We start from the raw sequence: 52,743 nt of genomic DNA, 5'->3' as shown, positions 1-52,743 counted from the left end.
TCGACGCTGAACGAACGCGAGCAGGACCCGAACGTGGTCACGCTGTCCACCCTGCACGCGGCCAAGGGCCTGGAATGGCCGCACGTGGTGCTGGCGGGCGTGATCGAGGGGCTGCTGCCCTTCCGCCCCGACGAGGACGCCGGCGCCGCCGCGCAGGCCGCGCGCATCGAGGAAGAGCGCCGGCTGATGTACGTCGGCATCACGCGCGCGCAGCGCACCCTGGCCGTGAGCTGGACGCGGCGCCGCAAGAAGGGCCGCGAGATCGTCGCCGCGCAGCCGAGCCGCTTCATCCCCGAAATGGCGCTCGACAAGACCACCGTGCGCGAAGACCCGCGCGAGAAACTCAAGGCGCTGCGCGCCGAGTTCGCGCAGCGCGCGTCGGAGCAGGCGGCGCGCAGCCCGCAGGGAACCACCCCATGATCAAGCCGCGATTGACTTCATTATTGATAGCTGCCAGCGCTTTATCTGCCTGTGCCGCAGGCCAAAACGCCATTGAAACCCGTGCGCCTGCCGCAACATCGACCGCCACCACAGGGGCGGATTGCCCCGACGTCACGCGCCTGCATGCCGCACAGTTGCACGGCAGCTGGGAGGTGGAGCTGGTGCAGGCGGGCCAGCGCGGCCAGCTCACGCTGCGCCAGCACCCCGAATTCAGCGCCAGCCTGCGCGGCGAGTTCCGTTACGGCGGGCAGCGGTCGATTGCCTCGGGCGACGTCGAAGGCGGCGAATTCAACCTGGACGAATCGCGCGACGGCAAGACGCTGTTCGCCTTCTGGAGCGGCCAGTTGGTCCCCGCTGCCTGCGGCGCCGAGATCCGCGGCAAGTGGCAACCGCTGGCGCGCGAAGGGCAGCCTGTGCTGGCTGAAAGCGACTTCATCCTGCGCCGCGCACGCGGTGGCACGGGCTGGTAACGCTTCTCCATCTATAGCGCCTCGCGCACGTTCCACAGCGATTTCAGGCCATTTCTTCTTGAAAACAAGTCCCGACGTGCGCAAGCAACTATCAATATAGAAGCATCGACGGCCGGCGAAGTAGCCTGAGCTGCTGCGACCGGCCACAAAAAAGCCCGCTGTGATCAGCGGGCTTCTTGTCAGGTATTTGGTTGCGCGAGAAGGATTTGAACCTCCGACCTTTGGGTTATGAGCCCAACGAGCTACCAGACTGCTCCATCGCGCGGTAAGCCTGAGATTATAACAGATTATTCAGCCGCTTGTTCGCCATCCGCTTCGGGGCGATCCACCAGCTCGACGAAAGCCATGGGGGCGTTGTCGCCGACGCGGAAGCCCATCTTCAGGATGCGCGTGTAGCCGCCCGGGCGGGCGTTGTATCGTGGGCCCAGTTCGGTGAACAGCTTGGCCACACTGGCGTCGTCGCGCAGGCGGGCGAAGGCCAGGCGGCGGTTGGCCACGCTGTCGTTCTTGGCCAGCGTGATCATGGGCTCGACCACGCGGCGCAGTTCCTTGGCCTTGGGCACGGTGGTCTTGATCGCCTCGTGCTCGATCAGCGAGTTCATCATGTTGCGCAGCATCGCCTGGCGGTGCGCGCTGGTGCGGTTGAGTTTGCGAAGGCCGTTGCCGTGACGCATGGTGCTTTTCCTTTCAGGTTTCTTTATTAACAGGACCGCCGGATCAGGTACGGCCCTTGCACTGGTGTGCCCTTTTGAAAGGGCGGACTACTTAAAAAAAACAGATGGCCGCGGAGCAGGCCATGCGAGGGCGCCGTGGAACGGGCTTGGCCCGGCCACTGGCGCCGTCCCCCTCAGGGGGAAGGCGCGCCAGCGCCTCAGGGGGAGCTTGTTTACCTCTTGTCCAGACCGGACGGCGGCCAGTTCTCCAGCTTCATGCCGAGGGTGAGGCCACGCGAAGCCAGCACTTCCTTGATCTCGTTGAGCGACTTGCGACCCAGGTTCGGGGTCTTGAGCAACTCGTTCTCGGTACGCTGGATCAGGTCGCCGATGTAGTAGATGTTCTCGGCCTTCAGGCAGTTGGCCGAACGCACCGTCAGTTCCAACTCGTCCACCGGACGCAGCAGGATCGGGTCGAAGCTGGCGGCGCCGCTGCGCTGCTGCGTCGTCTCGAAAATTTCACCGATCGCGCTGCCTTCCAGCTGCGCGAACACCGCCAGCTGCTCGACCAGAATCTTGGCGGATGCGCGCACCGCTTCCTCGGCGTTGATGGCACCGTTGGTCTCGATCTCCATCACCAGCTTGTCGAGATCGGTGCGCTGCTCCACGCGGGCGTTCTCGACCGCGTAGCTCACGCGCCGGACCGGCGAGAACGAGGCATCCAGAACGATGCGGCCGATCGACTTGGTCGGCTCGTCGGCGTAGCGGCGCAGCGTGCCGGGCACGTAGCCACGGCCCTTCTCGACCTTGATCTGCATGTCGAGCTTGCCGCCCTGCGACAGGTTGGCGATGACGTGCTCGGGGTTGATGATCTCGACGTCGTGCGGCGTCTGGATGTCGGCGGCCGTGACCACGCCGTCGCCATCCTTGCGCAGGCTCAGCGTGACTTCGTCGCGGTTGTGCAGCTTGAACACCACGCCCTTCAGGTTGAGCAGGATGTTGACCACGTCTTCCTGCACGCCGTCGATGGACGAGTACTCGTGCAGCACGCCGGCGATCGTCACTTCGGTGGGCGCGTAGCCGACCATCGACGACAGCAGCACACGGCGCAGCGCGTTGCCCAGGGTGTGGCCGTAGCCGCGTTCGAACGGCTCGAGCGTGACCTTCGCCTTGTTGTGGCCCAGGGGCTCGACGTTGATCGCTTTGGGTTTCAGCAGTTGGGTTTGCATTTTTCCTAGACTTCCTCTCAATACCCCCGGCTCGTTACACCGGTAAGGCTGGTGAAGCGCCAAACCCGCCAGGGCGGCGGGTCGGATGAGATGGCGCGCTGAAACTCAAGGATCAGCGCGAATAGAGTTCGACGATCAGCGATTCGTTGATGTCGGCACCGAATTCATCGCGATCCGGCACCTTCTTGAAGGTGCCCTCGACCTTGTCGGTGCTGACCTCGACCCAGGACGGAAAGCCCACCTGGCCGGCCAGTTGCATGGCCTCCAGCACGCGGGTCTGCTTCTTCGACTTCTCGCGCACGGCGATCACGTCGCCGGTCTTGACCAGATACGACGGGATGTTCACCGGCTGGCCATTCACCGTGACGGCCTTGTGCGACACCAGCTGGCGCGCTTCGGCGCGGGTGGAGCCGAAGCCCATGCGGTACACCACGTTGTCCAGGCGCGACTCGAGCAGGAACAGCAGGTTGGCACCGGTGTTGCCACGGCGGCGCTCGGCTTCCGCGAAGTAGCGGCGGAACTGCTTCTCCAGCACGCCGTACATGCGCTTGACCTTCTGCTTCTCGCGCAGCTGCAGGCCGTAGTCGGACGTGCGCTGGCCCGAAGTGCGGCCGTGCTGGCCGGGCTTGGTGTCGAACTTGGCCTTGTCGCTGATCGAGCGGCGTGCGCTCTTCAGGAACAGGTCGGTGCCTTCACGGCGGGAAAGTTTGGCTTTGGGGCCGAGGTAACGTGCCACGTGGGTTTCCTTGAAGTTGTCTGCCCCGGCCGCTTGCCGGGGGAGCCGTCTGCATGCAAGCGGACGGCGGTGGGCTTAACGAAAAACAAAAAAGGACACGGCATGCGCAGCAATGCCGTGTTGACCCTTCGTTATTTAGATCCTGCGGCGCTTCTGCGGACGGCAACCGTTGTGCGGCACCGGCGTCACGTCGGAGATGGACGTGATGCGGATGCCCAGTGCGGCCAGTGCACGCACCGAAGACTCGCGACCGGGGCCGGGGCCCTTGATCTCGACATCCAGGTTCTTGATGCCTTGTTCCATCGCCGCACGGCCGGCCACTTCGGAGGCCACCTGGGCCGCGAAAGGCGTCGACTTGCGCGAACCCTTGAAGCCCTGGCCGCCCGACGATGCCCACGACAAGGCGTTGCCCTGGCGGTCGGTGATGGTGATGATGGTGTTGTTGAACGATGCGTGCACGTGGGCAATGCCGTCCGAAATGTTCTTGCGGACTTTCTTGCGTACGCGCTGCGCGGCGTTGCTGGCGGGTGCTCTGGCCATGTCTTAGCGTTCCTTGATTATTTCTTCAGCGCCTGCGCGGCCTTGCGCGGGCCCTTGCGGGTGCGTGCGTTGGTGCGCGTGCGTTGGCCGCGCATGGGCAGGCCGCGGCGATGACGGAAACCGCGGTAGCAGCCGATGTCCATCAGGCGCTTGATGTTCATCGTGGTTTCGCGGCGCAGGTCGCCTTCGATGATGAACTGGGCGATCGCGTCACGGATTTTTTCCTGATCAGCGTCCGTCAGGTCCTTGATCTTCTTGGCGTACGGAATGCCGCAGGCCTCGCAGATCTGGCGGGCGCGCGAACGGCCGATGCCGTAGATCGCGGTCAGGCCGATCTCGGCGTGCTTGTGCGGCGGAATGTTGATACCAGCAATACGTGCCATGGTCTATCCTCTTGAACTCTAGCGGGCGCTAACCCATCAACCCTGGCGCTGCTTGTGGCGCGGGTCGGTGCAGATCACGCGCACGACGCCCTTGCGGCGGATGATCTTGCAGTTGCGGCAAATCTTCTTGACCGAAGCTGAAACTCTCATTTCACTCTCCTAAAACTTTCTTTGTTCAGCCGGCGCCACGCAGGCACCACTGAACACCAATTTCCGTCAGCCGTTGAGCGTTGTCTTGAAGTTGGCCTTCTTGAGCAACGATTCGTATTGCTGGCTCATCATGTAGTTCTGCACCTGGGCCATGAAATCCATGGTCACCACCACCAGAATCAGCAACGAGGTGCCGCCGAAGTAGAACGGCACGTTGTAGCGCAGGATCAGGAACTCCGGCAGAAGGCACACCGCCGTGATGTAGATCGCACCAGCCAAGGTCAGGCGCATCAGGATCTTGTCGATGTAGCGCGCCGTCTGATCACCTGGACGAATGCCGGGAATGAACGCACCGCTCTTCTTCAGGTTGTCTGCCGTCTCACGGCTGTTGAACACCAGGCCCGTGTAGAAGAAGCAGAAGAAGATGATGGCCGCCGCGTACAGCATGACATAGATCGGCTGGCCCGGTGTCAAGGTACCGGCAAGGTCCTTCAACCAGCGCATCGAATCACCGGCGCTGAACCAACCCACGACGGTGGCCGGGAGCAGGATGATCGACGACGCAAAGATCGGCGGGATCACACCGGCCATGTTCAGCTTCAGCGGCAGGTGCGACGACTGGCCACCATACACCTTGTTGCCCACCTGGCGCCGCGCATAGTTGACCAGAATCTTGCGCTGGCCGCGCTCGATGAACACCACGAAGTAGGTCACCAGGCACACCAAGGCCACGATGAACAGCGCGATGATGACGCTCATCGCACCGGTGCGCACCAATTCCATCAAGCCACCGACCGCGTTCGGCAGGCCTGCGGCGATGCCGGCGAAGATCAGGATCGAGATACCGTTGCCCAAGCCCCGCTCGGTGATCTGCTCGCCCAGCCACATCAGAAACATGGTGCCGGCCGTCAGGCTGACCACCGCGGTCATGCGGAAACCCCAGCCCGGGCTGACCACCAGGCCCTGCGACGTTTCCAGCGCAACGGCGATGCCGAACGACTGGAACAGCGCCAGCGCCAGCGTGCCGTAGCGCGTCAGCTGGGTGATCTTGCGACGCCCTGCCTCGCCTTCCTTCTTCATCTGCTCGAAGGTCGGCACCACATAGGTCATCAACTGCATGATGATCGATGCGGAGATGTAGGGCATGATGCCCAGGGCGAACACCGTGAAGCGCGACAGTGCACCACCCGAGAACATGTTGAACAGGTTCAGGATGCCGCCCTGCTGGCCCTGGAACAGCTGACGCAGCTGGTCCGGGTTGATGCCGGGCACGGGAATGTGCGCGCCGATGCGGTACACGACCAGCGCGAGCAGCAGGAAGACCAGGCGGCGACGCAGGTCGCCGTACTTGCCGGTCTTCGCGATTTGCGGTCCGCTGGTGGCCACTACTCAATACCTCTGACTTGAAACACTCAGGCCAGCGAGCCGCCAGCCGCCTCGATGGCAGCCTTGGCACCCGCAGTCGCGCCCACGCCCGTCAGCTTGACGGCCTTGGTGAGTTCGCCCGACTTGATGACCTTGACGACCTTGGCGATCGCGCGCACGAGACCAGCCTGCTTGAGTACCAGCAGGTCAACCTCCGCAGCACCCAGGCGCTCGAGATCCGACAGGGTCACTTCGGCGTTGTACTTGAGCGAGGCCGACTTGAAGCCGCGCTTGGGCAGGCGACGCTGCAGCGGCATCTGGCCGCCTTCGAAGCCAACCTTGTGATAGCCGCCGGCACGCGACTTCTGGCCCTTGTGGCCGCGACCAGCGGTCTTGCCCAGGCCGGAGCCGATGCCACGCCCCACGCGGCGGCGCACGCGCTTGGCGCCGTCGGCAGGTTTGATGGTGTTGAGTTCCATGATCCGATTCCTCAGACGATCTTGACCAGGTAGTCGATCTTGTTGATCATGCCGCGCACCGCAGGCGTGTCCTGCAGTTCGCGCACGCTGTTCAGCTTGCGCAGGCCCAGGCCGCGCACCGTCGCACGGTGCGATTCCTTGCAGCCGATGGGGCTGCGAACCAGCTGAACCTTGACGGTTTTCTGCTCGGTTGCCATATCTCTACTCCAGTTCAGGCGGCGAAGATGTCTTCGACCGACTTGCCGCGCTTGGCCGCCACTTCGGCGGGCGTGGTGCAGTTGCGCAGCGCATCCAGCGTGGCGCGCACCATGTTGTAGGGGTTCGACGTGCCGTGGCTCTTGGCCACGATGTCGGTGATGCCCAGCACCTCGAACACGGCGCGCATCGGGCCGCCGGCGATGATGCCGGTACCGCGCGGGGCCGGGGCCATCATCACGACCGCGGCACCGTGGTGGCCGGTCACGTTGTGGTGGATGGTGCCATCCTTAAGCGACACCTTCAGCATGTTGCGACGTGCCTCCTCCATGGCCTTCTGCACGGCCACCGGCACTTCCTTGGACTTGCCCTTGCCCATGCCGACGCGGCCATCACCATCGCCCACGACGGTCAGCGCGGCGAAACCCAGGATACGGCCACCCTTGACCACCTTGGTCACGCGGTTGACCGCGATCATCTTCTCGCGCAGGCCGTCCTCGGGACCGTCGCCTTGCGTTCTTGCCTGAAACTTTGCCATTTGTCTGTCCTGCCGTCTTAGAACTGCAGACCGGCCTCACGGGCTGCGTCGGCCAGAGCCTTGACGCGGCCGTGATAGGCGAAGCCCGCACGGTCGAAAGCCACCTTTTCCACGCCCGCGGCCTTAGCACGCTCGGCGATGCGCTTGCCGATCTGCTGCGCGGCGGCGACGTTGCCACCCTTGCCGGCGGCACCCAGCGCCTTGCGCATGTCGGCCTCGGCGGTGGAAGCGCTGGCCAGCACCCTGCTGCCGTCTTCCGACACCACGGTGGCGTAGATGTGCAGGTTGGTGCGGTTCACGGACAGGCGTGCCACGCCCTTGTCGGCAATGCGGATGCGCGTCTGACGTGCACGACGAAGACGCTGCTCTTTCTTGGTCATCATGATGCAGGTCCTTATTTCTTCTTGGTTTCCTTGATGACGACGCGCTCGTCGGCATAGCGGATGCCCTTGCCCTTGTAGGGCTCGGGCGGACGCGCGTCGCGAATCTCGGCAGCCAGCTGACCGATCACCTGGCGGTTGGCGCCCTTGACGATGATCTCGGTCGGGGTCGGGGTCGTCACCGTGACGCCCTCGGGCATCTCGAAGTTGACGGGGTGCGAATAGCCGATCTGCAGGTTCAGCTTGTTGCCGCTGGCCTGGGCGCGGAAACCCACGCCGACCAGGTTCAGCTTCTTCTCGAAGCCCTTGCTGACACCGACCACCATGTTGTTCACCAGTTGGCGCATGGTGCCGCTCATGGCGTTGGCCTCGCGGGTCTCGTTCGCGGGCTCGAACGACAGGGCGCCGTCCTTGGCCGTCACTTTCACCAGGTCGTTAGGGGCGAGCTTGAGCTCACCACCGCTGCCCTTGACGGTGATCTGATCTTCCTTGATCTGCACGTCGACGCCCTGAGGAACGGCGACGCCCATTTTTGCAATACGTGACATGCTCGTTTCTCCTTAGGCCACGTAGCACAGCACTTCGCCGCCCACACCGGTAGCGCGCGCCTTGCGGTCGGTCATCACGCCCTTCGGGGTGGTGACAATGGCCACGCCGAGGCCGTTCATGACCTGGGGAATGGCGTCGCGGCCCTTGTACACGCGCAGGCCGGGACGGCTGACGCGCTCGATGCGCTCGATAACCGGGCGACCGGCGTAGTACTTCAGGGCGATCTGCAGCTCGGACTTGCCGCCTTCGCTCTTGACTTCAAAGCCGTCGATGTAGCCCTCGTCCTTCAGCACCTGGGCAATGGCCACCTTGACCTTGGACGACGGCACCGACACGACCTGCTTGGCCACCATCTGCGCGTTGCGGATGCGGGTCAACAGATCGGCGATGGGATCACTCATGCTCATGTTGTTCTCTCCTGCCGATTACCAGCTGGCCTTGGTGACGCCGGGAATCTGGCCTTCGAAGGCCAGCTCGCGGATCTTGGCGCGGCCGAGGCCGAACTGGCGGAAGGTGCCGCGCGGACGACCGGTCATCTCGCAGCGGGCGCGCTGGCGCGTCGGGTTGGCGTTGCGCGGGAGCTTTTGCAGCGCCAGGCGGGCCTGCGCGCGCTCTTCGTCGCTGCGCTTGGCATCGTTGGCAATGCTTTTCAGCTCGGCGTGCTTCTTGGCGTACTTGGCGACGAGTTGCTCGCGCTTGAGTTCGCGTTCGATCAGTGCTTTCTTGGCCACGTCGCTACCTCAGTTCTTGAACGGGAAACGGAAGGCGGCGAGCAGCGCCTTGGCTTCCTCGTCGTTCTTGGCCGTCGTCGTGATGCTGATGTTCAGGCCGCGCAGGGCGTCGACCTTGTCGTATTCGACCTCGGGGAAAATGATCTGCTCTTTCACGCCGACGTTGTAGTTGCCGCGGCCGTCGAAAGAGCGCCCCGAGATGCCGCGGAAGTCACGCACGCGCGGCAGCGCGACGGTGACGAAGCGGTCCAGGAATTCGTACATGCGCGTGCCGCGCAGCGTGACCATGGTGCCAATGGCCTGGCCTTCGCGGATCTTGAAGCCGGCGATGGCCTTCTTGGCCTTGGTGACCACGGGCTTCTGGCCGGCGATCTTGGTCAGGTCGGCGACGGCGTTGTCCATCACCTTCTTGTCGGCCACGGCCTCGCTCACGCCCATATTGAGCGTGATCTTGGTGATGCGCGGCACCTCCATCGGCGACTTGTAGCCGAACTTCTTCATCAGCTCGGGCGCCACGTTTTCGCGGTAGTGTTGTTGCAGTCGTGCCATGATGGTCCTCAGGCCTTGATCTCTTCGCCGCTGGACTTGAACACGCGCACGCGGGTGCCGTCCTGCAGGGTCTTGATGCCGACGCGGTCGGCCTTGCCGGTGGCCTTGTTGTAGATGGCCACGTTCGACTGGTGAATGGGCATGGCCTTCTCGACGATGCCGCCGGCCACACCCTTCATGGGGTTGGGCTTGGCGTGCTTCTTGACCATGTTGATGCCGTCGATCACCACGCGCTCGGGGCACACGCGCAGCGACACGGTGCCGCGCTTGCCCTTGTCACGGCCGGCCAGCACGATGACTTCGTCGCCCTTGCGAATCTTGTTCATGGCGCTTGTCCTTACAGAACTTCGGGGGCCAGCGACACGATCTTCATGAAGCGCTCGGTGCGCAGTTCGCGCGTGACCGGGCCGAAGATGCGGGTGCCGATGGGCTCCAGCTTGTTGTTGAGCAGCACGGCGGCGTTGCCGTCGAACTTGATGAGCGAGCCGTCGGCGCGGCGCACGCCCTTGGCGGTGCGCACCACCACGGCGCTGTAGACCTCGCCCTTCTTGACGCGGCCACGCGGAGCGGCTTCCTTGATGCTCACCTTGATGATGTCGCCGACACCTGCGTAACGGCGCTTCGAGCCGCCCAGCACCTTGATGCAGAGGACGGACTTGGCGCCGGTGTTGTCGGCCACCTCGAGTCGAGATTCAGATTGGATCATTTCAAATGTTTCCCAACTTGTACCCGGCGGGCACTTCAAAAAAAGCGCTTGTGCCGGATCAGTCTTGGGCCCGCCGCCTGGCGCCTGAAAGGCGCCTGCGATTGGGCAGTGTCTTACACCCAAAATGGGCGAAGCCGCTGATTTTAGCCGAGCTTTTCCAAACGTGTCAAGCCGCGCTTGCCGCTGGCCCGGCGTAGCTGCGCGCCAGCGCCTCAAACGCGGCCAGGCCCGGGTCGCCCGTCCGCTCGTCCTGCAGCACCTTGGCCACGGCGGGGGCGGCGCGCAGGGCCTCGCGTGCGTCCAGGAACAGCAGGCGCGCGCGCCGCGCCAGCGCGTCTTCCACGCTGCGGGCGTATTCGTGGCGAGCGGCAAAGCGCACCATGGCTTCGCTCAGGCCCGGGGCCAGCCAGCGGTCGGCGCCGGGCAGCGCGCTGACGACGTCGGCCTCGCCGCCGTACAGGTGCAGGCCCGGCGGCTGGTTCAGGCCCACCGGCTGGCTGCCCGGGGCCGGCGCGCCGACCAGATGCAACCCCGCCGTGTGCGAGGCGCCGCGCGGCAGCAGCACGCCTGCCTGCGTGCAGCGCGCCAGCACGTCGGCGGCCATGGCGCGGTAGGTGGTCCATTTGCCGCCGGTCACGGTGATCAGGCCCGAGGGCGCGGCCAGCACGGTGTGCTCGCGGCTGATGGACTGGGTGCTGCCGGCCTCGCCCACGGGCTTGACCAGCGGGCGCAGACCGGCCCAGGTGCTGAGGATGTCGGCGTGCGTAGGCGCTCGCCGGAGGTACTTGGCGGCTTCGCGCAGGATGAAATCGACCTCGGTGCCGGAGGCCTGCGGCTCCAGCGGCAGGTCGGGCCGGGGCGCGTCGGTGGTGCCCAGGATCAGCTTGCCCAGCCAGGGCACGGCGAACAGCACGCGGCCGTCGGCGGTGCTGGGCACCAGCAGGGCATGGTCGCCGGGCGAGAAGGACTGGTCGACCACCACGTGGGCGCCCTGGCTGGGCGCCACCATGGGGGTGACGGGCTTGCCGGCGGCGCGGGCGTCGTATTGGCGCAACGCATCGACCCAGACGCCCGTGGCGTTGACGATGCAGCCAGCCTGGATGCGGAATTCGCGCCCCGTTTCCACGTCGCGCGCCACCAGCCCCACGGCGCGGCCGGCGTCGTGCAGCACGTCAACCGCCTCGCAGTAGTTGACCAGCAGCGCGCCGTGCGCCGCCGCCGTGCGGGCAATGGCCAGCGCCAAGCGGGCGTCGTCGAACTGGCCGTCCCAGTATTTGACGCCGCCTTTCAGCCCCTGCGGCCGGGCGCCGGGCAGCAGGTGCAGCGTCTCGGCCGCGCCCAGCCATTCGGTGCGGCCCAGCCCGGCCTTGCCGGCCAGCGCGTCGTACATCTTCAGGCCGGTGCCGTAGAAAGGTGTCTCCCACAGCTTGTACGAGGGCATCACGAAGGCCAGCGGCTGCGCCAGGTGCGGCGCGCTGCCCAGGATGTGCACGCGCTCGTGCAGCGCCTCGCGCACCAGGTGGATGTTGCCCTGCGCCAGGTAGCGCACGCCGCCATGCACCAGTTTGGTGGCGCGCGAGCTGGTGCCCTTGGCGAAGTCGTGGGCCTCGATCAGCACCACGCTGTGGCCGCGCTGGGCCGCGTCCAGCGCCACGCCCAGGCCGGTGGCGCCGCCGCCGACGATGGCGATGTCGTATTTGCGCGGCTCGGCCAGGCGCGCCAGCAGGGCGGCGCGGTCGGTGGGCAGGGGGGTGGTCATGACGGGAGCGGCTTGCAGATCAGGCGCCGGGGGCGGCGCGGAAAGACGGCAAGCATATGACGGAATGCGCGCGGTTTTTGTCGCCCCGCGGCGGCTGCGGCCTGCGGCGCGGGCGCGCCTGGGCTGGCGCAGCGCTTGTTGCGGCAGGGGAATGGAGGGGGGGGGACTTCTGAAATTTTTTTGGTAATGAAAAACGGCTTCAGCGCCCAATCATCGGGCGCAAGCAGCTCTTGAATAATGACCGCAATGCGGCGCCAAATCGCTATCGCCTGATGGGCGCCTGCAAGCCTTGCGCGCCACCGCACCCAGCGCCATCACGCCCCGTCGCGCGCCCAGCCGCGCGAGCGTTCGACCGCCTCGCGCCAGCGGGCGATGCGCGCCAAGCGCTGGGGCTCGGGCAGGCTCGGCTCGAAGCGCCGGTCCACCGCCCATTGCGCGGCAATCTCGTCGCCCCCTTGCCACACGCCCGTGGCCAGCCCGGCCAGGTAGGCGGCGCCCAGCGCCGTGGTTTCGGTGACTTGCGGGCGCACCACGGGCACGCCAGCCAGGTCGGCCTGCAGCTGCATCAGCAGGTCGTTGCGGCTGGCGCCACCGTCCACGCGCAGCTCGGTGAGTTGGATGCCGCTGTCGCGCACCATGGCGCCGAAGATGTCGGCCGACTGCAGCGCAATCGCCTCCAGCGCCGCGCGGGCGATGTGGGCGCGCGTGGTGCCACGCGTCAGCCCCACCAGCGTGCCGCGCGCGCGGCCGTCCCAGTCGGGCGCGCCCAGGCCGGCGAAGGCAGGCACCAGGAACACGTCGCCGGTGTCGGGCACGCTGGCGGCCAGCGCTTCGATTTCTGAAGCACTCTGGATCATCTGCAGGCCGTCGCGCAGCCATTGCACGGTGGCGCCGGCCATGAAGACGGAACCCTCCAGGCAATACGCCGTGCGCCGCGCGCCCGCTGCGTCCGGCCCCTGCCAGCCCACGGTGGCCAGCAACTGGTTGCGGCTGCGCACGGCGCGGTCGCCGGTGTTCATCAGCATGAAGCAGCCGGTGCCGTAGGTGTTCTTGGCCATGCCGGGCGCGAAGCAGGCCTGGCCGAAGGTGGCGGCCTGCTGGTCGCCCGCGACGCCGGCGATCGGGATCGGCGCACCAAGCACATCCGGCGCCGTCTCGCCCAGCACGCCGCTGGAGGGCACGATGCGCGGCAGCACGGCGCGCGGGATGTTGAACAGGCGCAGCAGTTCGTCGTCCCACGCCAGCCGGTGGATGTCCATCAGCATCGTGCGGGCGGCGTTGCTGGCGTCGGTGGCGTGAACCCCGCCCTCGGCGCCGCCGGTCAGGTTCCAGATCAGCCAACTGTCGATGGTGCCGAAGGCCAGCTCGCCCGCTTCGGCGCGCGCGCGGGCGCCGGGCACCTGGTCGAGCAGCCATTCGAGCTTGGTGGCAGAGAAGTACGCGTCCAGCACCAGCCCGGTCTTGCGCTGGATCAGCGCCGCCTTGCCGGCACGGCGCAACTGCTCGCAGCGCGCGGTGGTGCGCCGGTCCTGCCAGACGATGGCGGGTGCCACCGGCTGGCCCGTGGCGCGGTCCCACAGCACCGTCGTCTCGCGCTGGTTGGTGATGCCGATCGCTGTAATTTCAATAGCTGACTGCGCTCGCCCAGCCTGCACTGCAGCCAGTTTTTGCATGCATTCGCGCGCCACCACCCGTTGCGTGGCCCAGATCTCGGCGGCGTCGTGTTCCACCCAGCCGGGTTGCGGAAAGTGCTGCGCGAATTCGCGCTGCGCCAGCGCCGCCACGCGGCCCTGGGCGTCGAAGGCGATGGCGCGGCTGCTGGTGGTGCCCTGGTCGAGCGCGAGGAGGTAACGCATGCCGGCAAGCGTAGCCGAAGACCTGAGAGGCTGTCCTCAAACTCCTCGCGCCGCGCTTGTCCCCGGTCTCGGGCGCCCTGCGGCGTTGCATCCCTTGCCAATAGCACAAGCTATTGGCTGCGAGATGCGCCTTGCAGGACACCCGATCCGGGGCAATCGCTTACCGCGATGAATTTGAGGACAGCCTCTGAGGCGCGCCAATCGTCGCCCAACGCGGTCCAGCGCACTACACTGCGCCGCCATGCCCCGCCTTGCGACACCTCTTGCCCGTCGCCGCCTGCTGATCGGCGCATCGGCCGCCGCGGCCGCGCTGGCCGTGCCCGTGCTGCGCGCGCGCGAGCGCGGCGCCGCCCCGCCCCCGCCGCTGAAGCGGCTGGCGCACGGCAGCCTGCCCAGCGGCACCGAGTTCAAGGGCACGCTGGTCGGCGGCCTCTCCGGCCTGGCCTACGACGCGCCCAACAACCTGTGGTACGCCCTGTCGGACGACCGCAGCCGCCACGCCCCCGCGCGCTGCTACGTGCTGCGCCTGCCGCCGTTTGCCGCCGGCCAGCCGCTGCGGCCCGAGTGGGTGGACGTGATCACCCTGCGCGGTGCCGACGGCCGCCCGTTCGCGCGCCAGCAGGTCGACCCCGAGGCGCTGGCCCTGCGCCCCGGCAGCGGCGGCCAGCCCGCCACCCTGCTGTGGGCCAGCGAGGGCAACATCCGCGCCCGCATCGCGCCGGCGCTGTACGAATCCGCGCTCGATGGCCGCCTGCTGCGCCAGCTGCCGCTGCCCGCCCACCTGCGCGAAATCGGCCGCCTGCGCCGCGGCCCGCGCAACAACGAAACCCTGGAAGGCCTGGCGCTGGCGCCCGACGGCCGCCACGCCTGGGCCGCCATGGAAGGCGCGCTGGCGCAGGACCGCGGCACCGCCTCGCCCGCCGCGCCGCCCGGGCCGTGCCGCATCACCCGGTTCGACCTGGCCAGCGGCCGCGCCGACCGGCAGGTGGCCTACCTGCCCGAGCCGGAACCCTTCGGCCCCGCCATGCCGCACGGCGTGGCCGACAGCGGCGTGTCGGAAATCCTGCTGCGGGACGAGCGCCACGTGTGGGTGCTGGAGCGCGCCTGGTCGCTGGCCACCGGCGTGTCGGTGCGGCTGTACGAGGCCGATCTGGACGGCGCCAGCGACACGCTGGGCGTCGGCACCCTGCGCCCCGGCCGTTACCGCCCGGCGCCCAAGCGCCTGCTGCTCGACTTCCGTGCCAGCGGCCTGCCGCACGTCGACAACTTCGAGGCCATGGCCTGGGGCCCGCCCTTGCCCAATGGGAACCGCACACTGGTGCTGTGTACCGACGACAACTTCAACCCGCTGCAGGTGACGCAGTTTGTGGTGATGGAGGTCACATCCCCAGGATTCGGGACAACCCCCTGAGCGGCTGACGCCGCTTCCCCCTTCTTGCTGCGCGAAGGGGGACACAGCCAGTGCGCGGCACAGGTCCGCGCACGGCTGTCGCTGGCATGGCCCGCTTCGCGACCATCCGATGAGAGGCCGGCGCACGTTGAGGCCGCCCGATGGGGCCGTGCGCTGCCTGGTGTTGTGGGAGCGGGCTTGCCCGCGATGGCAGCGCCGCCGACTTCGCGGACGCATGCGCCGGCATACTCCCCAATAAACAAGCCGACAGCGCTTATCCATTAAGCGTAAAAAACACATACTCCCATTTTCTTGAGACAGGCAGACCTGCGCCGGTCGCCCCGCAGTGCATTCCGCCGCTGACCACCCGCCGCCTCGCCCACCACCGCCCTCTACACTGGCGCGTTCACGCGACCACCGATCTGCCATGACCCCACCTGCCCTGCCCCCTTCCACCCGCATCGCCTTCATCGGCGGCGGCAACATGGCCAGCGCCATCATCGGCGGGCTGATCCGGCAGGGCTTGCCGGCGGCGAACATCCAGGTGGTCGAGCCTTTCGAGGCCGCGCGCGCCGCGCTCAAGGCGCAGCACGACATCGACGCCGCGCCCGCCGCCGCCCCCGCGCTGGCCGATGCCGGGCTGATCGTCTGGGCCGTCAAGCCGCAGAGCTTTCGTGAAGCCTCCGCGCCTGTCGCCCCGCACGTCGGCAATGCCCTGCAGTTGTCGGTGATGGCCGGCATCCGCGCCGCCGACATTGCCGCCGCCACGGGCAGCGCGCGCATCGTGCGCTGCATGCCCAACACGCCCGCGCTGGTGGGCCGGGGCATGACGGGCCTGTTCGCCAGCGCCGCCGTCAGCGCCGCCGACCGGCAGCTGGCCGAAGCCGTGATCCGCACCACCGGCGATGCGCTGTGGGTGGAGCGCGAGGCGCAGCTCGACGCCGTGACCGCACTGTCGGGCTCCGGCCCGGCCTACGTCTTCTACTTTCTGGAGGCGATGCAGCAGGCCGGCACCGAACTGGGCCTTTCCGCCGAACAGGCGCGCCGCCTGGCCGTGGGCACCTTCGCCGGCGGCGCGCAACTGGCCGCCGATTCGACCGAGCCGCTTGCCCTGCTGCGCGAGCGCGTGACCAGCAAGGGCGGCACCACCTATGCCGCGCTGACGGCCATGGACCAGGCCGGGATCAAGGACGCCTTCGTGCAGGCCATGCACGCGGCCTGCACGCGGGCCAGGGAACTGGGCGACGAGTTCGGGCGCTGAGCGCCTTCAGCCCCGCAGCGCGAACGACAGTGCGATGCCTGCGAACACCGTGGCACTGAGCCAGTGGTTCTGCTTGAAGGCCACGAAGCAGCCTTCGCGCGTGCGCCCGCGGATCAGCGTGTAATGCCACAGCGCCTGCGCCGCCGCCAGCGCGAACGCTATATAAAGAATAGCTGATGGCGCATGCCGGGCGGCGATCCACAGCCAGATCGACAGGTAGATGGCGTAGAACACCATGATCGCCGCCACATCGAAGCGGCCCAGCGTGATGGCCGAGGTCTTCATGCCGATCTTCAGGTCGTCGTCGCGGTCGACCATGGCGTATTCGGTGTCGTAGGCCAGCACCAGGGCAATCTTGGCCGTAAACAGCCACAGTGCCTCCAGCGGCACGCGGCCCTGCACCGCCGCATAGGCCATCGGGATGCCGAAGCCGAACGCGATGCCCAGCACCGCCTGCGGCATGGCAAACCAGCGCTTGGTGAACGGGTAGAGGATGGTGACCAGCAGCGCCGGCACCGACCAGGCGATGACGGCGGCGTTGGTCGTCAGCGCCAGGCCGAAGGCCACCAGCGCCAGCACCGCGCCCACCGCCAGCGCCTCCTTCACGCTGATCTTGCCGCTGGTGATCGGCCGTTGCGCCGTGCGCTTGACGTGGCGGTCGAAGTTGCGGTCGGCCACGTCGTTGATGCAGCAGCCGGCCGAGCGCATCAGCACCGTGCCCAGCGTGAAGACGATGAACAAATGCCAGCCCGGCCAGCCGCCGGCCGCCAGCCACAGCGCGCCCATCGTGGGCCAGTACAGCACCAGCCAGCCGGCGGGCCGGTCCCAGCGGATCAGGTCCAGATAGAGCGCCAGGCGCTCGCGCAGCGAAACAGCAGCCATGGCGCCGAGCATAAGCCCGCTGCTGGACGCCGCCGCGAGCAAGCGGCGCGGCGTTCCCTCAACGCCGCGCCATGGATCGCGTCGTGGGCGCGGGTTTGCCCGCGATGCGGCGCAATTCCGCCTCTACTTCAAAGCGTGAACAACCATCATCCCAGCGAAAGCCGGGATCCATGTGTTCTTGCACACGCCGCTTGGATTCCGGCTTTCGCCGGAATGACGAATTTCTTGCTGTCTTGATCGGGAATTGGAATAAAGACCGCGGGCGACGCTCTATCGCGGCCAAGGCCGCTCCCACTCAACCCCATCACCCGGGCGCCACGGGCGCAGCAGCCCCGTGGCCAGCAGCAGCGTGAAGCCCGCCAGCAGCAGCCCGCCCACCACGTCGCTGACGAAATGCACGCGCAGCAGCACGCGGCTGACGACGATGGCGCCGATCAGCACGCCGCCCGCCACCGCCAGCACCGCGCGCCAGCGCCGCCGCGCCACCAGCGGCAGCACGATCCACAGCAGCAGGCCGTAGACCAGCAACGCGCCCGCCGCATGCCCGCTGGGGAAACTGGCGCCCGAGGTGACCAGCTCCGCCGCGCCGGCCGGCCGCTCGCGCCCGATCGCCCCCTTGAGCACCCGCACCGCCAGGCTGTTGACCAGCACCGCCAGCAGCCAGCCCAGCGCCAGTACCCGCTGGCGCCGCAGCAGCAGCCCGCCGAAGACAGCCAGCACCAGTGGCGTCAGCACCAGCACGTCGCCCAGGTCGCTGACCCAGCGCAACGCCTGCTGGGTCGCCGGTGAGACCCCGCGCTGCGCCGCCGCCACGACGGCGGCATCCCACTGCAGCAGGCGCTGGTGCGTGTCGTGCCCGCCGATGGCCGCGGCCAGCAGCGCGAAGCCCAGCGCCAGCGCGCCCAGCCCCAGGCCACGGCGCCAGCCGAAAGGCGCCGCCAGCGCCTCGCCCGCCGCCGCAAGCTGGTGTGCGCGACGGCGGGCCTGCACCAGCGCCCACGCCACCACCATCAGCACGAGCAGCAGCAACGCCGGCATCAACGGATCGATCATCCGCTGCCAGCCCGCCACGCGCGCGGCCAGCGCATCGGACACCAGCGCCGCGGCCACGGGCAGTGGCGCAAGCGCCATCAGCACAACGGCAAGAAGCCGCGTGGCGGCCTCAGGCAGCCTCACGAAAGCCGCGCCACGCCCGGCAGCTCGCAGGCATAGATGGCGTTGCGCAGGGCCGCGATGGCCTCATAGCGCGTGAAGCTGCGGCGCCAGGCCAGCACAACGCGGCGCGTGGGCGGCTCGCCGCCGGCGTCGTCGCGGATCGGCAGGTAGCGGATCAGGCCACCCTCGGCCTGCCGGGCGGCCTTGGCGGGCGGGTTGGCCAGCGCGGCCGCCGGCACCGCCAGGCGCGGCACCAGCGTCACGCCCATGCCGGCCGCCACCATGTGTTTGATGGTCTCCAGCGACGAGCCCTCGAAGCTCTTGCGGATGCCGTCGGTGCTGCTGGAAAAGCGCGCGAACTCGGGGCACACCTGCAGCACGTGGTCGCGAAAGCAGTGGCCGCTGCCCAGCAGCAGCATGTGCTCGTTCTTGAGCTGCTCGGTGGTCACTTCAGTGCCGGCCGCCAGCGGGTGGCTGCTGGGCAGCGCGGCGAGGAACGGCTCGTCGTACAGCGGGGCGATGGCCAGGCCGGTGTCGGGGAAGGGCTCGGCCAGGATGGCGGCCTCGATCTCGCCGGTGCGCAGCATCTCCAGCAGGCGCACGGTGAAGTTCTCCTGCAGCATCAGCGGCATCTGCGGCGTGCGCTCGATGTTCTGGCGCACCAGGTCGGGCAGCAGGTAGGGGCCGATGGTGTAGATCACGCCCAGCTTCAGCGGCCCGCCCAGCGGGTCCTTGCCGCGCTTGGCGATCTCCTTGATCTCGGCCGCCTGCTCCAGCACGCTCTGCGCTTGGCGCACGATCTCCTCGCCCAGCGGCGTCACCGTCACCTCGCCGCTGCTGCGCTCGAACAGCTTCAGCTCCAGTTCGTCTTCGAGCTTCTTCACCGCCACCGATAGCGTGGGCTGCGAGACGAAGCAGGCCTCGGCGGCCTTGCCGAAGTGCTTCTCGCGGGCGACGGCGACGATGTATTTGAGTTCAGTCAGGGTCATGCGGCTGTCCCCAGCTTCGATGCGCGACAACGCCGTCGCAACGATCGCGCTGCGGGGTCGATCCCCGCAAGCGGGGCCCCTCGCCCTGCCCTCCGCACGATCACGGCGACGATGTACTTGAGTTCGGTCAGGGTCATGCGGCTGCCCCCAGCTTCGATGCGCGACAACGCCGTCGCAACGATCGCGCTGCGGGGTCGATCCCCGCAAGCGGGGCCCCTCGCCCTGCCCTCCGCACGGTCACGGCCACGATGTACTTGAGTTCAGTCAGCGTCATGGCGCCATCATGCCTTGAGGTAGTCCGATTTGGTACCCAGCCAGCGGTCGACATGCCTGCGCGCCATCTCGGCGTGCTGGTCCAGCATGCGCGGCGCCGCACCGCGCGCCCATTGCAGCAGGGTGCTGTCTTCGGCCAGGTCGGCAAAGCGCAACAGCGCCGCGCCCGACTGGCGCGCACCGAGGAATTCGCCCGGACCGCGAATCTCCAGGTCGCGCCGCGCGATCTCGAAGCCGTCGCTGGTTTCGGCCATGGCCTTCAACCGCGCGCGGGCCGTCTCGCCCAGGCGGCCGCCGTCGGGCGCCGAATACAGCAGCACGCAGGCCGAAGCCGCGGCGCCGCGCCCCACGCGGCCGCGCAACTGGTGCAGCTGGCTCAGACCGAAGCGCTCGGCGTGCTCGATCACCATCAGGCTGGCGTTGGGCACGTCGACGCCGACTTCGATCACGGTGGTGCTGACCAGCACCGGCATGGCACCGCTGGTGAACAGCGCCATCACCGCCTTCTTCTCGGCCACCGGCATGCGCGAGTGCAGCAGGCCGATCATCTGGCCGGGCAGGGCTTCGCTCAGTTCGGCGTGGGTCTCGGTGGCGTTGCGCAAATCCAGCGCCTCGCTCTCCTCGATCAGCGGGCAGACCCAGTAGACCTGCCGCCCTTCGGCGATCTGCCCGCGGATGCGTTCGATGACCTCGCCGCGGCGGTGCTCGGCCAACAGCTTGGTGACCACCGGCGTGCGGCCGGGCGGTAGCTCGTCGAGCGTGGAGACGTCCAAGTCGGCGTAGTAGCTCATCGCCAGGGTGCGCGGGATGGGGGTGGCGCTCATCATGAGCAGGTGGGGCTCGGTGGCCATCTGGCGCCCTCGCCCCTCTGGGGAGAGGGCTGGGGTGAGGGGCTGGCCTGAAGCGAGCGAGGCCTTCCCCTCACCCCGGCCCTCTCCCGCCGGCGGGAGAAGAAGTGCGCCACCCGCATCGGTCAACTTCTGCCGCAACGCCAGCCGCTGCGCCACCCCAAAACGATGCTGCTCGTCGATGATCGCCAGGCCCAGCTTCTGAAACTTCACCTGCTCCTGGATGACGGCGTGCGTGCCCACCACCAGCGCCGCCTCGCCGCTTGCGATGGCGGCCAGCATCTCGCCGCGCGCCTTCTTCTTCTGGCTGCCGGTGAGCCAGGCCACGCGCTGGCCGCGCGCCTGCAGCAGCGGCGCGAGCCAGTCGACCAGCTTGGCGAAGTGCTGCTCGGCCAGGATTTCGGTGGGCGCCATCAGTGCGCATTGCCAGCCGGCGTCGATGGCGATGCAGGCCGCCAGCGCGGCCACCACCGTCTTGCCGCTGCCCACGTCGCCCTGCAGCAGGCGGTGCATGGGCTGCACGCGGCCCAGGTCGCGCGCAATCTCTTCGCCCACGCGGCGCTGCGCGCCGGTGAGCTGGAACGGCAGCACGGCCAGCAGTTGCTCGTGCACGCCGCCGCGCTCGGCGCGCAGCACGGGCGCGCGCAAATGCTCGCGCGCCCGGCGCGCTTCCAGTTGCGACAACTGCTGCGCCAGCAGCTCCTCGGCCTTCAGGCGCTGCCAGATGGGGTGGCTGTGATCTTCCAGCTGGGCCAGCGACACATCGGGCGTCGGTTGGTGCAAAAATGAGAGCGACTTGCGCAGGTCCCACAAGCGCAAATGGCCGATTTCGCTCAAAACCTCTGGTGGCACGGTCTCCGACAGATCCGCCTGCGCCAGGCCCGCCAGCACGGCCTTGCGCAGGTACGGCTGCGGCAGTTGCGCCACCGTGGGGTAGACGGGCGTCAGCGCCTGCGGCAGCGCACCGCCGGCCGCGCGCACCGTGGGGTGCATCATCGTCAGCCCGGCAAAGCCGCCGCGCAGCTCGCCCCGCGCGCGAATGCGCGTGCCCACCGCCATCTGCTTTTGCTGCGAAGGGTAGAAGTTGAAGAAGCGCAGCACCACCGTGTCGGTGCCGTCGTTGAGGCTCACCAGCAATTGGCGGCGCGGGCGAAACGTCACCTCCTGATGCGTCACCTCGCCTTCGATCTGCACCGTGTCGCCGTCGCGCGCATCGCTTAAACGGACGATGCGCGTCTCGTCCTCGTAGCGCAGCGGCAGGTGCAGCGCCAGGTCGATGGGGCGCACCAGGCCCAGCTTGCGCAGCGCCTTTTGCGGTGCGGACAGCGGCTTGTCGGCAGTGGCGGCCGGGGATGGCATGGGACAATTCTGCCCTTCTCCTTTCTCACCCCTTCTTGGAACGGGCCCGTCCGGCCCTCAAGCATGTCTGCACGCACTTTCACCACGAGCGATTTCGACTTCGCTCTGCCGCCCGAACTCATCGCCCAGCACCCCGCGCCCGAGCGCAGCGGCTCGCGCCTGCTGGATGGCAGCGGCGAGGCGCTCGTCGACCGAGCGTTTCGCAATCTGCCCACGCTGCTGCGCGCCGGCGATCTGCTCGTTTTCAATGACACACAAGTCGTGAAAGCGCGCCTGTTCGGTGAAAAACCCAGTGGCGGCAAGCTGGAGCTGCTGATCGAACGCGTGCTGCCCGATGGCAGCGTGGCCGCGCACATGAAGGTGAGCAAGAAGCCTCCGCCGGGCACGGTGCTGCGCATGGCGGGCGGCTTCACGGCCGAGCTGCTGGGGCGCTGGCCCGACGCGCAGGGGCCGCTGTTCCACCTGCGGCTGTCGGGCGATGCCTACGAGCTGATGGCCGCGCACGGCCACGTGCCGCTGCCGCCGTACATCACGCACGGTGACACCGCCGAAGATGCCGCGCGCTACCAGACCGTGTTTGCCCGGAACCCGGGCGCCGTGGCTGCGCCCACGGCGGCGCTGCACTTCGACGAAGCCCTGCTGGCTGAAATCGACACACGCGGCGTGCAGCGCGCGGCCGTGACGCTGCACGTGGGCGCCGGCACCTTCCAGCCCGTGAAGACCGAAACCTTGGCCGAGCACGTGATGCACCGCGAGCGCTACCACGTGCCGCCCGAAACCGTGCAGGCCATTGCCGACTGTCGCGCGCGCAGCGGCCGTGTGGTGGCCGTGGGCACGACCAGCGTGCGCACGCTCGAATCGTGGGCCGCCAGCGGCGAGGCCAGCGGCGACACCGGCATCTTCATCACGCCGGGGTTCGAGTTCAAGGTGGTCCATGCCCTCATCACCAACTTCCACCTGCCGCGCAGCACGCTGATGATGCTGGTGAGCGCCTTCGCGGGCTACGACCGCATCATGGCCCTGTACTGCCACGCCATCGCGCAGCGCTACCGCTTCTTCAGCTATGGCGACGCGATGTGGCTGGCCAGGGAATGATCTATTTTTATAGCTGCTTGCGCCTGTCATGCAATGATTTCAGATACAAAATGACCTGAAATCAATATATAACAAGCGCGAGCAGCTATCAAAAAATCAGTCGATCTCGACCCACACCCGCCCGCCGTCGACCTTGACGGGATAGCTGCGGATCGCGTCCACGCAGGGCTCCAGCGTGGCCGCGCCGTTGCGGATGTCGAAGCGGCCCTGGTGGTACGGGCACTCGATCTCGTGCCCTTCCAGAAACCCATCGCACAGCCGCGCATCGGCGTGCGAGCAGATGTTGTGGGTGGCGAATACTTCGCCCGCCTCGGTCTTGTAGACGGCGATATCGTGGCCGCCGACGGCCACGCCGATGGCCGCGCCTTCAAAGATGTCGCCCTCGGCGGCGACGTCGACCCACTGGCTCATGGCCCGCTCCTTCCTCAGATGGGGTAGATGATCGAGTTGGGAATCATCTCACTGTCGTAGATCGCCAGCCGCTCGGCAAACCTCAGGCCGGCGGGCGTGGGCACCACGCGGTCGATGTAGCGGCCCACGTTGAACACCGTCGACAGGCCGTTGAGCTTGGTGCGGAACACCGCGTAGTTGCTCTCGCAGCGGATGCCGTCCTCGCCCACGCCGCGAATCACCGGCGCGCCGACCACGTGGCGCTGGTAGTACGGGTCGTGGAACAGCGTTTCCTTGATGCCGTAAACGCGGTCGCGCAGACTGGCCTGGCTGTCGAACGACAGCGTGGCCAGCGGAAAACCGCGCTCGTGGTTCTCGCGCGGCTGCAGCTTGTAGAGGCAATCGGCGGTAAAGAAGGTCGGCCACAGCTCCCAGTCGCCCGAGTCCACGGCGGCGGCGTAATCGGCCTGCAGTTGCACCAACGCCTGCCAGGTGTCGAAGTCGAGTTTCATGCGCCCTCCTTCGCGGACTGCGGTTCGGCTTCCATGACCTTGCGCCAGTAGGCGTACATGCCGCGGATCAGCGTTTCGGTGACCATGTGGTCGGTTTCCTCCACGCCGCGCCCGCCCAGTTCGGCCAGCGCGCGGTGCTGAGGCTTTTGCGTGAAACCGCACTGCGACAGCTCAATCGCCTCGCCGTCGTCGGCGCTGACGAAGCCGGCCGGTCCGAACAGGTTGGCTTGGCGCAGGCGGCGCGCCGTCATCTCCGGGGTGTCGTCGGCAAAGCCGAAGTGCGTCCACACGAAGTCGAAGTTGCCGTGCCCGTCGGGCTGGATGTGGCGCGTGGACACGCTGTTGACCTGCTGCTGGAAGATCACGCTGGGGAAGATCGTCGTCATCACCGCCGTCGGCTCGCCCCACCAGTCCTCGTGCACGATGTCGAGGAAGCGCTTGTCCTCCAGCTCCATGCTCGACTTGAAGCTGGACACCTGCGACACATCGGACTGCCTGCCCGCATTGCCGCGCGTCGAGATCATGGCGGCGTGCCGATGGTGGGCATCCATCTTCAGCGCCGCCTTGTTGTCGGCGCGCCAGAGGCCGAAAGTGACGAACCAGGTGTGCAGCAGGCCGGGGTGGTACGGATCCTTGATGTTCTCCTGCATGAGCTTCCAGTTGCCCGGGATGCGCTGGCGGTTGTAGCCCAGGATGGTGAGCTGCCGGCCGTTGAACAGGCGGTCGAAGTACGTGAGGATCGTCGGGCCAAGGTAGTCCTCCAGCGATTCGACCTCGTGGTCGAACGAGGCGAACACCACCCCGCCGCGCGTGGCCACCTTCAGCTTGGTGAGGTTGTGCTCCTTCGGGTTGAAGTCCGCCGGCATGCCGCCCTTGACCTGCCCGTCCTGCCGCACGCCGCGCCGCAGCGGCACGCCCTGCAGGTCGCCGTTCAGCGTGTAGCTCCATTGGTGATACGGGCAGACGAACTCCTTCACCCCACTGCCGTGGCGCTTGCGGCAGAACTGCATGCCGCGGTGCGCGCACACGTTCTCGAAGCAGTGCAGCGTGCCATCGGCCGCGCGGCTCAGAATCACCGAGCGCTCGCCCACCACCGTGCGCTTGAAGTCGCCCGGGTTCGGCACCTCGGCCTCCAGGCCGATGTAGCACCAGTGGCCTTGGTAGAAGAAGCGCTCCAGCTCCTTGCGGTGCAGCGACTCGTCGGTGTAAACGGCGAAGGGAATGCGGCTGGTGTCGCCGGCAGGCCATGAAACGGATGGTGAGGACATCGGCAGCCAACTCCGTGCAGGAATGCGAAACCAGTGATGCTGAGCCGCTTTCAATCATTCATCAATGGCCCCTAGCTGATTTGAATTATTTTGTTTGAGAATAATCCGCTCATGGACGTACGCCAGTTGGATCTGAACTTGCTGCGAGTGTTCGCGCAACTGATGCGTGAGCGCCGGGTTTCCCGCACCGCGCTGGCGCTGGGGTTATCGCAACCGACGGTCAGCAACGCGCTGCGCCGGCTGCGCAACGAGCTCGGCGACGAACTGTTTCTGCGCACCGCTGCCGGCATGCAGCCCACCGCGTACGCGCTGCACATCGCACCCGCCGTGGCGCAGGCGCTGGAGCTCATCGACGGCGCGCTGGCCAGGGCACAGGATTTCGACCCGGCCCGCGACCCACGCCACTTCTCCATCGCCATGTCGGACGTGGGCCAGATCTACTTTCTGCCGCAGCTCATGGAAGTGCTGGCCCACACGGCGCCCCAGGTCAGCCTGCGCACGGTCGCCCTGAGCGATGCGGAGCTGGCTGACGGCATGGCCGACGGCCGAATCGACCTGGCACTGGGCTGGCTGCCCCACCTGCAAACCGGGTTCTTTCAGCAGGTGCTGTTCCGGCAGGGCTATACCTGCCTGATGCGGGCGGGGCATCCGGCCACCCTGCGCCCATGGGGCAAGGCCAGCTTCCTGGGGTGCGATCACGTCCGGGTCGAGGCCGGCGGCTCCGGCCACGGCCGCATCGAACCCCAGTTGCAGAGGCTGGGCATGCAGCGCCGCATACGCCTGGCCGTGCCCGACTACGTTGCGCTGGGCCACGTGCTGCTGCACACCGATCTCGTCGCTACTGTGCCGGAACGCTTCGGCGAGCGCATCTGCGCCACGCTGGCCTTGACGCGCCGGCCGGTGCCCGCAAGCCTGGCGCCATCCGTGATCCATCAGGTATGGCACGCGCGAACGCATCGGGACCCGGCGCACCGCTGGCTGCGGGAGCTGGTGCAACACACCTTTGCCGACAACCCGTGCGCTGGGCACAGCCATACCAGATAATCCCGGGTTCCGCGCACCTTGCGAGTCCTGCTTGCCGTGGCGCCAGCTTCTTCATCGTCGGCACCGACCAGACGTTCTTCCGCTCTTCTATGTCCAATTACAAGATTCCCAACGACGCGTTCACTACGGAGTTGGCCCGCATCCGGAGCCTCATTGGCGAAGGCAAGTTGCAGGATGCGGCACTGTCATTGAATCAGGCCCAACGCGCGGCACCAAGAGACGCGCGCGTCCCCTTGATGGGCATGCGCCTGGCGACCGTCGCACGCAACTTCGAAGCTGCAACCATGGCCGCCCGTCGCGCACTGGCACTGGCGCCTGATTGGCCTGTAGCCCTTATTGAGCTGGCGCTTTCACTGACCCGGCAAGGCAAGAATGAGGAAGCCATGCAGCACGCGCGCAAGGCTGTCGCCCAGGCACCTCGTGACATCATGGTGATTCAGCGTGCAGCGGCAGTCGCCAACATTGCGGCTGCCACCGACGAAGCCATCCAATGGGCGCGCACGGGGCTGGAACTGCAACCCGAAGATTTGCAGTATCACTTGATCTTGGGCGATTGCCTCGCGCGCAAGAAAGAATACGAGTCAGCACGACCTCACTTCGAGGAAGTGACGCGTGCGCAGCCTCAGAACATACTGGCCTTGCGGGGCACTTTGACCTGCGCAATGGGCGTAAAGGACAACGCTGCGGCGGAGGCCATAGCAGACCAGTTGCTGGCGCTGCAACCAGACGATGCGAATGCGCAGTATTTTCACGCGGTGGCACACGGGCAAACCCCTTCCACGCAACCGCGGGATGTAGTGTCCTCTCTGTTCGATGACTATGCATCCAGATTCGACATGCACTTGGTACGCGGCCTGAAGTACAAGGTGCCCGAGCGAACCGCGCAAATCCTGAACGAACTGCATCCCGACCGCCGTTTCAACCTGCTGGACCTGGGCTGCGGCACGGGCCTGCTGGGCGTTTATCTCGGCCCCATCAACGGCTTCATCATCGGGGTTGACCTGTCCGAAAAGATGATCGAACAGGCGGCACGGCACAACGTCTACGCACGCTTTCACAACGTCAACGTGCTGGATGCTTTGCGCGACACGCCTGCCGACCACTACGAGGCCATCACCTGCCTCGACGTCCTGGTCTACGTCGGCGACCTGACGCCAGTGATCCCCAACGCCCATCGCATCCTCAAGGCCGGTGGGCACTTCATCTTCACCTGCGAAGCGGCTGCAGAAGACGAGCCGGACCTGGTGCTGCGCAAGAGCCAGCGTTACGCCCACAAGGCCTCGCACGTCGAACGCCTGTGTCGTGAGGCTGGCTTCGACGACGTGAAGATCGAGCACCTGCCGGCCCTGCGCATGGAAAACGACGAGCCGCTGCCGGGCTTTCTGGTCATCGCCCACAAGCCCGCCGCTTGAAAGCGGCCCATGCTGCATTTCGAGCTGCTCGCCACCGACCCCGCCAGCCACGCCCGCCGCGGCCGCCTGACGCTGAACCACGGCGTGGTCGAGACGCCGATCTTCATGCCCGTGGGCACCTACGGCACCGTCAAGGGCGTGATGCCGCGCAGCCTGCATGAGATGGGCGCGCAGATCATCCTGGGCAACACCTTCCACCTGTGGATGCGGCCCGGCCTCGACGTGCTGCAGCAGTTCGGCGGGCTGCACCCCTTCGAGAACTGGCACAAGCCGATCCTGACCGACTCGGGCGGTTTCCAGGTCTGGTCGCTGGGCGAGATGCGGAAAATCAGCGAGGAGGGCGTGAAGTTCGCTTCGCCCGTCAATGGCGACCGGCTGTTCCTTACGCCCGAAACGTCGATGCAGATCCAGACGGTGCTGAACAGTGACATCGTGATGCAGTTCGACGAGTGCACGCCTTACGAGACCAAGGGCCACCTCACGACCGAGCGCGAGGCGCGTGCCAGCATGGAACTGAGCCTGCGCTGGGCCAGGCGCTGCCAGGCCGAATTCGCGCGGCTGCAGAACCCCAACGCCCTGTTCGGCATCGTGCAGGGAGGCATGTTCGAGCACCTGCGGCAGGAGTCGCTGGAGCAGCTGGTTGAAATGGACTTCCCCGGTTATGCCGTCGGCGGCGTCAGCGTGGGCGAGCCGAAGGAAGACATGCTGCGCATCACCGCGCACACGCCGCACCGCCTGCCCGCGCACAAGCCGCGCTACCTGATGGGCGTGGGCACGCCGGAAGACCTGGTCTACGGCGTGCAGCAGGGCGTGGACATGTTCGACTGCGTGATGCCCACGCGCAATGCGCGCAACGGCCACTACTTCACCCGCTTCGGCGACTTGAAGATCCGCAACGCGCGGCACAAGACCGACGCGCGGCCGATCGACGAGACCTGCACCTGCTACGCCTGTGCCGGCAGTTCGGGCGTGCCGTATGCGCAAGGCGGGCGCGACGGCTTCAGCCGCGCCTACCTGCATCACCTGGACCGCTGCGGCGAAATGCTCGGCCCCATGCTGGGCACGGTGCACAACCTGCATTACTACCTGCAGCTCATGGCCGAGGTGCGCGGCGCGCTGGACGCGGGGCAGCTCAGCACCTTCACCGCGCAATTTGCCACGGACCGCGCACGCGGCGTGTAATCCTGGTGCGCCGCAGGCGCGTTGATGGATGACAAGCCAGATTGGCATCCAGCGCCCGTCCAGCAAGCGTGAGCAGCTATTGATTCATGAGCAAACGCCTGTCGTTTTCAGCGTGGCCCGCAGGGGCCAGTGCCGCATTGGCTTGGCTGCTGGCCGCCGCGCCCGCGCTGGCGCAGGCTCCCACACCCGCCGCGGGTGAACGCTCCATCGCCCCGTCGACGGCCGGTGCCGCCACAATCGCGCCGACGCCACCGGCCAGCGCCCCGGCCGTGCGCGCCCCCGATGCCACCGAGGTGTGGACCGCGCTGCAGAAGGCCGGCATCAAGGATTCCGAAGTCGCCCTGCTGGCCCAGCCGCTGGCCGCGGGCGCGCCGCTGCTGATCTCGCACAACGAGAAGCTGCCCTTCACCCTGGCCTCCACCACCAAGGTCATCACCACGCTGGCCAGCCTGCAGACGCTGCCGCGCAACTACCGCTGGCGCACGCGCGCCTGGCTCACTGGCGCGCCGGTCGATGGCAAGCTGGCGGGCGACCTGGTGCTGGTGGGCGGCGGCGATGCCACGCTGGACAGCAAGCGCCTCACCGACTGGTTCAAGCGCCTGCACAGGCAGGGGCTGACGCAGGTGCAGGGCCACATCGTGCTCGACCAGAGCCTGTTCCGCCTGGCCGACAAGGACCATGCCAACACCCCCGTGCCCGAGGCCGGCAACCCGCACCACGCCTGGCCCGATGCCTTCGTGATGGATGAGAACCGCTTCCGCGTGGCGCTGCGCGCGGGCGATGGCGGCGCGCTGGCGGCCACGTTCGATCCGCCGCTGGGGCAGATCGAGGTCGTCAACCAGCTCGGCGGCGCGCGGGCCTGCACGGCGCAGGCGCGGTTCGAGCCGGCACCGGCACCTGATCTTTCGAAGCCGGCAGCCAAGCCCGCTCCGCCGCCAGCGCCCGCGCCATCGCCCTACATCGCGGTCGCGGCCTCCAGCCCGGCCAGTGCCGAGGCCAGCGCCAGCGCCGCATCAGTGCCGCAGGCCGCTGCCAGCATGCCCGAGCCGGCCGCCACACCACCCACCCCCGTGGCCCCGGTCGGCCGCGTCGTCATCAGCGGCCAGTGGTCGCCGCGCTGCGCCAGCGCGCTGACCATGGAGGCCGCCCCCGGCCGCGCGCTGACGGCGGCGCTGGTGGCAGGCGCCTGGGCCGCCTCGGGCGGGCAACTCACCGACCGCGTGATCCACCGCGACGGCGCCGCCCCCACGGTGCGCGGCGCGCGGCGCGCCCGCACCCCCGCCAGCCCCTACCCCGGCAAGCCCTGGGCCACGCTGGAATCGGCCCCGCTGCCCGAGCTGGTGCGCGCCATCAACAAGGACAGCAACAACCTGATGGCGCGCAACCTGCTGCTGTCCATCGCGCCGGGCTTCTCGCCCACCACCTCCACGCTGCAGCTGGCCCGGCAGCGCATGGGCCAGTGGCTCAAGAAGCACGGGCTGGCCCAGGACGCGCCGCACATCGACAACGGCTCGGGCCTGGCGCACACCGAGCGCGGCAACGTGCTGACCATGGTGCAGCTGCTGCAGGCGGCGTGGAACGACGCGAAGGTGCAGAAGGTATTCCTGGCCTCGCTGCCCGTGGCGGGTGCCGACGGCACGCTCAGCCACCGCTTCAAGGGCTCGCCCGCGCAGCGCAACGCCTTCCTGAAGACCGGCACGCTGACCGGCGTGCGTTCGCTGGCCGGCTATGTGCGCGGCAAGTCGGGCCGCATGATCGCCGTGGCCATCGTCGTCAACAGCGAACGCGCCACCGCCGCCGTGCCGGCGATGGACCGCTTCATCGAGTGGGTACAAAAAAATGGATGACCCCCTGAGCCGCTGACGCGGCTTCCCCCTGAAAGGGGGACGCACCCACTGGCCGGCGCAGGTCCGGCCACGGGTGCCCTCGCATGGCCTGCTCCGCGGCCTTCGGCCATTGAGCTTCTGGCGCCTGTCACGCGACGCCGTCCCACGTGCGCTGGCCACAGCTTGCGGCATGATCGCGCGATGCCTTTTTCAGCCTTCCGTTTTTCGTCTGGCCCAAGCCGCCTGGCCACGCTGTTCGCCCTGCTGCTGGCCGCCTTGATGGGGGCCGCGCCGGCCCGCGCGCAAGAGCCCGCCGCGCTGCTGGGCGCGCTCAAGGCGCGCGCCGCCGCCTCCACCGCGTCCGAGGCGCCGGCCGCCGCCAACCCCAAACTGGTGCAACAGGCCGCGCGCGCAACGCAGCAGGACGACGAGCGCATCCTGGCCGAGGTGACCGCGCGCCTGTCGCGCAACGTCACCTTCCGCGCCATCACGCCGGCGGTGCAGGCCGGCGTGGCCACGCTGCACGGCAGCGTGCCCGACAACGAGGCGCGCCAGCTCGCCACCAAGGTGGTGGCCGCCGTCGACGGCGTGGTGGCGGTCGAGAACCAGCTCACCCTGGCGGCCGACTTCGGCGCCCGCCTGCACGAGACCTGGGAGCTGCTGAAGGACCGCGCCGCCCGCGCCGTGGCCGCCATCCCGCTGCTGATCACCGCCATCGTCGTGGTGATGGTGATGCGCTGGCTGGGCGGCTGGCTGGCCCGGCACCTGCACATCGTGCGGCTCGACAGCCGCAACCCGTTCCTGGGTACCGTCATCCGGCGCGGCGTGCGCGCGGCGTTCCTGATCGTCGGCATCCTGATCGCGCTCGATCTGCTGGGCGCCACTGCGCTGGTCACCGCCGTGCTGGGCTCGGCGGGCGTGGTGGGCATCGTGCTGGGCTTTGCCTTCCGCGACATGGCCGAGAACTACCTCTCGGGCATCCTGCTCAGCCTCAAGCGCCCGTTCGAGCCGGGCGACCATGTGCGCGTCGACAGCCACGAGGGGCGCGTGGTGTCGCTGTCGACCCGCAACACGGTGCTGATGACGATGGACGGCAACGAGCTGCGCCTGCCCAACGCCACGGTGTTCAAGGCGGTGCTGCTCAACTTCACCCACAATCCCAGGCGGCGCTTCAGCTTCACGCTGGGCGTGAGCTATGGCGAGGACCTGCAGCGCGCGCAGGACCTGGGCGTGGCCACGCTGGCCGCCATGCAGGGCGTGCTGGACGACCCGGCGCCCAGCGCCACCGTCGATCTGGTGGGCGATTCATCGGTCACCATCAGCTACTACGCCTGGGTCAACCAGCGCGAGACCGGCTTCTTCAAGGCCCGCAGCGAGGCCATCCGCCTGGTGAAGAAGGCACTGGAAGACGCCGGCATGGACCTGCCCGAGCCCACCTACCGCGTGCAACTGGTGCAGCCCGCCGCGCACGCCGATACCGCACCGGCCCAGACGCCGCCCATCACCAGCGTGGACCCGCGCGCCGTCGCGCGTGACCAGGGCGATGTGTCGCCCGAGACCGAGCTGGACGACCAGATTGCCGAGGAACGCGCGCGCAAGGCCAGCGAGGACATGTTGCAGGCACCGGGCGGCAAGCCGGGTTGAGCTTAAGAGCCAAATCGCCCTCAAGCGCCCGTCCAGCAAGCGCCAGAAGCTATTTTTAACATAGCAAATAAGCCAACCCCCATCACCCGCCCAGCCGCTGCACCCCGCCGCCCAGCGGCGCGCGCTGCAGCCAGTCGAGCACCGAATCGGCCGTCACCGTCTCGATGCGGTCGGCAAAGCGCTGCGTCGGCGGGTGGTCGTCGAAAGCCACGTTGCCCGCCGTCATGCGCCCGCCCAGGCGCGTGAGCGCGCCGATGCGCAGCGTGGTGGGGCGATAGTCCTTCAGCCGCAGCCAGGCCTGCGCCTGCTCGCGCCGCAGCGCGTGCGGCTCGGCCGCCAGCGCCAGCGTCTCGATGGCCCACTGGTTGCTCTGCTGGTAGCGCGTGCCCCAGGCGTAGCTGACCATGCTGTAGCGCCGCTGGTGCAGCGTGCCGGCGCGGCGGTTGTCCTGCAGCAGCGGCCACAGCGCGCCCTGCAACTCGGGCGAAGGCGCCACCCAGGCGGCTTCGTAGCGCCACAGGTCGTCCAGGAAGAACTCGCCCAGGCCCTGGCGCGTGATGATGGACTGGTCTGTGCCGCATTCGTTGAGCTTGTGCACCACGCGCCACGGCCCCTCGGGCGTGCGGTAGGCCCAGGCCACGTGCGACCAGTGCTGGCTGTACCGGGTCAGGTCCTGCCCGGCGCGCGCCAGCAGCACCACGCGCGTGCCGTCGCGGGCGTGCGCGGCGTCCAGCGCGGCGGCAGTGCGTTGCGCCAGGTTCAGGCCGCGCTCGATGACCTGCGGCGTGGGCTTGGCGGCCTCGCAGCGGCGACCGGCCTGTGCGGCCGTGGCGCCCAGCAGCAGGGCGCCGGCAGCTATCAATAACGTAGCGAATCGCAGTTTCATGATCGACACCTCAAAGAATCCGCTCGTTGTAGAGCAGCGCCCGGCCGATGGCGTTGGGGATGAAGCACAGCACCTCGCCCGCGGCCGACAGGATGACGCCGCTGGCGATCACCGTGGTGACCACGCTGGCACCCACGCTCAGCGCCACGCCGCCGGCCGCCGCCGCGCCCAGTTCCACGCTGGCCGTGGCCGCGTCGCTGGCGCGCTCCAGCACGATGACGGTGCCGCGCGCCGACACTTCGATGGCCTTCACCGTCAGCACCGCGCCGCTGACGGCCAGTGCCACCGGGATGGCGACCACCGTGCTGGCCGCCGCGCCGGCGACCGACGCGGCGCCGACGACCGAGGCCACCGGCAGCATCGACAGGCCGACCGAGACTTCGCTCTGTGCCTGGGCGGCCTGGGTGGATGCCAGCAGCAGGGCGCTGGCGCACAGCACGGCGGCGGTGGCGCGGCGCAGATGTTGCATCACGTTATCTTGAGACATGATTTGCTCCTGAATGAGTAGCTGCCAGCGCCCAATGGGTGAGCGCTAGAGCGCGAAGGGACATGTGGGAGCGGGCTTGCCCGCTATGGCGGCGCATCGCACTCCGGCCACGCCCCATCGCGGGCAAGCCCGCTCCCACAGGGTGGGTGTCAGGCGGCGGCGTCCTGGGCGGCTTCAGCGCGCGCTGCCCGGCGGCCGCGGTATTCGGCTTCCAGCAGATCGGCTTCCTGCCGGTCACGCAGCATCTTGGCCAGCGTGAAGGCGCAGGTGATCAGGTACAGCCAGCTCACGCCCAGAAAGACCTTGTAGGTCTCGTTGATGTCCATGCGCAGCAGGCCCCAGGCGGTGAGCGCCATGGCGAAGCCGAAGCCGCCCCACACCACCAGCTTGAACATGGGCGTGTCGGCCACGCGGCGCGTGCCGGCGTCGCGCGCCATCTCGCCGTCACGCACGAACTTCGACAGCACGAAGGCGGTGCTCAGGCAGAACAGGTAGCCCATGAACATGAAGGCGCGGTCCAGGTCCTGCCCCGGCAGCCAGGCCAGGCCGATGGCGCACAGCGTGAGGGCGATGCCGAACGACGCCCAGACTTGCAGTTGCCAGGGCTTGGAGTCGCGACGGATGGGGGTTTGCATGTGGGTTCCATGAGTGGGGTTGAACATGGAACCGGAGTGTGGGCGCGGCACGCTGAAAAGCAGCGAGAAATGCGTGCCGGTGGCACTTTCACACCCCAACGGTATCTGATGACGATACTTTTTCGCCGCTGCTGCGCGCATAGGAGGGCGACCGCGCGGCGGCGGCGCAGAGGCGGCTTCGCGGCCCCTCAGTCCGGGCACGGCAGTTGCATACTCCCCTATATGCAAGCCATCAGCGCCCGTGCAATAAGCGCGAAATGATAATACTCCCCCGTCAAAATGGCAGCATCACCCACGCCGCAGCCTCACCCCATGGCTCACGCCGCCTGGCGCCGCCAGTCCCACACGTAGGTTTCGCCGCGCGCCATGCGCTGCGCGTGCTCGGCCACCACCTGCTCGAAGCGGTCCAGATCGGCGTCGGGCGCGGCGTCGAGCCGGGCGGTCAGCCGCCCTTCGCCGGCCTGCAGGTGCACCGTGCCCATGGGCAGCTCGATGCGGCCGTGCTGCTCGTCGTACTGCACCGGCCACTTGTGGCCCCAGTGCTTGCACAGCCGCAGGATGATGCGCGCAGGCTCGGCGGTGGCGATGGTGGCGGTGGAGGTCAGGGCGGCGCTGCTCATGCCGCCTCCGGCGCGCTGGCGGCGTCGAGCGCTTCCACATCGTCGGCCGACAGCCGCAGTTGCGTGGCGCGCACCAGGCCCTCCACCTGCGCCACGTTCGACGCGCTGGCGATGGGCGCCGTCACGCCCGGCCGCGCCATCAGCCAGGCCAGCGCCACCTCGCCCGGCTGCGCGGCGTGGCGCGCGGCCACGGCGTCCAGCGCGGCCAGAATGCGCAGGCCGCGCGGGTTCAGGTACTTCTGGCCGATGCCGGCGCCGCGCGGGCTTTGCGCCAGATCGGCCGCGCTGCGGTACTTGCCGGTCAAGAAACCGCTGGCCAGGCTGTAGTAGCAGATCACGGCCAGCCCCTCGGCCAGCGCCAGATCGCGCAGCGGGCCGTCGAAGCCGGCGCGGTCGTGCAGGTTGTATTCGGGCTGCAGCACGGCATAGCGCGGCAGGCCCTGCGCGGCGGCCACGTCCAGCGCGGCGCGCACCTGTGCCGCGGTGAAGTTGCTGGCGCCGATGGCGCGCACCTTGCCGGCGCGCACCAGCCGGTCGTAGGCGCCCAGCGTCTCGGCCTGCGGCACACCGTCGTCGAAGCGGTGCGAGAAGTAGACGTCGATGCGGTCGGTGCGCAGGCGCTTCAAAGAGGCCTCCACCGCGCGCTCGATGTGCGCGGCCGACAGGCCCTGGCCGGCCTCGCCCATGTCCAGCCCGACCTTGGTGATGAGCTGGATGCGATCACGCGCGCCGCGCGACTGCATCCACTCGCCGAGGATCGTCTCCGACTCGCCGCCCTGGTTGCCCGGCACCCAGCGCGAATACACGTCGGCCGTGTCGATGCTGGTCAGGCCGGCGTCGAGCAGGCGGTCGAGCATGGCGAGCGAGGCCGCCTTGTCGGACGTCCAGCCGAACACGTTGCCGCCGAAGACGAGCGGCGACAGGGTGATGCCGGTCTGGCCGATCGTGCGGGGGGCGGTGGGGTGCATGCAAGATACTCCTGTTTCAATAGCTTTTTGCGCTTATCTGTCGGGCGCTGCAGGCCAGTTTGGCATAAATTTTCAATCGAAGCGGAAGGCCGAGATGTCGACCGCCATCACGCGGTCGGTGAACACCTTGGCGCCCCGCCCCTCGCCCGCCGCGCCGGCCACCACGTGCAGCGGCAGCAGGTGCTCTTCGGCGCGCGGCGGGTGGCTCAGGCGGCCGGCGGGGCCGGCGGCGGTGTCCCACGCGGCCAGGCGCGCGTTGCGTTCGTCGGGCGGCAGCGCGACCGTCTCGCCCAGCCAGCGGTCGAAGGCGGCGGCCACCGGCGTCGAGCGCGCATCGCCGTAGCCGCGCATGTTGTGGTAGCTCATGCCGCTGCCGACGATCAGCACGCCTTCATCGCGCAACGGCGCCAGCGCGCGGCCGAGTTCGACGTGCGCGGCCGCATCCAAGCTTTGCAGCAGCGACAGCTGCAGCACCGGCACGTCGGCGTCGGGGAAAGCCACCTTCAGCGGGATGAACACGCCGTGGTCCCAGCCGCGCGCGTCGTCCTGCGCCACGGGCAGGCCGGCGGCCGTCAACAGCTGCCGCACGCGCGCCGCTACGGCGGGCGCGCCGGGCGCCGGGTACGCCAGCTCGTAAGTGTGCGGCGGAAAGCCTCCGTAGTCGTAGATCAGGCCTGGCCGCTCGGTCGCGCCCAGCGTGGCCCGCGGCGCCAGCCAGTGGCCCGATATCAACAGAATCGCCTTCGGCGCCGCCGGCAGGCTGGCCGGAATGCCGCGCAGGAAGGCGGCGGTGCGGTCCCACGCGTCCTTCGGGTTCCAGTCCATGAAGAAACACGGGCCGGCGCCATGGGGGATGAACAGCGCGGGTTGGCGGGCGGCGGCGGGATGGGGGGTGGTCGAGCTCATGATGAAGGTCAGTTTGCGCCTGCGCCCGCCCCGCGCAAGCCGGGGATTTTCACGACGGCATTCAAAAAACTTGAACTTAGCAGGCCCCTGCGCCGTACCGCGCCGGCCAGGCGCGATAACCTTGCCCGCCGTAGGGCGCGCCTTGCACGCCGTGCAGGGGCGGCGCATCATCCCGGGCGATGGCCCCCGGCGGCTGAGGAGAACCCCATGCACACCAGCGCCCCCGATGCCGCACCCTACCGGCACATCCTGGCCCACACGCCCGACGCGCTGATCTTTGCCGACCCGCAAGGTGTCATCCGCGTGTGGAACCCCGGCGCCGAGGCCGTGTTCGGCTTCAGCGCCGCCGAGGCGCTGGGCCAGAGCCTGGACCTCATCATCCCCGAGCGCCTGCGCCCCGCGCACTGGAAGGGCTTTCACCGCGCCATAGCGCGCGGCACCACCAGCCACGGCGCAGAAGTGCGCACCACGCGCGGCGTGCACAAGGACGGCCGCAAGCTGTATGTGGACATGAGCTTTGGCGTGGTGAAGGACGACGCCGACGCCGTGCTGGGCTCGGTGGCGATGGCGCGGGATGTGACCGAGCGGCATCTGGCCGCCGTGGCTGCACAGCCCCCCAAGACCGGCAGTTGAGAAGCAGCCAGTCGTCCTCGGCCAGCCTTGGAACTTCGATGGTCTTTGTCTCTCAAATGAGATACGATTCACCCAAGGAGTCAGCCCTCATGTCCGCCACCACCTCGATGCTGCACGTCCGCGTGGACGACACCCTCAAGACCCAGGCCACCGAGGCCTTGGGCGCCATGGGCCTCACGGTATCCGACGCCGTGCGCCTGCTGCTGCACCGCGTGGTAGCCGAGCAGGCGCTGCCGCTCGAACTGAAGGTGCCCAATGCCGACACCGTGGCCGCCATGCAGGAGGCGCGCGCCCTGCGGCGCGCCCGCTTCGCCTCCGCCGACGCCCTGCTGGCCGATCTTGACCAAGACGACTGACGCCAAGGCGCGCAAGCGCGCCAAGCCGCCACGCGCCAGCGACTACACCCGTGCCTTCCGGAAGGACTGGCAGCGCCTGACGCATTCCGGCCGCTACGACATGCGGCGGCTGAAGGAGGCCATGCTGCCGCTCATCGCCGCCGACGCGCCGCTGGGCCCCGAATGGCTGGACCACGCGCTCAAGGGCGAGTGGTCGGACCACCGCGAATGCCACATCGGTGGCGACTTCCTGCTGATCTATCGCCTGAGCGAAGCAGACAGCCACATCGTCTTCGTGCGCGCCGGCACGCACGCGGAGCTGTTTCAGTGCTGATGCGCGCCACGGCAGGCACCGCTACGCCGCCAGCAAATCCGCCACCCGCGCCTGCAACCCCTGCGGCGTCACCTGCGCCGCCGGTACCGCTTCGCCCACATTCAACCCCACGCGGTTAAAAATGCCGCGCCGGAACGGGCGCGCCATGGCGCCGCCGTTTTCGATGCGGCTGAAGTACGAGCCCCACAGGTTGGTCAGCGCCATCGGCACCACGGGCACCTTTACGCCATCGGCCTCGGCGCGCTCCAGGATCTTCATCACGCCGCCCTTGAAGGGCTGCAGTGCGCCGTCGCGGGTGATGCCGCCTTCGGGGAAGATGCCCAGCAGGTCGCCCTCGCGCAGCACCTGCGCGGCGGTGTCGAAGGCGCGCTGGTAGGTGGCCGGGTCGTCCTTCTGCGGCGCGATGGGGATGCACTTGGCCAGGCGGAAAATCCAGCCCAGCACCGGCACCTTGAAGATGCGGTGGTCCATGATGAAGCGGACGGGGCGCGGGCTGGCGGCCATCAGCAGCACGGCGTCGACAAAGCTCACGTGGTTGGCCACCAGCACGGCGGGCCCGTCGGCGGGGATGTGCTCGTCGCCCGTTACCCGGTAGCGGTACACCAGTCGCGAAGCCACCCAGGCCACGAAGCGCAGCAGGTATTCAGGCACCAGCATGAAGATGTAGAACGCCACCACGGCGTTGGCCAGGCCGACGACGAGGAAGATCTGCGGAATGCTGAAGCCGGCCTTCAGCAACAGCCCGGCGATGACGCTGCTGGCGATCATGAACAGCGCGTTCAGGATGTTGTTGGCGGCGATGATGCGCGCGCGGTGCGTGGGCGCGCTGCGCAGCTGGATCAGCGCGTACATCGGCACGCTGTACAGGCCCGCGAACAGGCTGAGCAGCAGCAGGTCGGCCATCACGCGCCAGTGCGCGGGCTGGGCCAAGAAGCTGCCCAGCGTGTGCTCCATGCCCGAGGCCAAGCCGCGTGACGCAAAGTACAAATCGACCGCGAACACCGTCATGCCGATGGCGCCCAGCGGCACCAGGCCGATCTCGACATGCCGGTGCGACAGCCGCTCGCACAGCAGCGAGCCGACGCCGATGCCGATGGAGAACACCACCAGCAGCAGCGAGGCCACGTGCTCGTTGCCGTGCAGCAGTTCCTTGGCGAAGGCCGGGAAGTTGGCCAGGAACACCGCGCCGAAAAACCACATCCAGGAGATGCCCAGCATGGAGCGGAACACCACGATGTTGCCGTGCGCCAGCTTCAGGTTGCGCCAGGTTTCGCTGACCGGGTTCCAGTTGATGCGCAGGCCCGGGTCGGTGGCCGGCGCGTGGGGAATGAACTGCGCCGTCATGCGCCCCAGCACCGCCAGCACCACGCAGGCCACGGCCACCGTGGCGTGGCCGATGCCGGGCAGCGCCACCAGCAGCCCACCCACCACGTTGCCCATCAGGATGGCGACGAAGGTGCCCATCTCCACCATGCCGTTGCCTCCGGTCAGTTCGCGCTCGTTCAGCGCCTGCGGCAGGTAGGCGAACTTCACCGGCCCGAACACCGTCGACTGAAAGCCCAGCAGGAAGATGCAGCCCAGCATCACCGGCACGTTCTGCGCCATCAGCCCCCAGGCGGCCAGCAGCGCAATGGCGATCTCGAAATCCTTCAGGCGGCGGATCAGCCACGACTTCTCCAGCTTGTCCGTCAGCTGCCCGCTGGTGGCCGAGAACAGCAGAAACGGCAGGATGAACAGCGCCCCGATCACCAGCCCCGCCATGGCCGGCGGCAGCCAGCCCACGCTGAGCTGGTAGGTCACCATCACGGTGACGGCGAACTTGAACAGGTTGTCGTTGGCTGCGCCCGAGAACTGCGTCCAGAAGAAGGGCGCGAAGCGGCGCTGGCGCAGCAGGGCGAACTGGTTGGGCGCCTCGGGCGCAGGGGCGACCGGTGTGGAAGGCGCGGGCACGGCCGCATCGGGCGCCAGGGCGCCGGTGGTGGTCTGGCTCATGGGAAGAACTTCCTCGAAAGAATGCTTTGGTTCTTGTTGTCAGCGGATTGTGCGGGCTGGCGCGCCGGCTGGCGCCCCCTGCGCGAGAGATTGCAGCGCCCGCACCACAGGCCAGCCCGCCAGCGCCGCCACCAGGTGCTTGGCGCTGTGGCCGCTGATGAGCTGCTGCGTCAGCGCAAAGACCGGCGCGTCAGCCAGCTCCAGCGCCTTGGCCACGGCATAGAACGCGATCACGCCGATGATCGAAAAGCCCAGCGCGCGCGACTGTGGCCGGCGCATGGCCAGCGCCGCCAGCAGCACCAGGCCGCCGCCTTGCAGCACGGCCCAGGGCGTCATGTTGCCGCCCAGCCAGGCAACCAGTGCCGTGGCCGGTGCCGCCACGGCCACCAGCGCGGCCAGCGCCACGCCGGCGCGCGTGCCGATGCGGTCGGCCGCCGCCAGCCCCAGCAGCCCGGCAAAGGCCAGGCTCATGCCCACGCGGTCGATGCACAGGCCGGCGTCGTGCGGGTCGAGGTGATAGCCGGACGAACAGAATGCGGTGGCCATCAGGCCGACGAAGAACAGGACCGCCAGCCCGCGCTGCGCCTTGTCGATGCACCCCACGGGCACGCGGCGCAGCCACCACAACCCCCATGCGCCCATGGCCGCGAAGGGCAAGTTGCTCAGCACGTCCAGCGCGTGCGGCAGGCTCAGCAGCGTGCGCTGGTCGGCAAAGTGGTGGTAGCCGGCGGGCAGCCCGGTGGCCGGCAGCAGCGCGGCCAGCACCGCGAGGGCGGCCACGGCCAGCAGCAAGGCGAGCTCGGCTGGGCGTGACGCGCCGGTGGTATCGACCTGATGGCCCAGCCAGCGGTGGGAGGCGGTGTGCAGACGCATGGTGAACAGGCCCCGTGGGGCGTGGAGTGGATCGGTACGCCACTGTCTGCGGGTTCGGCGATCTCAGCCCCGAATATTGCGCCTCAATACAGCACATTCGACCATTGGTATCGCATTTCGATGCTCTAATGCCTCCACATGAGCACCACCGCCGACCTCGTCACCGTCCTGAAGAAAGAGCTGAAAGCCGCCCAGATGACCTACGCCGATCTGGCGCGGGAGCTGAGCATGGCCGAAAGCAGCGTCAAGCGCATGCTGGCCAAGGGCGACATGCCGCTGTCGCGCATCGATGCGATTTGCCGCGCGCTGAAGCTCGACTTTGCCGAAGTCGCCCAGCGCGTGGCCGACGCGCAGCCGCTGCTGAAAGAGCTGACGGCCGAGCAGGAGCGCGCCGTGGTGGCCGACGAAAAGCTGCTGCTGGTGGCCACCAACGTGTTGAGCCAGTGGACGCTGGAGCAGATGACCGCCGCCTACCGCCTGAGCGAGGCCGAGGTCATCAAGTACCTGGCGCAGCTGGACCGCATCGGCGTGATCGAGCTGAAACCGCTCAACCGCTACCGCCTGAAGGTCGCCAAGACCTTCCGGTGGCGCCCGCACGGCCCGGTGATGCAGTACGTGCGCGAACACGTGGTGCTGGACTACTTCAGCGGCGGCTTCGACGGGCCGGCCGAAGGCCTGCTGCTGGTGCACGGCAGCGTCAGCCGTGCGCTCGCGCCCTCGTTTCTGGAGCGCCTGCAACGCGTGGCGCAGGACTTTGCGCAGCAGCACCAGATGGACCAGAAGCTGAAAGATGCCGACCGCGAGGGCTACACGCTGCTGCTGGGCATGCGCAGCTGGGAATTCGAAGCGTTCACGCGGCTGCGGCGCTGACGCTTCTGTTTTTATAGCTGTTCGCGCTTATCTGGTAAGCGCTAGAGGCCAATTTTGCTTGAAACCTTGTAGGAGCGGGGTTGCCCGCGATAGGGCGCATCCGGCCATGCTGTCGCCCTATCGCGGGCAAGCCCGCTCCTACAAAATTCATAGCTGCTCGCGCTTTCTGGACGAGCGCTAAAAGCCAATCTGGCTTAAAACCCACCCCGCACCTGCGTGACACCTGCCGCGCGGCGCCCGCCCTAGCATGGGCGCATGAACACGCCCCACCCCACCCCCGACACCGAAGGCCGCATCGACTGCGAAGTGCGCGGCCATGTGCTGCTGATCTGCATCAACCGCCCTGCCAAGCGCAATGGCTTCACCGCCAGGATGTTCCGCGAACTGGCCGAGGCCTACACCCGGCTCGACGACGACCCCGCGCTGCGCGTGGGCGTGCTGCACGCGGCGGGTGACCACTTCACCGCCGGGCTCGATCTGCCCTCGGTCGCGCCGCTGATGCAACGCGGCGAACGCGCCGTGCCCGACGGCCTGGTCGACCCCAACGATCTCGGAATGCCGCGCTACCGCCGCCGCAGCAAGCCGATGGTGGCGGCGGTGAAAGGCATCACCTTCACCGTCGGCATCGAGCTGATGCTGGCCGCCGACATCGTGGTGGCCGCCACCGACTGCCGCTTTTCGCAACTGGAAGTCAAGCGCGGCATCATGGCCACCGGCGGCGCCACCCTGCGCATGGCCGAGCGCTCGGGCCTGGGCAACGCCATGCTGCACCTGCTGACCGGCGACGAATTTGGCGCTGCCGAGGCGCTGCGCCTGAACTACGTGCAAAAAGTGGTGGAGCCGGTGCAGGTGCTGCGCGAGGCGCTACAAATAGCCGAGCAAATCGCCGCCCAGGCGCCGCTGGCCGTCGTCGCCACGCGGCTGAACGTGCTGAAGGCGCTGGAAGAAGGCCCGATGGCGGCGATGCGGGAATTCGAGGCAACGCAAAAGCGGCTGGCGAATTCGGACGATGCGGCGGAGGGGGTGCGGTCGTTTGTGGAGAAGCGGGCGGGGAAGTTCACTGGGCGATAAGCTGGACCGACGGGCTCCGGCAAAGCGAAACCCTGAAAGCTGTGTCGTCACCGTCGGATGATGGCTTCGCCCTTTAACCCGCCGAGCTCCTACCGACAGATATCCCTCAAACGTTTGAGAAACTGAGCAAATTCGGAGAGAAAACGCTTGTCATCAGAACTCAATCCTTCGGGGTCGAAATGCATGACGTCATTCCTGATTTCTCTTACACGATCCAGTTTTCTTATGAACTCGACGCGATCAATCTGGACATTCAATTTTTTCCAATTTTCCTCGAATCCCAGGAGCCTCACGTACTCACCAAAAGTCAAATCACTTGGAGTATTGATTTTTCTTGTGGAATCATTTTCATCTCGAACAGCCTGCAAATCCTTGTTGGTGAATTTTCCATGAATTAGATGTCGAACACCATTTTCAATCTCTCCGACCAACAAAAATGGCTCCGCCATAGCCTTAAATTGAGCACTCAGATCGGAGGCAGTAAGGACGCCGCCAATTGTCTTATCGAATCTCTGAATAAGAACATAATCGTAATTAGAAATCACCTGCACAGCATCTAGCAACGAAACATCATCAGACACGATCTGCGCATTTTCCATGAAATCTTTGCACTGGACGCACGGCTTTCCCAATGCCAACTTTGATCCTATAGTTTTCCAGCTGACAACCCCTTTTACTTCGCGCTGACTAGTCATCACCGGCAATTGGGAAAAATCGTTGGTAAGCATTAATGTAATAGCCCGATCGAGATTATCAGTAGGCTTAACAAAAACAACCTCTTTGTTAGCCGCATCGAGCCTTCCAAGTCGAAAAGTTGGATCCAGCACTACCTCATCAGGGCTGCTATTAGATCTCCTCTTAAATGTGACAGCGCCATCGATCCAAGTGGATTCGAAGTTGGGCTCGGTCAATAAATCATATTCGCTCAGCGCCTTATTAATTGTCGTAACCACACGATACCCCCTGCGCTCTGAATTAAACCAAGAAAGCAGGGTTCGCACAGTCTCTGTCGGGCCTGCGACACCTTTTTTTAATTGCTCCGAAATTATCGCAAGACGGTCAGAAGGGTTATTGGGAGTTGCCTGATTAGTCATAGAAAAAACATTCGAATCTAAAATAATTTGACTTTCAAAGATAGAAGCATCGTGCATCTTCTATCGTATCGACGGTTGGCTTCATTGCGCACCCACAAACACCGTCAACACCCCCGTATACCCATACAACTGATGCCGCGCGATCTCGCCGCCGGCGAAGAAGCCGACCAGGGGCACGTCGCCCAGCGCGTGGCGCACGGTTTGCAGCTCGGCGTTGGGGCCGCCGAAGTGCGCGCCGCCGCGGCCGGCGCAGCTGATGTAGATCGCGCCACGGATGCGGCGCGCGGGGTGGGGGGCTGATGCTTCGTGCGGCGCGGCCAGCGCGGCGGCCGTGGTTTGGGTGACTTCCTCGGGCTCCAGCTCTTCGCGGATTTCGGCGCAGATGCGCATCAGGTCGGCCCGCGCGGCTTGGCGGTCGCGCTGGCAGAAGGCGGCGCGCTGGCCGACCCGCGGGTGCTCGGCAATGGCCACGCCGCGCCGGCCGGGGTCGACGCCGATGATGTGGCGCACGAGCACGTCGGCGCCGAAGTTGCCAGTGCGCCTCACGCCCTGGTCGCCGGGGCTGGAGAGGCCCACCAGCGTGCGGCGCACCACGTCGAGCGCGGCGCGCGGCTCTTGCAGGCTGACCTGCAGGTCGTCGAGCATCAAATCGAGCGCCGGCTCGCCATCGAGCGTGAGCAGCACGTTGCCGTCGGCGGCGGTGACGGCGCGCTCGGGCGCGATGGGCTGCGCGCCCTGGGTGACGCGCGACACCAGCGCCACGCCCTCGCCGAAGGCCACGCCCGACAGCCCGCCGCTGAACACGCCGCCCGCCGCGCCCTGCCCCGGCGCGTTGCCCCGGCCGCTGGCGGCGAACTGCACCACGTCGCCGCGGCTGGCGGCCAGACCGCCGAACAGGTAGCCGGTGGTGGTGCGCTGGGCCATCTCGGCGATCAGCTCGGCCACGTCGGGCGTCTGCGCGTCGGCGTGGATGAGGGCGGTGTGGGGGGTGAAGCCGGTGCCGCTGCTGAGTGGCGCGACGCCGGAGAACACGCGGTACTGGTCCACCGGCAGCTCGCACAGCATCACGCTGAGGGCGGGTTCGTCGATGTATTCGGCGTTGTTGGCGCACACGCCGATGCCGACGGTGCCAGCCCAGTCGGCCACCTGGGGCAGCTCGGCCTGCAGGTGGTCGAGGATGGCGCGTGCTTCGGCTGCGTAGTGGTCGGTGATGTAGAGCAGGCCGAGCGTGGGCGCGCTGGCGTGGTCCGGCAGCGCCATCTGCGCGCGCAGTTGCGCCAGCACCAGCCCGCAGGCCATGGGCCATTGCGGGTGGGTGGCGTGGCCGGTGGGGAAGAGGGTCATGACAGGTCGATCGTCAACGGTTGCCGCGCGGCGTTGGGGGAGCGGGCTGGCCCGCGATGGGGCGGTGGTGCGAAAGGAGGCGCTGCATCGCGGCCAAGGCCGTTGCCATCGGGCGTGTGGGTGATGGGGGTTTCCGTGGGGCGAGTCACGCTGTCGGCCCTCACCCCTGCCCTCTCCCAGAGGGAGAGGGGGTTTTCTTTGCGATGGTCGGCGCCGTCATGATTGGCGAGCCATCGACCCAAGCGTGATACGGCGCACACAGCACGGCGCTGTGGGAGCGGGCTTGCCCGCGATGGGGCGGCCGTGCGGGTGGGTGCGCTGCATCGCGGGCAAGCCCGCTCCCACAATTCTGAGAGGTGATCGCGGCGGGGCAAGGCAGCGCGCGGTCAGCGCCCGAACTTGAAGGGCGGGGGCAGCGGCCAGCCGGCGGCGGCGGGCTTGGCGGGCGCGGGCTTGGCGGCGGGCTTCTTGCGTGCCGCGGTTTTCTTGGCGGCAGCTTTCTTGGCCGGGGCCTTGCGTGCGGCGGGGGCGCTGGCCTTCTTGGCGGCCTTCTTCGCCGGGCGCTTGGCGGCGGCTTTCTTTTGAGTGCCTTTTCGGGCTGTAGCGCCCGCCCCTTCTGCGCTGTCAGCCATTGAATTTGAAGCGCTCTGCGCCGTGGTGGCGGGGGGCGTGGCGTCGCGCATGGCATTGGCGGCGATCTGCTGGAACTGCTGCGTCAGCGCGCCCCACCACTGCATGGGGTCGGCCAGGCCGGCGGTGGCTGGCGCGGGCGCGGCGGCGGGCGGCGGGCGCTTGCGGGTGGGCGCGGTCTTGGGGGCGGGGGCCGGGGGTTCGGGCTCGGGCGTGGCCTCGGACTCCGGTTCGGGCTCGGCCATCGGCGCGGGGGCCGCGGCGGCCTGCGGCGCGGGCGCAGCGGTGAAGGGCCAGTGTTCGGCCGTGGCGGCGGCAGCGGCAGCCTGCGGTGCGGCGGCGCGCGTGCCCTGCGTGGGCAGGGTGAAGGCCTTGGCGACCTCGGCCATGCTGAGGTTCATGCCGGCCAGCGTGGCCAGGGTCATCTTCTGCACTTCGAGCGCCTGGATGGTGGCCTTGAGCGCGGTGCCGTTCTGCTCCAGCCAGAACAGCACGGCCTTCAGCTCCTGGATGCGCTTGTCGAGTTCGTCGGTGCTGACGGTGGGTGCCACCCAGTTGTGCAGCCCGCCCACCGGGCCGGCCGCGCCCTTGCCGCTGGCGGCCAGGTTCTGCAGAAAGTCGAAGCCGGGGATGAACTTGCCGAAGTCGAACGCGGAAGAGTCGCTCATGAGAAGGCTCCTGGGTTGGCCGGACGTGGCGCCAGCTTACCGCAAGCAGGCGACGCGCGATGCCTGGGCGGCGCAGCCCCCATGCGCACGGGCGGCGTGCCAGGCCACGGCCCGGCGCGCCGCCCGCCTGTGCTTCATGGCCTGCGCCCCGAGCGGGGCGCGTGGGTCAGCGCAGGCCGTCCAGGTAGCGCTGGATGAGCTGCGTGTACTGCTCGGGCGTCAGCGTAGTGCGCATGAACACCACGCAGCGCTCGCGCGCCTGCATGTGGTCCAGCTCGGCCTGCGACACCTGGCGCATCAGATCACCCGTGGGCTGGCCCGACAGCATGGCCGCGCGCAGCTGGCCGCGCAGCGCCAGGATGTTCTTCTGCCCGGCGATGCGCTTGGGCATGTTGGCCTCGCGGTAGGCGGTGATGGCCTTGATCTGCTCGGGCGTGAGCTTCAGGTCGGCCTCGTAGCGCATGGTCAGCGGCATCAGCTCGGCGATGGGCAGTGCCGCATCGCCCGGCACGGACTTGCCCAGGGCCGCGGCCGGCAGCGCTGGCACGGCAGCTGCGGCGGGCGCCGCGGATTTGGCCGGGGGCGCGGTCTGCGCGCAGCCGGCCAGCAGCAGGGCCGCGACCACGGCAGAAAGAGAAAGTGGGTGCATGGTTTTCATGGTGTTGAGCTCCGTCCGGGGGTTCATACGAACTCGCTTTCAAGAATGACAAATGACGAATGACTTCGCTGCGCTTCGATGACAAAGGGGTTGTTCGTCATCTGTCATGCGGCGGTAGCCGCGGTCATTTGTCATGGCTTGGAGGCATCAATGCTTGCCGTGCTGCATGGCCGCAGGGGCGGCGTTGCCGGCGCCCAGCGCGGTGACGGGGGCCTTCACCTCGTGCGTGAAGCGCTTCTTGCTGGCGATTTCCTCGAAGGTCAGCGTCACGGGCACGGTCTCGCCGCCCTTGATCTGCTGCTTCAGGTCCATCAGCATCACGTGGTAGCCGCCGGGCTTGAGGCTCATGGTGCGGCCCTTGGCGATCTCCAGCCCGCCGGGGATTTCGCGCATCTTCATCACGTCGCCCTCCATCACCATCTCGTGGATCTCGACCACGCCGGCCACGGGCGACTGGCCGGCGACGAGCTTGACGTCCTGCGCGGCGTCGATGTGCATGAACAGGCCGGTGGCCTTCTGCTGCGGCACGGTGGCGCGCACCCACGGGTCGGAGACGGTGACCTGCGCGTGCGCGGCGGCGGCCAGGGCGAGGGCGGCGAGGGTGAAAGCCATGCGTTTCATGATTGAACTCCTTGAAAAGAATCGAGCGAAGAAAGAGAAAGGGGAACGAGGTGCCGCGCCGCTTCAGTCGTGCGGCAGCAGCAGGGCGATGTCGTGCGCGTAGTCCTGCGCGGTCTGCTCGTGCCGCAGCGCCAGGCGCAGGCGGCCCTGCACATCGAAGATGTAGGACAGCGCGGTGTGGTCCATGGTGTAGCTGCTGCCGGTGGGCACCTGCTTGTAGTACACCTTGAACTCGGCGGCGGTCTGCTTCAGCCGTTCGGCATCGCCGCGCAGGGCGACGAAGCTGGGGTCGAAGGCGGCCATGTACTCGCGCAGGATCTCGGGCGTGTCGCGCTCAGGATCGACGGTGACGAAGATCACCTGCAGCTGGTCGCCGTCGGGGCCGAGCAGGCGCTTCGTTTCCACCGCGCGGGTCAGCGCGGTGGGGCACACGTCGGGGCACTGCACGAAGCCGAAGTACAGCAGCACCAGCTTGCCGCGGTAGTCGGCCAGCGTGCGCTCCTGGCCGTCCACGTCGGTCAGGCGGAAGTCGCGGCCGTAGGGGGCGCCGGTGATGTCGATGCCGCGAAAGCTGGGCTGCTGGCCGGTGGCCTGGCCCAGTTGGTCGCAGGCCGAGAGCGCCGCGCCGCCGAGTGCGGCCAGCGCCACACCCGAAAGGCGCGCCAGCGCGGTACGGCGCGGCGGGTTGAGAACCTTGGATGGGGGCATGCTGCCCTCCTGCAAATGCTGAATGAAATGAGGCGCCAGCGCTTGTTCATCAAGCGCGGACAGCTACAAAAACAATAGCGATCAGGAGGGCAGCGGTGGCGCGCGCGCCTGCCACGGCAGGGCCGCGGCCAGCGGCAGCGGGCGAAGATCGACGGTGGCCCAGGCCAGCGCCGGCACCTGCGGCGGCTGCGGCGCCACGAACGGCGCCGGCGGCGGGGCCGAGGCGACGAGGCACAGCGCGCAGTCGAGGTGGGCGCTACCCAGTTCCACCGCGCCGTCGTCAGTGTGCACCACGGCCTTGATCTGGCCGGCGGCGCCGCAGACGAGTTCGATGGTCTGCGGATTCACCAGCGGCGATGCCGCCGCCACACCCAGGGCAAGCGCGAACCACGCCAGCACGAGGCGGGCGAGGTAAGGGGCGCGGCGCAGGGCTTCCATCGGCGGTTGATTATGGGGCAGGCGGCGCGCGGTCGGTTGCGCGACATCAAGCGGACTGCGTGCGCGCTAAGCTGCGCGGCGCGCGATCGCCCTGGCGGCACGCAGGCCCCACACCCACCCTCATCATTTTTCGGAGACACCCATGCTCAAGCTCTGCGGCTTCTCGGCCAGCAACTACTACAACAAGGTCAAGCTCGCGCTGCTGGAAAAAGGCGTGCCCTTCGAGGAAGTGACGGCCTGGGTGGGCGAAACCGACCTGGCCGCCAGCCCGCTGGGCAAGGTGCCCTACGCCATCACCGACGAGGGGCCGATGAGCGAGTCGACCGTGATCCTCGAATACGTGGAAGACCGCTACCCCGAAAAGCCGCTGATGCCCGCCAGCCCCTACCAGGCCGCCAAGGTGCGCGAGCTGCTGCGCTACATCGAGCTGCACCTGGAGCTGGTGGCGCGCAACCTGTACCCCGAGGCCTTCTTCGGCGGCAAGGTGAGCGACGCGGCCAAGGAGAAGATTCGCCCGCAGCTGGAAAAGAACATCGCCGCCTTCGGCCAACTGGCCAAGTTCAGCCCCTACATCGCCGGCAGCGACTTCACCCTGGCCGACTGTGCCGCCGCCGTGCACCTGCCGCTGGTCAGCAGCGCCACCAGGATCATCTACGGCCAGGACCTGCTGGCCGACCTGCCGGCAAAGGACTACCTGAAGCGCCTGGGCGAGCGGCCCAGCGTGCAGCAGGTGAACGCCGATCGCAAGGCCAATACAGAGGCGCTGATGGCGCGGACGAAGGGCTGACCTTCATCCGATACAAGGGAGTATGTGTTGTCAGCGCCCGTCTATCGGGCGCTAGAGGCAGTCTATCATGGGAGTATCCATGATGCCACGCTTCAATACTTCGGCGCCCGCCGCTCGCGCAGGCTGGCCACGCCTTCCTGCACATCCGGCCCGGCGAAGCCCATGAATTCGAGCGCCAGCGAGGTGTCGAAACTCGGCCCCGCCTGGCGGTACCAGTTGTTGAGCGAGTACTTGGTCCAGCGGATGGCGGTGGTGCTGCCGGCGGCCAGCTTGTCGGCCACTTCGTAGGCTTTGTCGAGCAACTGGTCGTCTTCGACCGCCAGCGACACCAGGCCGATGCGCTCGGCCTCTTCGCCGGTCACGGTCTCGCACAGCATCAGGTAGTACTTGGCCTTGGCCATGCCGCACAGCAGCGGCCAGCAGATGGCGGCGTGGTCGCCCGCGGCCACGCCCAGGCGCGTGTGGCCGTCGACGATCTTCGCGCTCTTGGCCGCGATGGAGATGTCGGCCAGCAGGCCCGCCACCAACCCCGCACCCACGGCCGGGCCGTGCATGGCGCTGACGATCGGCTTGTCGCAGTTGATGACGTTGTAGACCAGGTCGCGCGCTTCCTTCCACACGCGCGTGCGCACTTCGAAGTCGGCCGCCATGTCCTGCACCAGCGCCAGGTCGCCCCCGCCCGAGAAGCCCATGCCCTCGCCGCGCAGCACCACGGCGCGCACGGTGTCGTCCTTGTCGATGTCGCGCCAGATTTCGGACAGTTCCCAGTGGCCGTCGTGCGCGGCGGTGGGCAGCTTGCCGTTCTTGGCCTTCATCTGCAGATCGAGCACGGCGTTGTTGGCACCGCGGCGGGTGATGTTGAACGTCTGATAGCGGCTGTAGTCGACGGCGGGTGCGGTCATGGAAGCGTCTCCTCGTGTGTCAAGATGATCTGATCGTAAGCCCTGCCACGCCCGCCATGCCCCTTGCCATCCTGCACCGCGACGGCGCGGTCAGCGTCGTCACGCTGAACCGCCCCGAGCGGCTGAACGCCATCGGCCTGCCGCTGCTGACCGACCTGCACGCCGCGCTGCAGGCGGCGCAGCAGGATGTCGACACGCGCGCCATCGTGCTCACCGGTGCCGGCCGCGCCTTCTGCGTCGGGGCCGACCTGAAGGACGGCGCCGGCGAAGGCACCGCCGCCGACCTGGGCGCGCGCATGGCCGATGCGTTCCAGCGCATCACCCGCGCCATCGTGGGCGGGCCCAAGCTGGTCGTCGGCGCGGTGCACGGCTATGCGGTGGGCGGCGGGCTGGAATGGCTGTTGAACTGCGACCTGGTGGTGGCGGCCGACGACCTCGTCGCCTTCTTCCCCGAGATGCAGCTGGGCCACTTCGTGACCGGCGGCGTGACGCACCTGCTGCCGCAGGCGCTGGGCCACCAGCGCACCATGGAACTGCTGGTGCTGGGCGAACGGTTGTCGGCCGAGCGCCTGCACGCGCTGGGCCTGGTGAACCGCGTGCTGCCGCGCGATGAGATGCTGGACACCGCGATGGCGCTGGCGCGCAGCGTGGCCGAGCGCTCGCCGCTGGCCACGGGCCTGCTCAAGCAGGCGCTCATCGGCGGTTCGGCCGCGCTGGCCGCGGCGCTGCAAGCCGAGCAGGCAGCGGCCACGCGCTGTTTCGACGATCCCGACACGGCGCAGCGCATTGCCGCCCTGTCGAAGCCAGGCGCCGCGTCATGAGCTACACGCTGCACCACTGCGTCGATGCGCGCTCGTTCCGCACGCTGTGGATGCTGGAGGAGCTGGGCCTTCGCTATGAGCTGCGCATGCTGCCGTTTCCGCCGCGCGCGCTGGCCAAGGATTACCTGGCGCTGAACCCGCTGGGCACCGTGCCGCTGCTGACGGCAGATGACGGCGTGCGCCTGACCGAATCGGCCGCCACCTGCCAGTACCTGGCCGCGCGCCACAGCCCCGGCGGGCTGGACGTGGCCGCGCACGAACCCGATCACGCCGCCTACCTGAACTGGCTGCACATGAGCGACGCCACGCTGACCTTTCCGCAGACGCTGGTGCTGCGCTACGCGCGCTTCGAGCCGCCCGAGCGCCAGCAACCACAGGTGGCGCACGACTACGCGCGCTGGTTCCTCGGCCGCCTGCGTGCGCTGGAGGCCGCGCTGGCCGATGGGCGCCCCCACCTGTGCGCCGGTCGCTTCACCGCCGCCGACGTGGCGGTGGGCTATGCGGTGATGCTGGCCAGCTTCATCGACCTGCCGCAGCCGCTGCCGGGCAGCGTGGCGGCCTACTGGCAGCAGCTGACGCAGCGCCCCGCCTATGCCCGCGCACAGGCGGCGCAGCACGCGGCGGCGCTGGCGCAGGGCGTGTCGCCCCGGCCCTCGCCGCTGGGCTGAGCCGCGCGCCCCAGCCGCGCTATCCTGCCGCCATGAAAGCCCTGTTCCACCTCGCCTACCACGTCACCGATCTCGACGCCGCGCGCGCCTTCTACGGCGGCGTGCTGGGCTGCCGCGAGGGGCGCAGCACCGACACCTGGGTCGATTTCGACTTCTTCGGCCACCAGATTTCGCTGCATCTCGGTGAGCCGTTCAAGACCACCGACACCGGCCATGTCGGCGAGCACCTGGTGCCGATGCCGCACCTGGGCCTGATCCTGCAGCGTGCCGACTGGCAGGCCATGGCCGACCGGCTGCAGGCGGCCGGCACGGCCTTCGTGATCGAGCCGCAGCTGCGCTTTGCCGGCCAGCCGGGCGAGCAGTGGACGATGTTCTTCCGCGACCCGTTCGGCAACCCGATCGAGATCAAGGGCTTCGAAGATCTGGCCTCGGTCTACGCCGCCTGAGCCCTGTGGGAGCGGGCTTGCCCGCGACAGGACGCCTCACCCCCAGTTGACGCCGCATCGCGGGCAAGCCCGCTCCCACAGGCGCAGTGGCAGGCCGCGGCCGCACAAT

The 52,743-nt window shown here is 67.9% G+C and carries 61 protein-coding genes and 1 tRNA gene (1 of these 62 cut by a window edge); 19 read left to right on the top strand and 43 right to left on the bottom strand.

The window, feature by feature from the left end:
- Nucleotides 1-420, top strand: partial view of an ATP-dependent helicase gene (locus ACFSCU_RS04220; protein ID WP_377559984.1) — the 3' portion only. Its footprint begins 1,644 nt before the window's first position; 420 of the gene's 2,064 nt are visible here — the last part of the coding sequence; its start codon lies beyond the left edge, outside the window; it ends in the stop codon at nt 418-420.
- On the top strand, nt 417-911 hold the full coding sequence (locus ACFSCU_RS04215) for a hypothetical protein (RefSeq protein WP_377559982.1): 495 nt from the start codon (nt 417-419) through the stop codon (nt 909-911). The genes ACFSCU_RS04220 and ACFSCU_RS04215 overlap by 4 nt, the downstream gene beginning before the upstream one ends.
- A 188-nt stretch (nt 912-1,099) precedes the next feature.
- Here ACFSCU_RS04215 and ACFSCU_RS04210 read toward each other — a convergent pair.
- The 20 genes from ACFSCU_RS04210 to glpK all read right to left on the bottom strand — a co-directional run bounded on the left by ACFSCU_RS04210 (nt 1,100) and on the right by glpK (nt 13,709).
- Nucleotides 1,100-1,176 (bottom strand) — tRNA-Met (locus tag ACFSCU_RS04210).
- 22 nt (nt 1,177-1,198) lie between these two features.
- Complete coding sequence (rplQ, locus tag ACFSCU_RS04205; RefSeq protein WP_180550660.1) at nt 1,199-1,585, bottom strand: 50S ribosomal protein L17; 387 nt, start codon at nt 1,583-1,585, stop codon at nt 1,199-1,201.
- Nucleotides 1,586-1,797: 212 nt separating this feature from the next.
- The gene (locus ACFSCU_RS04200; protein ID WP_333705757.1) at nt 1,798-2,793 is read right to left on the bottom strand and encodes a DNA-directed RNA polymerase subunit alpha; all 996 of its coding nucleotides are present in this window, start codon (nt 2,791-2,793) and stop codon (nt 1,798-1,800) included.
- Between the two features lie 112 nt (nt 2,794-2,905).
- Nucleotides 2,906-3,529 (bottom strand): 30S ribosomal protein S4, encoded by a 624-nt coding sequence (gene rpsD, locus ACFSCU_RS04195; RefSeq protein ID WP_180550659.1) that lies wholly within the window; start codon nt 3,527-3,529, stop codon nt 2,906-2,908.
- Nucleotides 3,530-3,664: 135 nt separating this feature from the next.
- Nucleotides 3,665-4,069 carry a 30S ribosomal protein S11 gene (gene rpsK / locus ACFSCU_RS04190; RefSeq protein ID WP_180550658.1) on the bottom strand — a complete coding sequence of 135 codons (405 nt, stop codon included), beginning with the start codon at nt 4,067-4,069 and terminating at the stop codon, nt 3,665-3,667.
- Nucleotides 4,070-4,086: 17 nt separating this feature from the next.
- The gene (rpsM, locus tag ACFSCU_RS04185) at nt 4,087-4,452 is read right to left on the bottom strand and encodes a 30S ribosomal protein S13 (RefSeq protein WP_333705756.1); all 366 of its coding nucleotides are present in this window, start codon (nt 4,450-4,452) and stop codon (nt 4,087-4,089) included.
- 36 nt (nt 4,453-4,488) lie between these two features.
- Nucleotides 4,489-4,602, bottom strand: coding sequence for a 50S ribosomal protein L36 (gene rpmJ / locus ACFSCU_RS04180; protein WP_011481465.1), 114 nt, complete (start codon nt 4,600-4,602; stop codon nt 4,489-4,491).
- 66 nt (nt 4,603-4,668) lie between these two features.
- Entirely contained in the window at nt 4,669-5,988 is a 1,320-nt protein-coding gene (gene secY / locus ACFSCU_RS04175; RefSeq protein WP_180550657.1) for a preprotein translocase subunit SecY, read from the bottom strand.
- A 26-nt stretch (nt 5,989-6,014) separates the two neighbouring features.
- Nucleotides 6,015-6,446: a 50S ribosomal protein L15 gene (gene rplO, locus ACFSCU_RS04170; RefSeq protein ID WP_180550656.1), complete on the bottom strand. Its 432-nt coding sequence runs from the start codon at nt 6,444-6,446 to the stop codon at nt 6,015-6,017.
- Nucleotides 6,447-6,457: 11 nt separating this feature from the next.
- Nucleotides 6,458-6,643, bottom strand: coding sequence for a 50S ribosomal protein L30 (rpmD, locus tag ACFSCU_RS04165; RefSeq protein WP_180550655.1), 186 nt, complete (start codon nt 6,641-6,643; stop codon nt 6,458-6,460).
- A 14-nt stretch (nt 6,644-6,657) separates the two neighbouring features.
- Nucleotides 6,658-7,179 carry a 30S ribosomal protein S5 gene (rpsE, locus tag ACFSCU_RS04160; protein ID WP_180550654.1) on the bottom strand — a complete coding sequence of 174 codons (522 nt, stop codon included), beginning with the start codon at nt 7,177-7,179 and terminating at the stop codon, nt 6,658-6,660.
- A 17-nt stretch (nt 7,180-7,196) separates the two neighbouring features.
- Nucleotides 7,197-7,562, bottom strand: coding sequence for a 50S ribosomal protein L18 (gene rplR, locus ACFSCU_RS04155; protein WP_377559981.1), 366 nt, complete (start codon nt 7,560-7,562; stop codon nt 7,197-7,199).
- Nucleotides 7,563-7,573: 11 nt separating this feature from the next.
- Nucleotides 7,574-8,107, bottom strand: coding sequence for a 50S ribosomal protein L6 (gene rplF / locus ACFSCU_RS04150; RefSeq protein ID WP_180550653.1), 534 nt, complete (start codon nt 8,105-8,107; stop codon nt 7,574-7,576).
- Between the two features lie 12 nt (nt 8,108-8,119).
- Complete coding sequence (rpsH, locus tag ACFSCU_RS04145; RefSeq protein ID WP_180550652.1) at nt 8,120-8,515, bottom strand: 30S ribosomal protein S8; 396 nt, start codon at nt 8,513-8,515, stop codon at nt 8,120-8,122.
- An 18-nt stretch (nt 8,516-8,533) separates the two neighbouring features.
- Nucleotides 8,534-8,839: a 30S ribosomal protein S14 gene (rpsN, locus tag ACFSCU_RS04140; RefSeq protein ID WP_180550651.1), complete on the bottom strand. Its 306-nt coding sequence runs from the start codon at nt 8,837-8,839 to the stop codon at nt 8,534-8,536.
- A 9-nt stretch (nt 8,840-8,848) separates the two neighbouring features.
- Complete coding sequence (gene rplE / locus ACFSCU_RS04135; protein ID WP_180550650.1) at nt 8,849-9,388, bottom strand: 50S ribosomal protein L5; 540 nt, start codon at nt 9,386-9,388, stop codon at nt 8,849-8,851.
- 8 nt (nt 9,389-9,396) lie between these two features.
- Nucleotides 9,397-9,714 (bottom strand): 50S ribosomal protein L24, encoded by a 318-nt coding sequence (gene rplX / locus ACFSCU_RS04130; RefSeq protein ID WP_180550649.1) that lies wholly within the window; start codon nt 9,712-9,714, stop codon nt 9,397-9,399.
- 11 nt (nt 9,715-9,725) lie between these two features.
- The gene (gene rplN, locus ACFSCU_RS04125; protein WP_333705753.1) at nt 9,726-10,094 is read right to left on the bottom strand and encodes a 50S ribosomal protein L14; all 369 of its coding nucleotides are present in this window, start codon (nt 10,092-10,094) and stop codon (nt 9,726-9,728) included.
- Nucleotides 10,095-10,260: 166 nt separating this feature from the next.
- Nucleotides 10,261-11,853, bottom strand: a complete 1,593-nt coding sequence (locus ACFSCU_RS04120; protein ID WP_377559980.1) for a glycerol-3-phosphate dehydrogenase/oxidase — start codon at nt 11,851-11,853, stop codon at nt 10,261-10,263.
- A gap of 314 nt (nt 11,854-12,167) precedes the next feature.
- The gene (gene glpK, locus ACFSCU_RS04115) at nt 12,168-13,709 is read right to left on the bottom strand and encodes a glycerol kinase GlpK (protein WP_180550648.1); all 1,542 of its coding nucleotides are present in this window, start codon (nt 13,707-13,709) and stop codon (nt 12,168-12,170) included.
- Nucleotides 13,710-13,950: 241 nt separating this feature from the next.
- Between glpK and ACFSCU_RS04110 the strand changes: the two genes are divergently transcribed.
- Nucleotides 13,951-15,120, top strand: coding sequence for an esterase-like activity of phytase family protein (locus ACFSCU_RS04110; RefSeq protein WP_377559978.1), 1,170 nt, complete (start codon nt 13,951-13,953; stop codon nt 15,118-15,120).
- Nucleotides 15,121-15,526: 406 nt separating this feature from the next.
- Entirely contained in the window at nt 15,527-16,360 is an 834-nt protein-coding gene (proC, locus tag ACFSCU_RS04105) for a pyrroline-5-carboxylate reductase (RefSeq protein WP_180550646.1), read from the top strand.
- A 6-nt stretch (nt 16,361-16,366) separates the two neighbouring features.
- Here the strand turns inward: proC and ubiA are convergent, their stop codons facing one another.
- From ubiA to recG, 4 genes are all read right to left on the bottom strand, one after another.
- Complete coding sequence (gene ubiA / locus ACFSCU_RS04100) at nt 16,367-17,242, bottom strand: 4-hydroxybenzoate octaprenyltransferase (protein WP_180550645.1); 876 nt, start codon at nt 17,240-17,242, stop codon at nt 16,367-16,369.
- A gap of 270 nt (nt 17,243-17,512) precedes the next feature.
- A complete protein-coding gene (locus ACFSCU_RS04095; protein WP_377559976.1) occupies nt 17,513-18,373 on the bottom strand; it encodes a phosphatase PAP2 family protein in 861 nt (286 codons plus the stop codon).
- A 41-nt stretch (nt 18,374-18,414) separates the two neighbouring features.
- Nucleotides 18,415-19,386: a hydrogen peroxide-inducible genes activator gene (locus tag ACFSCU_RS04090; protein ID WP_180550642.1), complete on the bottom strand. Its 972-nt coding sequence runs from the start codon at nt 19,384-19,386 to the stop codon at nt 18,415-18,417.
- A 281-nt stretch (nt 19,387-19,667) separates the two neighbouring features.
- Complete coding sequence (recG, locus tag ACFSCU_RS04085) at nt 19,668-21,866, bottom strand: ATP-dependent DNA helicase RecG (protein ID WP_377559974.1); 2,199 nt, start codon at nt 21,864-21,866, stop codon at nt 19,668-19,670.
- 63 nt (nt 21,867-21,929) lie between these two features.
- On the opposite strand from recG, the gene queA reads away from it, so the two are divergent.
- Nucleotides 21,930-22,961, top strand: coding sequence for a tRNA preQ1(34) S-adenosylmethionine ribosyltransferase-isomerase QueA (queA, locus tag ACFSCU_RS04080; protein ID WP_180550641.1), 1,032 nt, complete (start codon nt 21,930-21,932; stop codon nt 22,959-22,961).
- A gap of 96 nt (nt 22,962-23,057) precedes the next feature.
- Here the strand turns inward: queA and ACFSCU_RS04075 are convergent, their stop codons facing one another.
- The 3 genes from ACFSCU_RS04075 to ACFSCU_RS04065 are packed head-to-tail and all read right to left on the bottom strand — an operon-like array spanning nt 23,058 to nt 25,131.
- Entirely contained in the window at nt 23,058-23,372 is a 315-nt protein-coding gene (locus tag ACFSCU_RS04075) for a non-heme iron oxygenase ferredoxin subunit (RefSeq protein WP_180550640.1), read from the bottom strand.
- Between the two features lie 14 nt (nt 23,373-23,386).
- A complete protein-coding gene (locus ACFSCU_RS04070) occupies nt 23,387-23,863 on the bottom strand; it encodes an aromatic-ring-hydroxylating dioxygenase subunit beta (protein ID WP_180550639.1) in 477 nt (158 codons plus the stop codon).
- Nucleotides 23,860-25,131, bottom strand: coding sequence for an aromatic ring-hydroxylating dioxygenase subunit alpha (locus ACFSCU_RS04065; protein ID WP_377559973.1), 1,272 nt, complete (start codon nt 25,129-25,131; stop codon nt 23,860-23,862). The genes ACFSCU_RS04070 and ACFSCU_RS04065 overlap by 4 nt, the downstream gene beginning before the upstream one ends.
- Nucleotides 25,132-25,242: 111 nt before the next feature.
- Here ACFSCU_RS04065 and ACFSCU_RS04060 point away from each other — a divergent pair, with 111 nt between their 5' ends.
- The 5 genes from ACFSCU_RS04060 (at nt 25,243) to ACFSCU_RS04040 (ending at nt 32,239) form a co-directional block, all read left to right on the top strand.
- Entirely contained in the window at nt 25,243-26,175 is a 933-nt protein-coding gene (locus ACFSCU_RS04060; RefSeq protein WP_180550638.1) for a LysR family transcriptional regulator, read from the top strand.
- An 89-nt stretch (nt 26,176-26,264) separates the two neighbouring features.
- Entirely contained in the window at nt 26,265-27,587 is a 1,323-nt protein-coding gene (locus ACFSCU_RS04055; protein WP_377559971.1) for a methyltransferase, read from the top strand.
- A 9-nt stretch (nt 27,588-27,596) separates the two neighbouring features.
- Nucleotides 27,597-28,769: a tRNA guanosine(34) transglycosylase Tgt gene (tgt, locus tag ACFSCU_RS04050; RefSeq protein ID WP_377559970.1), complete on the top strand. Its 1,173-nt coding sequence runs from the start codon at nt 27,597-27,599 to the stop codon at nt 28,767-28,769.
- 86 nt (nt 28,770-28,855) lie between these two features.
- On the top strand, nt 28,856-30,616 hold the full coding sequence (gene dacB, locus ACFSCU_RS04045) for a D-alanyl-D-alanine carboxypeptidase/D-alanyl-D-alanine endopeptidase (RefSeq protein WP_377559969.1): 1,761 nt from the start codon (nt 28,856-28,858) through the stop codon (nt 30,614-30,616).
- A 180-nt stretch (nt 30,617-30,796) separates the two neighbouring features.
- Nucleotides 30,797-32,239 carry a mechanosensitive ion channel family protein gene (locus ACFSCU_RS04040; protein WP_180550635.1) on the top strand — a complete coding sequence of 481 codons (1,443 nt, stop codon included), beginning with the start codon at nt 30,797-30,799 and terminating at the stop codon, nt 32,237-32,239.
- An 82-nt stretch (nt 32,240-32,321) separates the two neighbouring features.
- Here ACFSCU_RS04040 and ACFSCU_RS04035 read toward each other — a convergent pair whose 3' ends face one another.
- The 6 genes from ACFSCU_RS04035 to ACFSCU_RS04010 form a co-directional block, all read right to left on the bottom strand.
- Nucleotides 32,322-33,125, bottom strand: a complete 804-nt coding sequence (locus tag ACFSCU_RS04035) for a DUF2145 domain-containing protein (protein ID WP_377559968.1) — start codon at nt 33,123-33,125, stop codon at nt 32,322-32,324.
- Nucleotides 33,126-33,135: 10 nt separating this feature from the next.
- Nucleotides 33,136-33,615: a hypothetical protein gene (locus tag ACFSCU_RS04030; RefSeq protein ID WP_373368341.1), complete on the bottom strand. Its 480-nt coding sequence runs from the start codon at nt 33,613-33,615 to the stop codon at nt 33,136-33,138.
- 146 nt (nt 33,616-33,761) lie between these two features.
- Nucleotides 33,762-34,247 (bottom strand): YiaA/YiaB family inner membrane protein, encoded by a 486-nt coding sequence (locus ACFSCU_RS04025; RefSeq protein ID WP_180550634.1) that lies wholly within the window; start codon nt 34,245-34,247, stop codon nt 33,762-33,764.
- A 317-nt stretch (nt 34,248-34,564) separates the two neighbouring features.
- A complete protein-coding gene (locus ACFSCU_RS04020; RefSeq protein ID WP_180550633.1) occupies nt 34,565-34,867 on the bottom strand; it encodes a DUF2218 domain-containing protein in 303 nt (100 codons plus the stop codon).
- Nucleotides 34,864-35,835 (bottom strand): aldo/keto reductase, encoded by a 972-nt coding sequence (locus tag ACFSCU_RS04015; RefSeq protein WP_377559965.1) that lies wholly within the window; start codon nt 35,833-35,835, stop codon nt 34,864-34,866. The genes ACFSCU_RS04020 and ACFSCU_RS04015 overlap by 4 nt, the downstream gene beginning before the upstream one ends.
- Nucleotides 35,836-35,907: 72 nt before the next feature.
- Nucleotides 35,908-36,741 (bottom strand): DODA-type extradiol aromatic ring-opening family dioxygenase, encoded by an 834-nt coding sequence (locus ACFSCU_RS04010; RefSeq protein ID WP_377559964.1) that lies wholly within the window; start codon nt 36,739-36,741, stop codon nt 35,908-35,910.
- A 207-nt stretch (nt 36,742-36,948) separates the two neighbouring features.
- Here ACFSCU_RS04010 and ACFSCU_RS04005 point away from each other — a divergent pair, with 207 nt between their 5' ends.
- The 3 genes from ACFSCU_RS04005 (at nt 36,949) to ACFSCU_RS03995 (ending at nt 38,043) form a co-directional block, all read left to right on the top strand.
- Nucleotides 36,949-37,374, top strand: a complete 426-nt coding sequence (locus tag ACFSCU_RS04005; protein ID WP_333705730.1) for a PAS domain-containing protein — start codon at nt 36,949-36,951, stop codon at nt 37,372-37,374.
- Nucleotides 37,375-37,463: 89 nt separating this feature from the next.
- Nucleotides 37,464-37,730 carry a type II toxin-antitoxin system RelB/DinJ family antitoxin gene (locus tag ACFSCU_RS04000; protein ID WP_257645769.1) on the top strand — a complete coding sequence of 89 codons (267 nt, stop codon included), beginning with the start codon at nt 37,464-37,466 and terminating at the stop codon, nt 37,728-37,730.
- Nucleotides 37,714-38,043, top strand: a complete 330-nt coding sequence (locus ACFSCU_RS03995; protein ID WP_377559963.1) for a type II toxin-antitoxin system YafQ family toxin — start codon at nt 37,714-37,716, stop codon at nt 38,041-38,043. The genes ACFSCU_RS04000 and ACFSCU_RS03995 overlap by 17 nt, the downstream gene beginning before the upstream one ends.
- A gap of 21 nt (nt 38,044-38,064) precedes the next feature.
- Here the strand turns inward: ACFSCU_RS03995 and ACFSCU_RS03990 are convergent, their stop codons facing one another.
- Both ACFSCU_RS03990 and ACFSCU_RS03985 read right to left on the bottom strand, forming a co-directional pair.
- The gene (locus ACFSCU_RS03990) at nt 38,065-40,035 is read right to left on the bottom strand and encodes an MFS transporter (RefSeq protein ID WP_180550631.1); all 1,971 of its coding nucleotides are present in this window, start codon (nt 40,033-40,035) and stop codon (nt 38,065-38,067) included.
- 39 nt (nt 40,036-40,074) lie between these two features.
- The gene (locus ACFSCU_RS03985; protein ID WP_377559961.1) at nt 40,075-40,908 is read right to left on the bottom strand and encodes a hypothetical protein; all 834 of its coding nucleotides are present in this window, start codon (nt 40,906-40,908) and stop codon (nt 40,075-40,077) included.
- Between the two features lie 138 nt (nt 40,909-41,046).
- Between ACFSCU_RS03985 and ACFSCU_RS03980 the strand changes: the two genes are divergently transcribed.
- Nucleotides 41,047-41,778 (top strand): helix-turn-helix domain-containing protein, encoded by a 732-nt coding sequence (locus tag ACFSCU_RS03980; RefSeq protein WP_180550629.1) that lies wholly within the window; start codon nt 41,047-41,049, stop codon nt 41,776-41,778.
- 255 nt (nt 41,779-42,033) lie between these two features.
- Nucleotides 42,034-42,849: a crotonase/enoyl-CoA hydratase family protein gene (locus ACFSCU_RS03975; RefSeq protein ID WP_377559959.1), complete on the top strand. Its 816-nt coding sequence runs from the start codon at nt 42,034-42,036 to the stop codon at nt 42,847-42,849.
- A gap of 89 nt (nt 42,850-42,938) precedes the next feature.
- Here ACFSCU_RS03975 and ACFSCU_RS03970 read toward each other — a convergent pair whose 3' ends face one another.
- The 7 genes from ACFSCU_RS03970 to ACFSCU_RS03940 all read right to left on the bottom strand — a co-directional run bounded on the left by ACFSCU_RS03970 (nt 42,939) and on the right by ACFSCU_RS03940 (nt 49,010).
- The gene (locus tag ACFSCU_RS03970; RefSeq protein WP_377559958.1) at nt 42,939-44,000 is read right to left on the bottom strand and encodes a CBS domain-containing protein; all 1,062 of its coding nucleotides are present in this window, start codon (nt 43,998-44,000) and stop codon (nt 42,939-42,941) included.
- Between the two features lie 24 nt (nt 44,001-44,024).
- Complete coding sequence (locus tag ACFSCU_RS03965) at nt 44,025-45,287, bottom strand: FIST signal transduction protein (RefSeq protein WP_377559957.1); 1,263 nt, start codon at nt 45,285-45,287, stop codon at nt 44,025-44,027.
- Nucleotides 45,288-45,673: 386 nt separating this feature from the next.
- The gene (locus ACFSCU_RS03960) at nt 45,674-46,585 is read right to left on the bottom strand and encodes a PhaM family polyhydroxyalkanoate granule multifunctional regulatory protein (RefSeq protein ID WP_377559956.1); all 912 of its coding nucleotides are present in this window, start codon (nt 46,583-46,585) and stop codon (nt 45,674-45,676) included.
- Nucleotides 46,586-46,751: 166 nt separating this feature from the next.
- Entirely contained in the window at nt 46,752-47,243 is a 492-nt protein-coding gene (locus tag ACFSCU_RS03955) for a Spy/CpxP family protein refolding chaperone (protein ID WP_180550627.1), read from the bottom strand.
- Between the two features lie 147 nt (nt 47,244-47,390).
- On the bottom strand, nt 47,391-47,864 hold the full coding sequence (locus ACFSCU_RS03950; protein ID WP_180550626.1) for a copper chaperone PCu(A)C: 474 nt from the start codon (nt 47,862-47,864) through the stop codon (nt 47,391-47,393).
- A gap of 63 nt (nt 47,865-47,927) precedes the next feature.
- Complete coding sequence (locus tag ACFSCU_RS03945) at nt 47,928-48,572, bottom strand: SCO family protein (protein WP_180550625.1); 645 nt, start codon at nt 48,570-48,572, stop codon at nt 47,928-47,930.
- Nucleotides 48,573-48,653: 81 nt separating this feature from the next.
- Nucleotides 48,654-49,010, bottom strand: coding sequence for a hypothetical protein (locus ACFSCU_RS03940; RefSeq protein ID WP_180550624.1), 357 nt, complete (start codon nt 49,008-49,010; stop codon nt 48,654-48,656).
- A gap of 142 nt (nt 49,011-49,152) precedes the next feature.
- Here ACFSCU_RS03940 and ACFSCU_RS03935 point away from each other — a divergent pair, with 142 nt between their 5' ends.
- The gene (locus ACFSCU_RS03935; RefSeq protein WP_180550623.1) at nt 49,153-49,797 is read left to right on the top strand and encodes a glutathione S-transferase; all 645 of its coding nucleotides are present in this window, start codon (nt 49,153-49,155) and stop codon (nt 49,795-49,797) included.
- 92 nt (nt 49,798-49,889) lie between these two features.
- Here the strand turns inward: ACFSCU_RS03935 and ACFSCU_RS03930 are convergent, their stop codons facing one another.
- Nucleotides 49,890-50,699: an enoyl-CoA hydratase/isomerase family protein gene (locus ACFSCU_RS03930; RefSeq protein ID WP_377559955.1), complete on the bottom strand. Its 810-nt coding sequence runs from the start codon at nt 50,697-50,699 to the stop codon at nt 49,890-49,892.
- A 56-nt stretch (nt 50,700-50,755) separates the two neighbouring features.
- Between ACFSCU_RS03930 and ACFSCU_RS03925 the strand changes: the two genes are divergently transcribed.
- From ACFSCU_RS03925 to ACFSCU_RS03915, 3 genes are read left to right on the top strand one after another with little or no spacing between them, the layout of a single operon-like run.
- A complete protein-coding gene (locus ACFSCU_RS03925) occupies nt 50,756-51,520 on the top strand; it encodes an enoyl-CoA hydratase/isomerase family protein (RefSeq protein WP_180550622.1) in 765 nt (254 codons plus the stop codon).
- The gene (locus ACFSCU_RS03920) at nt 51,517-52,188 is read left to right on the top strand and encodes a glutathione S-transferase family protein (RefSeq protein ID WP_180550621.1); all 672 of its coding nucleotides are present in this window, start codon (nt 51,517-51,519) and stop codon (nt 52,186-52,188) included. The genes ACFSCU_RS03925 and ACFSCU_RS03920 overlap by 4 nt, the downstream gene beginning before the upstream one ends.
- Before the next feature lie 32 nt (nt 52,189-52,220).
- Entirely contained in the window at nt 52,221-52,634 is a 414-nt protein-coding gene (locus ACFSCU_RS03915) for a VOC family protein (RefSeq protein WP_180550620.1), read from the top strand.
- Nucleotides 52,635-52,743 lie beyond the last annotated feature (109 nt).

This window comes from Ottowia beijingensis (assembly GCF_042680925.1).
Classification (GTDB): Bacteria; Pseudomonadota; Gammaproteobacteria; order Burkholderiales; family Burkholderiaceae_C; genus Ottowia; species Ottowia beijingensis.
Note: the sequence above shows the minus strand (reverse complement) of the source record. Positions and strands in the feature narration are given on the sequence as shown.

What these genes read in the sequence shown, in the direction of transcription:
- ACFSCU_RS04215 (WP_377559982.1), top strand. Translation starts at nt 417, where the DNA reads ATGATCAAGCCGCGATTGACTTCATTATTGATAGCTGCCAGCGCTTTA.
- rplQ (WP_180550660.1), bottom strand. Translation starts at nt 1,585, where the DNA reads ATGCGTCACGGCAACGGCCTTCGCAAACTCAACCGCACCAGCGCGCAC.
- ACFSCU_RS04200 (WP_333705757.1), bottom strand. Translation starts at nt 2,793, where the DNA reads ATGCAAACCCAACTGCTGAAACCCAAAGCGATCAACGTCGAGCCCCTG.
- rpsK (WP_180550658.1), bottom strand. Translation starts at nt 4,069, where the DNA reads ATGGCCAGAGCACCCGCCAGCAACGCCGCGCAGCGCGTACGCAAGAAA.
- rpsM (WP_333705756.1), bottom strand. Translation starts at nt 4,452, where the DNA reads ATGGCACGTATTGCTGGTATCAACATTCCGCCGCACAAGCACGCCGAG.
- rpmJ (WP_011481465.1), bottom strand. Translation starts at nt 4,602, where the DNA reads ATGAGAGTTTCAGCTTCGGTCAAGAAGATTTGCCGCAACTGCAAGATC.
- rplO (WP_180550656.1), bottom strand. Translation starts at nt 6,446, where the DNA reads ATGGAACTCAACACCATCAAACCTGCCGACGGCGCCAAGCGCGTGCGC.
- rpmD (WP_180550655.1), bottom strand. Translation starts at nt 6,643, where the DNA reads ATGGCAACCGAGCAGAAAACCGTCAAGGTTCAGCTGGTTCGCAGCCCC.
- rpsE (WP_180550654.1), bottom strand. Translation starts at nt 7,179, where the DNA reads ATGGCAAAGTTTCAGGCAAGAACGCAAGGCGACGGTCCCGAGGACGGC.
- rplR (WP_377559981.1), bottom strand. Translation starts at nt 7,562, where the DNA reads ATGATGACCAAGAAAGAGCAGCGTCTTCGTCGTGCACGTCAGACGCGC.
- rplF (WP_180550653.1), bottom strand. Translation starts at nt 8,107, where the DNA reads ATGTCACGTATTGCAAAAATGGGCGTCGCCGTTCCTCAGGGCGTCGAC.
- rpsH (WP_180550652.1), bottom strand. Translation starts at nt 8,515, where the DNA reads ATGAGCATGAGTGATCCCATCGCCGATCTGTTGACCCGCATCCGCAAC.
- rplE (WP_180550650.1), bottom strand. Translation starts at nt 9,388, where the DNA reads ATGGCACGACTGCAACAACACTACCGCGAAAACGTGGCGCCCGAGCTG.
- rplX (WP_180550649.1), bottom strand. Translation starts at nt 9,714, where the DNA reads ATGAACAAGATTCGCAAGGGCGACGAAGTCATCGTGCTGGCCGGCCGT.
- rplN (WP_333705753.1), bottom strand. Translation starts at nt 10,094, where the DNA reads ATGATCCAATCTGAATCTCGACTCGAGGTGGCCGACAACACCGGCGCC.
- ACFSCU_RS04120 (WP_377559980.1), bottom strand. Translation starts at nt 11,853, where the DNA reads ATGACCACCCCCCTGCCCACCGACCGCGCCGCCCTGCTGGCGCGCCTG.
- glpK (WP_180550648.1), bottom strand. Translation starts at nt 13,709, where the DNA reads ATGCGTTACCTCCTCGCGCTCGACCAGGGCACCACCAGCAGCCGCGCC.
- ACFSCU_RS04110 (WP_377559978.1), top strand. Translation starts at nt 13,951, where the DNA reads ATGCCCCGCCTTGCGACACCTCTTGCCCGTCGCCGCCTGCTGATCGGC.
- proC (WP_180550646.1), top strand. Translation starts at nt 15,527, where the DNA reads ATGACCCCACCTGCCCTGCCCCCTTCCACCCGCATCGCCTTCATCGGC.
- ubiA (WP_180550645.1), bottom strand. Translation starts at nt 17,242, where the DNA reads ATGGCTGCTGTTTCGCTGCGCGAGCGCCTGGCGCTCTATCTGGACCTG.
- ACFSCU_RS04095 (WP_377559976.1), bottom strand. Translation starts at nt 18,373, where the DNA reads ATGGCGCTTGCGCCACTGCCCGTGGCCGCGGCGCTGGTGTCCGATGCG.
- ACFSCU_RS04090 (WP_180550642.1), bottom strand. Translation starts at nt 19,386, where the DNA reads ATGACCCTGACTGAACTCAAATACATCGTCGCCGTCGCCCGCGAGAAG.
- recG (WP_377559974.1), bottom strand. Translation starts at nt 21,866, where the DNA reads ATGCCATCCCCGGCCGCCACTGCCGACAAGCCGCTGTCCGCACCGCAA.
- queA (WP_180550641.1), top strand. Translation starts at nt 21,930, where the DNA reads ATGTCTGCACGCACTTTCACCACGAGCGATTTCGACTTCGCTCTGCCG.
- ACFSCU_RS04075 (WP_180550640.1), bottom strand. Translation starts at nt 23,372, where the DNA reads ATGAGCCAGTGGGTCGACGTCGCCGCCGAGGGCGACATCTTTGAAGGC.
- ACFSCU_RS04070 (WP_180550639.1), bottom strand. Translation starts at nt 23,863, where the DNA reads ATGAAACTCGACTTCGACACCTGGCAGGCGTTGGTGCAACTGCAGGCC.
- ACFSCU_RS04065 (WP_377559973.1), bottom strand. Translation starts at nt 25,131, where the DNA reads ATGTCCTCACCATCCGTTTCATGGCCTGCCGGCGACACCAGCCGCATT.
- ACFSCU_RS04060 (WP_180550638.1), top strand. Translation starts at nt 25,243, where the DNA reads ATGGACGTACGCCAGTTGGATCTGAACTTGCTGCGAGTGTTCGCGCAA.
- ACFSCU_RS04055 (WP_377559971.1), top strand. Translation starts at nt 26,265, where the DNA reads ATGTCCAATTACAAGATTCCCAACGACGCGTTCACTACGGAGTTGGCC.
- tgt (WP_377559970.1), top strand. Translation starts at nt 27,597, where the DNA reads ATGCTGCATTTCGAGCTGCTCGCCACCGACCCCGCCAGCCACGCCCGC.
- dacB (WP_377559969.1), top strand. Translation starts at nt 28,856, where the DNA reads ATGAGCAAACGCCTGTCGTTTTCAGCGTGGCCCGCAGGGGCCAGTGCC.
- ACFSCU_RS04040 (WP_180550635.1), top strand. Translation starts at nt 30,797, where the DNA reads ATGCCTTTTTCAGCCTTCCGTTTTTCGTCTGGCCCAAGCCGCCTGGCC.
- ACFSCU_RS04035 (WP_377559968.1), bottom strand. Translation starts at nt 33,125, where the DNA reads ATGAAACTGCGATTCGCTACGTTATTGATAGCTGCCGGCGCCCTGCTG.
- ACFSCU_RS04025 (WP_180550634.1), bottom strand. Translation starts at nt 34,247, where the DNA reads ATGCAAACCCCCATCCGTCGCGACTCCAAGCCCTGGCAACTGCAAGTC.
- ACFSCU_RS04020 (WP_180550633.1), bottom strand. Translation starts at nt 34,867, where the DNA reads ATGAGCAGCGCCGCCCTGACCTCCACCGCCACCATCGCCACCGCCGAG.
- ACFSCU_RS04015 (WP_377559965.1), bottom strand. Translation starts at nt 35,835, where the DNA reads ATGCACCCCACCGCCCCCCGCACGATCGGCCAGACCGGCATCACCCTG.
- ACFSCU_RS04010 (WP_377559964.1), bottom strand. Translation starts at nt 36,741, where the DNA reads ATGAGCTCGACCACCCCCCATCCCGCCGCCGCCCGCCAACCCGCGCTG.
- ACFSCU_RS04005 (WP_333705730.1), top strand. Translation starts at nt 36,949, where the DNA reads ATGCACACCAGCGCCCCCGATGCCGCACCCTACCGGCACATCCTGGCC.
- ACFSCU_RS04000 (WP_257645769.1), top strand. Translation starts at nt 37,464, where the DNA reads ATGTCCGCCACCACCTCGATGCTGCACGTCCGCGTGGACGACACCCTC.
- ACFSCU_RS03990 (WP_180550631.1), bottom strand. Translation starts at nt 40,035, where the DNA reads ATGAGCCAGACCACCACCGGCGCCCTGGCGCCCGATGCGGCCGTGCCC.
- ACFSCU_RS03985 (WP_377559961.1), bottom strand. Translation starts at nt 40,908, where the DNA reads ATGCGTCTGCACACCGCCTCCCACCGCTGGCTGGGCCATCAGGTCGAT.
- ACFSCU_RS03980 (WP_180550629.1), top strand. Translation starts at nt 41,047, where the DNA reads ATGAGCACCACCGCCGACCTCGTCACCGTCCTGAAGAAAGAGCTGAAA.
- ACFSCU_RS03975 (WP_377559959.1), top strand. Translation starts at nt 42,034, where the DNA reads ATGAACACGCCCCACCCCACCCCCGACACCGAAGGCCGCATCGACTGC.
- ACFSCU_RS03970 (WP_377559958.1), bottom strand. Translation starts at nt 44,000, where the DNA reads ATGCACGATGCTTCTATCTTTGAAAGTCAAATTATTTTAGATTCGAAT.
- ACFSCU_RS03965 (WP_377559957.1), bottom strand. Translation starts at nt 45,287, where the DNA reads ATGACCCTCTTCCCCACCGGCCACGCCACCCACCCGCAATGGCCCATG.
- ACFSCU_RS03960 (WP_377559956.1), bottom strand. Translation starts at nt 46,585, where the DNA reads ATGAGCGACTCTTCCGCGTTCGACTTCGGCAAGTTCATCCCCGGCTTC.
- ACFSCU_RS03955 (WP_180550627.1), bottom strand. Translation starts at nt 47,243, where the DNA reads ATGAAAACCATGCACCCACTTTCTCTTTCTGCCGTGGTCGCGGCCCTG.
- ACFSCU_RS03950 (WP_180550626.1), bottom strand. Translation starts at nt 47,864, where the DNA reads ATGAAACGCATGGCTTTCACCCTCGCCGCCCTCGCCCTGGCCGCCGCC.
- ACFSCU_RS03945 (WP_180550625.1), bottom strand. Translation starts at nt 48,572, where the DNA reads ATGCCCCCATCCAAGGTTCTCAACCCGCCGCGCCGTACCGCGCTGGCG.
- ACFSCU_RS03940 (WP_180550624.1), bottom strand. Translation starts at nt 49,010, where the DNA reads ATGGAAGCCCTGCGCCGCGCCCCTTACCTCGCCCGCCTCGTGCTGGCG.
- ACFSCU_RS03935 (WP_180550623.1), top strand. Translation starts at nt 49,153, where the DNA reads ATGCTCAAGCTCTGCGGCTTCTCGGCCAGCAACTACTACAACAAGGTC.
- ACFSCU_RS03930 (WP_377559955.1), bottom strand. Translation starts at nt 50,699, where the DNA reads ATGACCGCACCCGCCGTCGACTACAGCCGCTATCAGACGTTCAACATC.
- ACFSCU_RS03925 (WP_180550622.1), top strand. Translation starts at nt 50,756, where the DNA reads ATGCCCCTTGCCATCCTGCACCGCGACGGCGCGGTCAGCGTCGTCACG.
- ACFSCU_RS03920 (WP_180550621.1), top strand. Translation starts at nt 51,517, where the DNA reads ATGAGCTACACGCTGCACCACTGCGTCGATGCGCGCTCGTTCCGCACG.
- ACFSCU_RS03915 (WP_180550620.1), top strand. Translation starts at nt 52,221, where the DNA reads ATGAAAGCCCTGTTCCACCTCGCCTACCACGTCACCGATCTCGACGCC.